Genomic DNA, 57,311 nt, shown 5'->3' with positions numbered 1-57,311 from the left:
GAATCTTTTCAACCTGTTCGGAAGTACCGGCGAGAAGATCATGCCGTTCCTGCCGTTCATGAACGCCAACAACTTTCTCGGTTCCGGCGGTAGCGTCGACTTCCACTGGGGACCCTGGGGCAGCCTGGTCTACTTCGCCCTCTTCGTGCTCGTCGTATTCGGCCTCAGCATCGTCGTCGTGAACAGGCGGGATGCATAGGCGAACGGATCAGGCGGGCTGATTCTGCTTACGCCAACGGGCGTTCAGGAAACCCAATGCCGCGATCACGAGGAACAACACGGTGGTCGAGATCAACTGTGCACGGGCATCGGCGTCGAAGAGCATGAGGACGACGAAGACGCCAAGCATCGCGAGAGTCGCGTAGCTCAGATACGGGAACAGCCACATACGAACTGTCAGCTTGCCCGACGCTTCGAGTTGTTTACGCAGTCGCAGATGCGAGACGACGATGAAGATCCAGATGACGAGCAGCGCGGCGCCGACTGCGTTGAGCAGGATGCCGAGCAGGTCGTCGGGGAGCAGCCAGTTGAGCAGGACGCTGACGAAGCCGAAGAACACCGACAGCAGAACGGCATTGGTCGGAACTCCGGTGCTCGACAGTTTCGCCATGAAAGCGGGTCCGTCGCCGCGGCGCGAAAGTGAGAACGCCATCCGAGAGGTGCCGTAGATGTTGGCGTTGAACGCGGACAGCAAAGCCACTACGACGACCAGTTCCATGAACCCGGCAACGCCCGGAATGTTCGCCTTGTTCAAGACGGCCACAAACGGGCCGCTCTCGAGTTCGGGGTCGTTCCAGGGCAGCACCAGAACCATGATGGAGATGGCACCGATGTAGAAGACGCTGATGCGCCACACCACGGAGCGGACAGCGACGGCGATGGAGCGTTCCGGATTCTCGGATTCGGCTGCGGCGATGGTGACGATCTCGATCCCACCGAAGGCGAACGCCACGACGAGCAGTCCTGCGGCAATGCCGGACAACCCATTGGGCATGAAGCCGCCCTGCCCGAACAGATTGCTCGTACCGACCGGATCGGTATCGGGGAGGATGCCGAACACCAGCAGGACACCGATGACGAGGAAGGCGATGATGACGGTGACTTTGATTGCGGCGAACCAGAACTCGAACTCACCGAAGTTGCTGACCTTGGCCAGGTTCACCACGGCGAAGAACACCACGAATACCAGGGCGACAACCCATTGCGGGATCGACGGCACCCAGTCGTTCACGATCGCCGAGGCTCCGGTGATCTCGGCACCCAGCACCATGATCAGCATGAACCAGTAGAGCCAGCCCATCACGAAGCCGGCCCACTCGCCGATCCCCAGGCGCGCGTAGTGAGAGAAGGAACCGCTGGCCGGGATCGCGGCTCCCATCTCACCGAGCATGCGCATCACGAACACCACGACGGCGCCCGCAAGGATGTAGGAGATCAGGACGGCCGGGCCGGCCTTGGCGATACCGACGCCGGTTCCGAGGAACAGGCCGGCGCCGATGGCCGAGCCCAGGCCCATCATCGTCAGATGGCGGACCTTGAGACCGTGGCCGAGAGCAGTGGTTGTTCCGTCGGAGACGTCGGTGTCAGTCATCAGTCGTTGGCGTGCAAAGCAGCGTTCAGTTCGACGCCGGTGCCCTTCCACGGCACGACCTCGACGGCACCCGAGACCGAGTTACGACGGAAGAGAAGGTTCGACTTGCCGCTGAGTTCCTTGGCCTTGACGACGGTGCCGTCCGGGCCGGTGACCTTGGTGCCCGCGGTGACATAGAGGCCCGCTTCGAGGACGCAGTCGTCGCCGAGTGAAATACCGAGGCCGGCGTTGGCACCGAGGAGGCAGCGCTTGCCGAGGGAGATGGTTTCCTTGCCGCCGCCGGAGAGGGTGCCCATGATGGAGGCGCCGCCGCCAACATCGGATCCGTCGTCGACGACGACGCCCGCGGAGATGCGGCCTTCGACCATGGAGTTACCGAGGGTGCCGGCGTTGAAGTTGACGAAGCCTTCGTGCATGACGGTCGTTCCGCTGGCGAGGTGCGCACCGAGTCGGACACGGTCCGCGTCACCGATACGGACTCCGGACGGCACGACGTAGTCGACCATGCGGGGGAACTTGTCGACGCTGAACACGGTCACGACGCCGCGGATGCGCAGACGCGAGCGAACTTGCTCGAAGCCTTCGACGGCGCACGGGCCGAAGTTGGTCCACACGACGTTGCTGAGCAGGCCGAACTGGCCGTCGAGGTTGACGCCGTGGGGTGCGACGAGACGGTGCGAGAGGAGGTGGAGGCGCAGGTAGACGTCGTGTGCGTCGACCGGTGCCTTGGAGAGATCGGCGATGGTGGTGCGGACGACGACCTGCGAGACCTCGCGAGCGTCGTCAGTGCCTGCCAGCAGTGCAAGATCGGAAGGAATGTCTGTTCCCTCGACGTTCTCGGTACCGGTCTTGTCGAATGTTCCCAGCTCCGGTGCCGGGAACCAGGTGTCGAGGACGGTTCCGTCCGCGGTCACGTTGGCGATACCTACTGCTGTTGCTCCCTGTGCGCTCACGGGACTAGAGATTACTGGGTGGTGGGTGCACCGGCCTAGGCTGGTGCGTGTGAGCATCCTCGATCTTGCTTCGGACCCCATCGACTTGACGGCCGCCCTGGTCGACATCCCCAGCGTCTCGCACGACGAATCCGTCATCGCGCAGGCCGTCGAGGATGCTCTGCGTGAGCAGACTTCGGGCTTCGAGATCATCCGCAACGGCAACGCCGTGTTGGCGCGGACCTCGCGTGGTTTGCCCAGTCGCGTCATGCTCGCCGGACATCTGGATACGGTGCCCATCGCGGACAATGTCCCTTCGCGGCGTGACGGCGACATCCTGCACGGCTGCGGGACCGTGGACATGAAGTCGGGCGATGCGGTCTTTCTGCACCTGGCGGCCACCATCGAGAACCTGGCCCACGATCTGACCCTGGTTTTCTACGACTGCGAAGAGATCGCCGCAACCTTCAACGGCCTGGGACGGATCGAACGCGAGATCCCGGAATGGCTCGCGGCCGACGTCGCAATTCTCGGTGAGCCGACGGCCGGTTTCATCGAGGCCGGGTGCCAGGGCACGATGCGGGTTCGGTTGACGGCTTCGGGAACTCGCGCACATTCGGCCAGGTCCTGGCTGGGGGACAACGCCATTCACAAGTTCGGCGGTGCGTTGGAGCGGTTGTCGAGTTACCAGCCGCGCTCGGTCGACATCGACGGTTGCGGCTACCGCGAAGGTTTGTCGGCGGTGCGGATTTCTGGCGGGGTCGCCGGAAACGTCGTCCCGGACGAAGCCGAGATGGACGTCAACTTCCGATTCGCGCCCGATCGCAGCGAGGCGCAAGCCGAGTCGCACGTACGCGAAGTGTTCGACGGTCTGGGCCTCGGATTCGAGGTCACCGACTCCTCACCCGGCGCGCTGCCTGGCTTGGCGAACCCGTCCGCTGCCGCCCTGATCGAGGCGGCCGGTGGTCAGTTCCGTGCGAAGTACGGGTGGACCGACGTGTCCAGGTTCTCGGCGCTCGGCATTCCTGCCGTGAACTACGGACCGGGTGATCCGAACCTCGCACACAAGCGCGACGAGCACGTTCCGGTGCAGCAGATCACCGACGTCGCGGCCGTGCTGAGGAAGTATCTGTCGGCCTGACCGTTAGCCTTGCCGCATGGCACCAGAGAAGAATTCGGCTTCGAAGAAGCAGAGCTCGTCGATCAAGCACCGCGGGCCCGTTCAGCTTCGACGCAAGCGCAAAGACGAGAAGACCACGACCGATCAGCGCTTGCTCGACAAGCGCGGACCCACGGACTGGGTACACACCGATCCGTGGCGTGTGCTGCGTATCCAGAGCGAATTCATCGAAGGTTTCGGCGCACTCGCCGAGGTCCCGCGTGCGGTGACGGTGTTCGGTTCGGCACGCACCACGGTCGATCATCCCGAGTACCAATCCGGCCGTGAGCTGGGAACGGCTTTGGCCGAAGCCGGATACGCCGTCATCACCGGCGGTGGACCGGGAGTCATGGAAGCTGCCAACCGCGGTTGCAGCGAGGCGGGCGGATACTCGATCGGTCTCGGCATCGAGCTGCCGTTCGAGCAGGGACTCAACGAGTGGGTGGATCTCGGAATCAACTTCCGGTACTTCTTCGCACGCAAGACGATGTTCGTGAAGTACTCCCAGGCATTCATCTGCCTGCCGGGTGGCTTCGGAACACTCGACGAGCTGTTCGAGGCACTCACCCTGGTGCAGACCCACAAAGTCACGCGCTTCCCGATCGTCCTGTTCGGTACCGAGTACTGGTCCGGACTCGTCGACTGGATTCGCGGCACCCTCGAGCGTGACGGCAAGATTTCCGAAGGTGACGTGAACTTGCTGCACGTCACCGACAGCGTGGAAGAAGCAGTACGAATCGTCCTCAACGCCGACAAGGGCGTCGACGAGGCCGCAGATCTGGGGAAAGAAGAAGAATGGTGACCGATTCCGACAAGAAGTACTCGATCTGCGTCTACTGCGCGTCGGGTCCGGTGGACGAATCGTTCCTGGCGTTGGCGTCAGAAGTGGGAACCGCGATCGGTCGACGCGGATGGCAGTTGGTCTCGGGCGGTGGCAACGTCTCGATGATGGGCGCTGTCGCCGAGTCGGCCCGCGCGGCGGGCGCCTGGACCGTCGGCGTCATTCCGAAGGCCCTGGTGCACAAGGAAGTAGCCGACGTCGATGCCGACGAGCTGATCGTCACGGACACCATGCGCGAGCGCAAGAAGCTGATGGAAGATCACGCCGACGCGTTCATCACGCTGCCGGGCGGAATCGGGACGCTGGAAGAGCTGTTCGAGACGTGGACCGCCGGCTACCTCGGAATACACGAGAAGCCAGTGGTGATGCTCGATCCCGTCGGGCACTTCACCGGCCTGCTCGAGTGGTTGAACAAGCTCGACGGGACCGGCTTCGTCGGGCGTCAGGCGTTGGACACTCTGTTGGTGCGGACGGACGTCGAGGCTGCGCTCGACGCGTGCGTCAGATCCTGATCAGACGCCTGCGTGAAACCCTGACCTGGGGCATGGCGGGCTTTATTACCGTGCAGTAAGGTGGCCGCAGACTGGGCGGCCGAATGGGCGCCGGATACGTGTTAGGGGAGCCATGAGTTCGGAAGCCCGTTCGACCGTCGGCCTGCTGGATCTGGCGGCAAAACTGCCGTCGATGATCACCGAGGTGCCGATCCTGGCGCGGGGGGCCGCCGGGCTCACCCGCAAGCCTTCGGCCAAGGAATCGATCGGGTTGATCTTCCAGAAGGCCGCGCACGCGCACCCGTCGCGCCCGTTCATCCGGTTCGAGGGCCACGCGACCAGTTACGCGGAGGCCAACGAACTGGTGAACCGCTACGCCGACGTCCTCCGCGGACGAGGAGTCGACCGCGGAGACGTCGTCGGAGTGCTGGCAAAGAACACCCCCGAAGCCCTGCTGATCGCGTTGGCCGCCGTCAAACTCGGCGCGGCTGCGGGCATGTTGAACTACAACCAGCGCGACGACGTTCTGGCACACAGCCTTACGCTGCTCGACGCGCGCGTCCTGGTGGTCGCCGACGAGTGCGAAGAGGCCCTCGAATCCTTGCCGGCGGGGTTTACCGGACCGAAGCAGCTTCTCGTCAGTGAACTCGCGGATCTGGCGAAGACGGCTGATGCCGCCAACCCGGCGGTCACCGCCGAGGTGCTCGCGAAGGAGAAGGCGTTCTACATCTTCACCTCGGGTACCACGGGAATGCCCAAGGCCAGCTTGATGACTCACTTCCGTTGGCTGAAGTCGATGTCGGGCCTCGGGTTGATGGGTGTGCGCTTGCGCGGCTCGGACACTCTGTACTGCTGCCTGCCGCTCTACCACAACAACGCGTTGACGGTCTCGCTGTCCTCGGTGCTCGCGTCCGGCGCGACAATCGCGATCGGACGTCAGTTCTCCGCCTCGCGGTTCTGGGACGACATCGCACTCAACAAGGCGACCGCGTTCACCTACATCGGCGAACTGTGCCGCTATCTGCTCAACCAGCCGGTCAAGCCGACCGACAGCGACAATGCTGTTCGGCTGATGGTGGGTAACGGTCTGCGCCCGGAGATCTGGGCCGAATTCACCCAGCGCTTCGGCATTCCCCGCGTCGCCGAGTTCTACGGTGCGAGCGAATGCAACATCGCGTTCGTCAACGCACTCAACGTCGACAAGACGGCCGGGATCTGTCCGTTGCCGCACGCCGTCGTCGAGTTCGACGAGGACACCGGAAAAGCGTTGCGTGGAGCCGACGGTCGCCTTCGCAAGGTGTCCACGGGTCAGGTCGGGCTCCTGCTGTCGAAGGTCACCGACCGAGCGCCTTTCGACGGTTACACCGACGAAGCCGCGAGCAACAGCAAGCTGGTGCGCGGCGGATTCAAGGACGACGACACCTGGTTCGATACCGGAGACCTGGTGCGCAAGCAGGGATGGGGCCACGTCGCCTTCGTCGACCGTCTCGGCGACACCTTCCGTTGGAAGGGCGAGAACGTTGCCACCACGGAGGTCGAGGGTGCGCTGAGTTCGCACCCGGCCGTCGAGGAAGCAGTTGTCTACGGCGTCGAGATTCCGGGCACCGACGGTCGTGCGGGCATGGCGGCGGTGAAGCTACGGGACGGTCAGAGTTTCGAGGGCAGTGAAGTCGCGGCTCACCTCTACGGCAAGCTCCCCAACTACGCGGTCCCGCTGTTCATCCGCATCGTCGACTCACTCGAACACACCAGCACTTTCAAGTCGCGCAAGGTGGAATTGCGCAACGAGGGTTACGACGTCGGCGCCGACACTCTGCACGTTCTCGAAGGCCGCGAGGGTGGTTACGTGGACTCGTACGACGAATACGTCGGAAAGGTCGCGGCGGGCTCGGTACCCAAGGGCTAGACCGAGTTCCGTCATGCCAGTATGAGTGGCATGTCTTCACTCTCCGGTTCTACCGCGCAGCCAGGTCCGGCGCCCACCCTGTGTGGGCGTCCGGTCGCGGTCGACCGTGCATTGGTGATGGCGATCGTCAACCGCACTCCCGATTCCTTCTACGACCAGGGCGCGACGTTCTCGGATTCGGCAGCGATGGCTGCCGTCGACAGGGCCGTCGACGAGGGCGCCGATCTGGTGGACATCGGGGGAGTGAAAGCCGGGCCAGGTGACCTCGTCGACGCCGACGAAGAGGTCAGGCGGGTGGTTCCGTTTGTCGCCGCGATCAGAGCCAAGTACCCCGAGCTGATCATCAGCGTCGACACCTGGCGGAGCGGCGTCGCACGGCTGGCACGCGACGAAGGCGCCGACCTGATCAACGACACGTGGGCGGGTGCGGATCCCGACCTCGTCCTGGTTGCCGCCGAGACTGGTGCCGGGATCGTCTGCTCGCACACGGGTGGCGCGGTTCCGCGCACCCGTCCGCACCGTGTCCGCTACGACGACGTCGTCGCAGATGTGGTCACCGAGGTCGTGTCGGCGGCAGAACGCGCCCTGGCACTCGGAGTGCCGCGTGACGCGATTCTGATCGATCCCACTCACGATTTCGGTAAGAACACCTTCCACGGGCTCGAGTTGTTGCGAAAAGTGGACGTTCTTGTAAACACCGGGTGGCCAGTGCTGATGGCGCTGAGCAATAAGGACTTCATCGGGGAGACTCTTGGTGTGGAGCTTTCCGAGAGGTTGGAGGGAACATTGGCAGCGACAGCAATGGCCGCGGCTGGCGGCGCCCGGGTGTTCCGTGTTCACGAGGTGGCGTCCACCCGTCGAGTAGTCGACATGGTGGCCGCGATCCAGGGACGCCGTGCCCCGGTACGTACGGTTCGAGGTCTGGCATGAGCATCACCGGTGCGGGCCCGACCCGCGTATGGGCAGAAGCCAACAGTTGGGACCATCCGAGTTGGACGGTCGCCGAACTCGAACGGGCGAAGGGTGGCCGAACCGTCTCGGTGGTGTTGCCCGCGCTCAATGAAGAGGACACCGTTGCTGCGGTGGTCGACACCATTCACCCGTTGCTCGGTGGTTTGGTCGACGAGTTGATCGTTCTCGATTCCGGTTCGACCGACCGTACCGCCGAGCGTGCTCGCGCGGCGGGGGCGACGGTGATCAGTCGTGAGAGCGCAGTCCCGTCCATCCCGCCGACCGCGGGCAAGGGTGAGGTGCTGTGGCGTTCGGTCGCCGCAACGACCGGCGATCTGATCGCATTCGTCGACTCCGATCTCATCAATCCCGATCCGGCGTTCGTGCCCAAACTGCTGGGGCCGCTGCTCACGGTGGACGGCATCCATCTGGTGAAGGGCTACTACCGCCGTCCGCTGCGCGTGAGCGGCACGGAGGACGCCAACGGCGGCGGACGAGTCACGGAATTGGTTGCGCGGCCCATGTTGGCTGCGCTGCGGCCCGAACTCACGTCGGTACTGCAACCATTGGGCGGTGAATACGCGGGCACCCGTGAGCTGCTGTCCGCTGTTCCGTTTGCGCCCGGCTACGGCGTCGAGATCGGCCTTCTGCTCGACACGTACGACACGTTGGGGCTGGCGGCGATCGGTCAGGTCAATCTCGGTGTGCGCAAGCATCGCAACCGGCCGCTCGCCGACCTCGGCGTGATGAGCCGGCAGATCATCGGAACGATGCTCCGGCGGTGCGGGATCGAGGATTCGGGTGCCGGGTTGACCCAATTCCTGGTCGACGGCGATTCTTTCGTGCCCGAGACCACTGAGGTTTCGCTACTCGATCGACCCCCGATGAATTCGATAGTGCGCACCGCGGGGGTCTGACCGCTCACACTCGGGTATGGGAGTATCGGTTCATGATGACGATCCTCCTGTACCTGATTGTCATGGCACTGGTCGGCGCGATGATCTTCCTCGCCGCCAGCGCTGTGTTCGGGCGCTCGGAAGAGCTGCCGCCGCTGCCTCCTGGCACGACGGCGACCGTACTCCCGGCAGAGGACGTCACCGGGGCGGATGTCGACGCTCTTCGTTTTCAGCAGGTGTTGCGTGGATACAAGGCGAGTGAAGTGGATTGGGCCCTGCATCGCCTCGGGTTGGAAATCGATTCTCTGCGTGCGCAACTGGGCCGTGACGAGAAGTCCGAGGTTCTGGTGAAGGTGGATGCTCCGGCCAAGGCCGAAGCAACGCAGGAGGCGCCTGAGACCGAATCCGAAGCGAAGGATTCCCAGGGCTGATGGCAGACGGACTGGTTCGGTGCGGCTGGGTGGTCGAGACGCCCGGTGACTCGCTGTACCGCGACTATCACGACGAGGAGTGGGGGCGTCCGCTGCACGGGCGCGACGAACTGTTCGAGCGGCTCGCCCTCGAAGCATTCCAATCGGGGCTTTCTTGGATCACGATTCTGCGCAAACGCGAGGCGTTCCGCGAAGCCTTCGACGGGTTCGATCCGGACAAGGTCGCAGCGTACGGAGTTGCGGATGTGGAGAGATTGCTCTCCGATGCCGCGATCGTCCGCAATCGCGCGAAGATCGAGGCGACGATTTCCAACGCCCGAGTGCTCGTGAATTCACCCGATCTGGACCTCGATTCGTTACTCTGGTCGTTCTCGCCGCCTCGACGCACCAGACGACTGACATCAATTGCAGAGGTTCCGGCGGTCACTCCCGAGTCGACTGCCATGGCTAAGGAACTCAAGCGACGCGGGTTCAAGTTTGTGGGTCCTACCACGGCTTATGCGCTCATGCAGGCTACCGGAATGGTCGACGATCACGTGGCTGATTGCTGGGTTCCGGCGCAGGTGTGACGGTCGACTGAACACCCCTAAATGTGACTCAGATTCCCGGTTCCTGCATCCATAGGGAACAATGGAGGGTACGAGCCTCGCTGATTGTTGGCGGGGCGCACCGTTAGTCGAGGCGCAGAGCAATGCAGCGCAGATCTGGAGGGAGCAGAGGATGGCGGCCATGAAGCCCCGGACCGGGGACGGTCCCCTCGAAGCAACCAAAGAGGGACGAGGAATCGTCATGCGGGTTCCACTCGAGGGTGGCGGACGCCTCGTCGTCGAGCTGACCCCGGATGAAGCTGCAGCGCTCGGTGTGGAACTCACGAACGTCACCAGCTAGTCGGGTCCAGGTTGTAGCAGTACGAACAACAGCACGTGATTGCACGCAGGCTCCGTATCCGTTTCGGTACGGGGCCTGAAGTGTGCGCACCGCCGGTAGCCGAAAGGACGGATCAATGCTTGCCGCCGTGGTCGATCTACTGTCCTGCCCGCAGTGCGCTGCTGAGTTGGAATTGGTGGACGGCGCCGCCGAGTGCGATCGCGGACATCGATTCGACGTGGCTCGCCAGGGTTACGTGAGCCTGATCAGTGGCGGTGCCACGAAGTTCACCGGCGACAGTGCCGAGATGATCGCCGCGCGTGCACGACTTCTCGGCGCCGGCCACTTCGGCCCGCTGATGGATGCCGTTTCCCGGGCCTGCGCGACGACGGCAGGGGCGGATCCTGCGCGGATCGTCGAAATCGGTGCAGGCACAGGACAATACCTCGCACACGTCGTGGATTCGCTGCCTGATTCTCGGGCAATAGCCTTGGACGTGTCCAAGTTCGCGGCACGGCGAGCGGCGAAGATCCACGAAAGGATCGGCTCGATCGTCGCGGACGTCTGGCAACCACTTCCGATTCGAGACGGAGTGCTCTCCCACGTGCTCTGTGTGTTCGCTCCACGCAACGGTCCGCAGTCCCATCGAGTTCTCGCCGATGACGGCGTTCTGGTGGTCCTGACGCCCACCGACAGGCATCTGCGCGAGCTGATCGACATTCTCGAGATGGTCAAGGTCGACGATCGCAAGGTGGAACGTCTCGAATCGTCGATGGCCGGCTTGTTCGAGCGCGTGAGCAGCGACGAGGTCGAGTTCACGATGTCACTCTCACACCAGGACGTCCTCGACTTGGTGGGGATGGGACCGTCGGCGAGGCACCTGACGCCCGCCGATCTGGCTGCCGCCGTGGCGAAGCTGCCGCAGCCGAGCACCGTCACCGCGTCGGCGACGGTCTCGACCTATCGCAAGATCTGACGCGGATCAGCGTCTCGTGACGGCGTCCGCGTAGACCTCGAGCGTCTGCTTGGCGATTTCGGCCCAGGAGAACTCGTCGATAGCACGGATTCTGCCCGCACGACCCATCGCGTCGGCGCCTTCTCGGTCGGCGACAACGGCATTGACGGTGGCAGCGAGTGATTCCTCGAATGCGTTCGGCTCGTAGGCGTTGTAGTGCACGAGTCGACCGGTGACGCCGTCGGCGACCACCTCGGGGATACCGCCGACATCGGAAGCGACCACGGCGGTCTCACACGCCATGGCTTCGAGATTGACGATTCCGAGGGGCTCGTACACCGAAGGGCAGACGAATACCGTTGCTGCCGAGAGTATTTCCCTGATCTGCTCGGTCGGGAGCATCTCGCGCACCCAGTAGACATTGCCCCGATGTCTGGCGAGTTCGGCCACTGCCTTCTCCGTTTCGGCGGCGATCTCCGGCGTATCGGGAGCGCCGGCGCACAGCACGAGCTGAATCTCCGGGTCGAAGTGGTGTGCTGCCGCGACGAGGTGCCCGACGCCCTTCTGCCTCGTGATCCGTCCGACAAAGGCCACGATGGGTTTTGCGGGGTCGACGCCGATCGACGCGAGTGCGGACGGCGCTCCCGGCGCAGATCCCCCGGGATGCCATACCTCGGTGTCGATTCCGTTGCGCACTACGTGAACGCGACTCGGATCGACGGCGGGGTACGCGTCGAGGACGTCGAGTCGCATACCTGAACTGACGGCGATGATCGCGTCTGCGTGCTCGACGGCGTTGCGTTCGGACCACGACGAGATCCGATAGCCGCCGCCTAGCTGTTCGGCCTTCCACGGGCGTCTGGGCTCGAGTGAGTGCGCGGTGAGGATGTGCGGCACGTCGTAGAGAGCCGACGCGAGATGCCCGGCCAGTCCGGTGTACCAGGTGTGGGAGTGGACGATGTCGACACCGGCCGCGGCGTCCGCCATCCGCAGCTCGGTGGAGAGCGTCGTCAAGGCTGGGTTGGATCCGGCGAGAGCGGGGTCGGGAGAGTGGACGATCGCGCCTTCGCGCGGGGCGCCCATGCAGTGCACGTCGACCTCGCACAACCGCTTCATCTGAGCGACGAGCTCGGTTACGTGTACTCCTGCACCGCCGTAGATCTCCGGCGGGTATTCCTTGGTCATCATTGCGACTCGCACGCGCTAAACCTAACCGCCCGTGGTCGATCCGGCTACCGATCGCGTTATCCCCGACCGTTCGGAGGGGGACACGATCGGACCTCTCGGACTGCTTCGCTAGCGGGAGTTCACCAGTGCGGATAGGTTAGCGGTGTGAGAAGCCAGCCGCATGTGCTTGGAATCGTGCTCGCCGGGGGCGAGGGCAAACGCTTGTATCCGCTGACCGCGGACAGAGCGAAGCCCGCAGTGCCCTTCGGAGGTGCATATCGACTTATCGACTTCGTGTTGAGCAACCTTGTCAACGCGGGATATCTGCGTATTTGTGTGTTGACGCAATACAAGTCACATTCACTCGACCGTCACATTTCGCAGACGTGGCGATTGTCCGGGTTCGCGGGTGAGTACATCACTCCGGTGCCGGCCCAGCAGCGGCTCGGGCCGCGCTGGTACACCGGCAGCGCCGACGCAATCCTGCAGTCGCTCAATCTCGTTTACGACGAGGACCCCGAGTACATCGTGGTTTTCGGTGCCGACCACGTGTACCGGATGGATCCGGAACAGATGGTGCAGCACCACATCGAATCCGGGGCAGGCGTGACGGTCGCGGGTATTCGTGTACCGCGAAGTGAGGCTTTCGCTTTCGGCTGCATCGACAGTGACGAGTCCGGACGCATCACGCAGTTCCTGGAAAAGCCCGCCCATCCTCCCGGCACACCGGACGACCCAAATTCCACGTTCGCGTCCATGGGTAACTATGTGTTCACCACCAAAGTGCTCGTGGACGCCATCCGGGCTGATTCCGAGAACTCCGATTCCGACCACGACATGGGCGGAGACATCATTCCCGCCTTGGTCGCGGCGGGTGAGGCGTCGGTCTACGACTTCAAGGACAACGTCGTTCCCGGCGCTACCGATCGAGACCGCGGTTACTGGCGTGACGTCGGTACCCTCGACGCCTTCTACGACGCTCACATGGACCTCGTGTCGGTGCACCCGATCTTCAATCTCTACAACCGTCGCTGGCCCATCCGCGGCGCCACCGAGAATCTCGCGCCCGCCAAGTTCGTGAAGGGCGGACTCGCTCAGGAATCAGTGGTCGGTGCGGGGTCGATCCTGTCCGCGGCGACCGTGCGCAATTCGGTACTCAGTTCCAACGTGATGATCGAGGACGGTGCGACCGTCGAGGGCAGCGTGCTGATGCCGGGTGTGCGCATCGGCAAGGGCGCCGTCGTGCGGCGCGCGATCCTCGACAAGAACGTCGTGGTCGGTGACGGCGAAATCATCGGCGTCGATCTCGAACGTGACCGCGAACGATTTGCCGTCAGTCAGGGTGGCGTCGTCGCCATCGGTAAGGGCGTCTGGATCTAGAGCTTGCTCGCGCAGAGGAGGCCGTCGCCGAGGGGGAGGAGGACTCGAATGAGTCGCTCGTCCTCGGTCACGGCCTTTGCTGCTTCTCGGACCGCAACCGTTGTCGCGTCGCGAGCGGAGCTGTCGGCAACGCGGCCGTCGGCCAGGGCGTTGTGCAGAACGATGACACCGCCGGAGCGCAGCAGGCGGACACCTTCGCGGACGTAGTGGGGGTGGTCGATCGCGGCGCAGTCGACGAACACCAGGTCGTAGCCGCCGTCTGCGAGCCGGGGAAGTACGTCGAGAGCCCGTCCGTTGATCAGGCGAGTGCGTGCCGGAGCGATTCCGCTTTCGCGGAAGGTCAGCTTGGCCGCCCGCTGGTGTTCGGGTTCACTGTCGATCGTGGTCAGGACGCCGTCGTCGCGCATTCCGTGCAGAAGCCACAGGCTGCTCACGCCGGCTCCGGTACCCACCTCGACGGCCGTCTTCGCGTCGAGCATCCTCGCGAACATCGCGAGCGTCGCACCGACGGCGGGCGTCACCGGATGGGCTCCGAGATCCAGCGCTCGATCTCGCGCCGCGGTCAAAATCTCGTCCTCGGAAACTACGTCCTCGACGTGGCGGAGTATCTGTTCGGCGTGGGTCACGCTCATGAGGTTATCGGGCGGTTCGGATTGTCGCTGCAAGGCGCGCAGTCACCAGGATTCTCAGGAATCCCTCAGGCTCCTCATATGGCGTGCACACCGCGATGAGAAAAGGTGTATACATCGCCGGATCGAAGATCGCACGGCGGTATCGATTTTTACCAAGTTGGTCTTTCGCAGCTCGGTGATCGGGAACAAATCACAGCAACGGCTGGTTCTCCCGAATATCGCGCATTACGTGATTCGGACAACGCGGTGATCGAACTACGCGATCCCGAGCAGGAGGATCAACTTATTTACCAGGTCAACGACGAGCCTCGCCCTCGAGAGTCGGAAGTTTTGACGACGGAATCGGCTGTGGATTCCGAATTGATCGGCACTGCTGTGTTCGATGCAACTGGTGAGAAGTCCTCCATGCCGTCTTGGGACGAACTCGTGCGTCAGCACGGTGACCGGGTGTACCGCCTGGCCTACCGGTTGTCAGGCGATGCCCAGGACGCCGAGGACTTGACGCAGGACACCTTCATTCGGGTGTTCCGCTCGCTCTCCGATTATCAGCCCGGAACTTTCGAGGGCTGGTTGCACCGCATCACCACAAACTTGTTCCTCGACATGGTTCGCCGACGCAACCGCATCCGTATGGAAGCGCTGCCCGAGGACTACGACCGCGTTCCCTCACCCGGTCCGGACCCCGAGCAGATCTACCACGACGCGCGCCTCGACGCAGGTCTGCAGGCCGCACTCGACTCACTCGCACCTGAATTTCGCGCCGCTGTTGTGCTCTGTGACATCGAAGGTCTGTCGTACGAGGAAATCGGTGCCACACTGGGAGTGAAGCTCGGAACGGTTCGTAGCCGTATCCATCGTGGGCGACAGGCGATTCGTGATCATCTGGCAGCGCAGCGCGCAGCCGAATCCGAACTCGTCGGTTTCTGACGGTCGGGTTCGAGCTACAGAGCGGGACGTGGTCAATCACCTGGAGGGACGAATGACGGAGGCGCGGGCACATCGCCAGTTCGGTTCGACCGAACATCTGGCCAGCGAGGCAATCGCTGCCTACGTCGACGGAGAACTCCGAATGCAGGCCTACTTGCGGGCCTCGCATCACATCTCGATCTGCGCCGAGTGCGCTGCGGCCGTCGATGCTCAGCAGCAGGCACGTGGTGCGCTGCGTCGAAGCGGCGAGATGACGATGCCGTTGTCCCTGGTTGGACTTCTCAGTCAGATTCCCTCGTGCAACAGTCCGACCACCGGACCCAATTCGGAAAACGCCGACGGTTCCGTCGGCAATCAGCCCGCAGGCTTTTCCACCATCAGCAAGCGGTTGTCCCGTCGCTGGCGCAAATGACGCCGCGCGCGCTGGCGCAAATGACGCCGCGCGCCAGCTTCCCGGCACGGATCAGTGATACTGGACAACGTGACTGACGGAAAGAGGGGGCATTCCGGAGTGAGCTCGGATTCTTCGGCAAGCGGTTCGGCGGATCGACCGGCAGATGCGCCGGTGCTCGATCCTCGGCCGGTGTACCGACCTCAGATCGATCCGGCCTCGCGCCAGGTGTTCGGTCGACCGAGTGGAGTCGAGGGCTCGTTCACTCCGATTGCCACGCGATCGACCCCGTCTTCCGATGTCGTGATCGGGAATCCGGACCCAGTTCTGGCCGAAGCGTTCGGTCGACCCGCTGACGCCACCGAGTCGATCGGTCGCGATCCCGAGGCGTCGGCGAACAACACACCCGACGAAGAACCCCCGCGTGATCCGTGGCGCGATCCTGAATCCGAGGTTTCGCTGGGCAAGCCTGCAGAGTCCGAGGCGCCGGTGCAGTTGCCTCCCGCCCAGAAGCTCGACGTGCGTGAGCTGCTGTTCGGTCGCAAGGTCGCCCCCTCGGCACTGGCCGCGCTCGCGGGCATGGCACTTGTCATCGCTCTTGTCGGCGGCTTGCTCGCCACTGTCATCACCGCCGATCGCAGTTCACTCACCAGCTCACGTGTCACGCTCGTTCAATCCGGCGGCGGTGAACAGCCGGAGTCGCAGGTGGCGAAGGTCGCCGACGCAGTGTTGCCTTCCGTGGTGTCGATTCAGGTCGCCGTCGGTGACCAGGGCAGTACGGGTTCCGGTGTGGTCATCGACGGCGCCGGATACATCGTCACCAACAACCACGTGATCTCCTCGGCCGTACCGCCTGCTCAGGACGCGAAGATCCAGGTGATCTTCTCCGACGGAACCAAGACCGACGCCCAGATCGTCGGACGTGACGTCAAGACAGACCTCGCGGTGCTCAAGGTGTCGGCCAACAATCTGACGGTCGCTCAGCTCGGAAAATCCGAGGATGTTCAGGTCGGCGACGACGTCGTCGCCGTCGGCTCACCGCTCGGATTGAGCAAGACCGTCACCCGCGGGATCGTCAGTGCGCTGAACCGGCCTCTGCGTTTGTCGGGTGAAGGCACCGACACCAACGCCGTCATCGACGCCGTCCAGACCGATGCGGCGATCAACCACGGCAACTCGGGTGGTGCACTCGTCGACGACGAAGCCCGCGTCATCGGTATCAACACGGCCATGCTCAGCGAGTCCGGTGGTTCGGTCGGGCTCGGCTTCGCGATTCCGATCGATACGGTCACCGAGGTGGCGCAGACCATCATTCGCGACGGCAAGGTTCATCACCCCGACATCGGCGTGAATGCCCGCACCGCGGTCAACGACGCGACCAGCGGTGCTGCGGTGGCCAACGTCCGCGACGGCAGCCCAGCTCAACGTGCGGGGATCGTCGAGGGTGACGTCATCGTCAAGGTCGGTGACCGACCGGTGACGAGTGCCGACGAACTGGTGGTTGCGGTCAACGCGACGACCGTCGATCAGCCGGTCAACGTCCAGTTGATCCGCGACGGACGGCAGGTCGACATTTCGGTCACGCCTGTGTCCGACTGATCGGACCCTGCGATCTTCCTGTGAGGTTGATCCGGACATGCGCGCACCGAGCGAGCACACAGTAGGCTGACCCTGTGTTTGGCAACATCGGTTGGGGCGAGTTCATGATCCTCCTCGTAGCGGCTCTGGTCATCTTGGGACCTGAGCGGCTTCCTGGTGCGGTCTCCTGGGTCACGAAGTCCCTGAGGCAGGTGCGCGAATATGCTTCGGGCGCTTCCAATCAGCTCAAGGAAGAACTGGGCACCGATTTCGAGGATCTGCGTAAACCACTCGCAGATCTGAACAAGCTGCGCGGAATGACGCCGCGCGCTGTGATCACCCAGCACCTTCTCGACGGCGACGACTCCATCTTCACGGGCAACTTCGACAAGAAGCCGCAGAGCGGAGTGCAGGAGCCGAAGACGCTGTCGAAGGACAAGCCACTCACCGCGGGCGAACGTCCTCCTGTGGACTTCGACGCAACCTAGATTCGATATGCGAAAGGGTGCCTGTCACCGATCGGTGACAGGCGCCCTTTCGCATGCGGGGTTCTACAAGTTGCGAACCGTATTGATACCGAGCGACATTCCGGCCAGCCCGCGCTGACGGACGGCCAACTTGTCGGCGATGTCCTTGAGTGCGATGGCCGCGGGTGAATCGGGAGCGCTGAGGACGATCGGCGTCCCGGCGTCGCCTGCCTCGCGGACGGACGGGTCCAGCGGAATCTGTCCGAGAAGCGGAACCTTGGCGCCGACGGCCTTCGTGAGGCGATCGGAGACGGTCTGCCCGCCGCCTTCGCCGAATACGTCCATGCGGGTGCCGTCGGGAAGTTCGAGCCACGACATGTTCTCGACGACGCCGGCGACGCGCTGGCGGGTCTGCAGGGCGATGGCGCCCGCTCGCTCGGCGACCTCGGCAGCGGCCTGCTGCGGTGTGGTGACGACCAGGATCTCGGCGCTCGGGATGAGCTGAGCCACCGAGATGGCGATGTCACCGGTGCCGGGCGGCAGATCGAGCAGCAGCACGTCCAGATCGCCCCAGAACACGTCGGCGAGGAACTGCTGGAGTGCGCGGTGAAGCATCGGTCCGCGCCAGACGACAGGAGTGTTGCCCTGGGTGAACTGCGCGATGGAGATCATCTTCACGTCGTGTGCAACCGGCGGCATGATCATGCGCTCGACCTGAGTGGGCTTGGCGTCGGTGCCGAGCATGCGGGGGATCGAGTGACCGTAGATATCCGCGTCGAGTACGCCGACAGACAGCCCGCGCGCGGCCATTGCTGCCGCGAGATTGACTGTCACACTGGACTTTCCGACGCCACCCTTGCCGGAGGCTACGGCGTAGACGCGGGTGAGTGAACCCGGCTGGGCGAACGGGATGACGGGTTCGGCGGAATCGCCGCGAAGCGACTTGCGGAGCTCGGTCCGCTGGGCGTCGTCCATGACGTCGAGTTCGACGCGGATCGCACCGACCCCGGCGACGTCGGCGACGGCCTTGGTGACGCGTTCGGTGATCTCGGTGCGCATCGGGCAACCGGCGGTCGTGAGATAGATGCCGATGTCGACGCTGTTGTCACTGGAGAGGGAGATCCCCTTGACCATCCCCAGTTCGGTGATGGGTTTGCGGATCTCTGGGTCCAGAACTCGCGCGAGCGCGGAGCGAACGTCGGACTCGGTCAGTACAGACATGACTCCATGGTAAGTCCAGGTAGGTCAGTGGATGCGCGGCAGGTCCGATGCGGCGGGCACGATGCCGGTGGAGTACCCGAGCGACCAGGCCAGAACGTTGGCAACGTAGGCGGCCGAGTTGTTGTAGCGGTGGATCGCGGAGGCAACCTGAGTGACGTCCTGCATGTTGAGTCCGCCGTCGCACAGGTACTTGCCGGTGGTCAATGCGGAGTCGAAAAGGTTCTGGGGGTCGGCGATTCCGTCACCGTTGCCGTCGCCGGCGTACTGGTTCCAGGTGGACGGGATGAACTGCATCGGGCCGACCGCGCGGTCGTAGACGGTGTCGCCGTCGAGGGCGCCGCCGTCGGTGTCCATGATGACGGCCTGGCCGGGAAGGCTGCCGTTGAGTGGCAGGCCGATCACGGGCTTGTAGAGGTTGCCGTTCGCGTCGGCGTCCTTGCCGTCGTTGGCGTGGCCGGATTCGACGCGGCCGATACCGGCCAGGAGTGTCCAGTGCATGTTGCAGTTGGGCTTCTCGACGGCGAGGATCCGCTCGGCGTTCTGGTATGCGGCGACGCTCACGCTCGGGATTCCGAGTGCGCCCTCGGCCATGGAGGCTGGGAGCGGGGGAGTCGCCTGCACGGGAGCCAACGGCGCGGGTTCCGGCGCGGGGGCGGGAGCGGGCTCGGCGATTGCTTCGACGGCGGGCAGAATCTGCGCTTGCGGTTCCTGCGTGGCTTGCGCGGCAGTGTCCACCGTTTCGGCGGAGCTGGTGTTGAAGAACGGAACCTTGGGAGCGGCGCCGGCCGTGTTGGCTGCGGTGACGAGTCCGATAGGGATGAGTCCGGTGAGCGCGATGACCGAATTTCGACGGATGTGCGAATCTGTCTTCTTGCTGTGCCGACCCACTGTGTATGCCTCCTGAACCTCCGCGAGGAGGTTTTCCGTTCAACTGACGGAGTCGAGGCTACCTGATTTGTTGCGCTTCCGTTATTCAACCGTGATCTAGAAGGGCAGTTTGGGGCATATGCACTGTTCTTTCGTGATTTTTTGGTTACAGAGCGGGCATGCCGGGCAGGCCCGGGAAGAACGGCGCGAATGCCGGAGCCGGGGCCGGGGCAGGTTCCGGTGCGGGGGCCGGTGCGGGTGACGGAGCGGGCTCAGGCGACGGGGCAGCCGGCGGCGAAGATTCCGCGGGCGCTGCGTCGGTGGTGGCGGGTGCCGTGGCGGCTACTGCCATGCCTGGGACCGTGCACGGCAGAAGGATGCCGTCCTGCAAGGCGTCGAGTGCTGCTGGATCCGGAAGGATTACGCACATGTCGTCGGGCCAGCGCCATCCCTCAGCCGTCAGAATCGGCCAGACGAGACCCCGTGAGGTGAGGACGGGGAGCGGGATGATCGGACCGGGAGCCGCGTTCCGGGCGGCGTTGGGTCCCGGAGTGGGGCTGGTCGGCGTTACTCCCGGCGGGATCAGTGCCTGGATCTCGGGTGAGAGCGCGGGCATGTCGGGCAGACCTGGGAAGAGAGGGGTGGTGGTCGGAGTCGGCGTCGTCGACGCAGATTCCTTGTCGCCTGCCGCCGGGTCGGTAGCTGCAGCAGCGGCGAGAACGGCCGAAGCGGCGGAGTCTGCCGAGGCGGCGGCGTTGATCGCCGAGCTGCCGGTGTTGATGCCGGTGGTGTACGGGAGCTGGCCGGAAGGAATGACACCGTTCTTGTATGCCGTCGACCACATGATCACGTTTGCCGCGTAGGCGGCCGAGTTGTTGTACCGCAGAACAGCTTTGGTCTCCTGGGCGACATCGCGCAGGTTGAGGCCGCCGCTGCAGAGGTACTTCGCTGCCGAGAGCGCCGCATCGAAGACGTTGTTGGGGTCCTTGATTCCGTCCCCGTTGCCGTCGCTGGCATAACCGGCCCAGGTGGCCGGAATGAACTGCATCGGCCCGACAGCGCGGTCGTGGGTCGGGTCGCCGTCGATCGCGCCTTTGTCGGTGTCCCGAATGACTTCGTTGCCTGCCAACCGTCCGTCGAGGACGGGGCCGAGGATCGGGGTGACCGTCGTACCCACCGACGTCGTCTTGCCGCCGTTGGCGTGACCGGATTCGATGCGTCCGATGCCGGCCAGGAGATGCCAGGGGATGCCGCAGCCCGGCGCCTCGGTCATCATCACCAGTTCGGCGGAGCGGTACGCGTTCAGAACGATCTCGGGGATGCCCAGAGAGGTGAGGACGACGGCCGCAGCGTTGGGCGCTGCCGGAGCGCCGGCGACCGTATCGCTGGGTGGGGCCGATCGTTGCGTTCGGACGGTGCGGGGCGTCGGGAGGAAGTCGACAGAGTCCGGCTGCGCAACGGAGGCGGAGCCTGCGAGGGCGATGGGGACCTGCGACCCGCCGGATGGTGCGCTTCCGGCCGTGAGGGCGGCTGGACCTGTTACGACAAGCAGTCCCCCCACCAGTGTGGATGCTGCAATCATTCCGCGTACTCGCACGATTCCCCTTTGCTGGTGCTCCCGCCTCGGAGTACCCACCGTGATAATCCATCCTGCTGTGACTTACGTTACATATCGGTCACGGTGCGTGCAGCAAAACTCAGCGAACGCTCAGCTAGTTGTGACTTTGTTTCGCAGTATTCGAGTCACGGTGCTTCTTCTTCGGGGTCGGTTCGCCGTCGGCGGCAAGGATCGACTTGATCTCCTCGAGCTCCCGCCGCAGGTAGTCGCGGGTGGCGACCTCGCCGACGGCGATACGCAGAGCTGCGAGTTCGCGAGCGAGGAATTCAGTGTCCGCTTTGGTTTGCTCGGCGCGTGAGCGGTCCTCCTCGAGCGAGACCCGGTCGCGATTCTCCTGACGATTCTGGGCCAGGAGGATCAGCGGCGCCGCGTAGGCGGCCTGGGTGGAGAAGGCGAGGTTGAGCAGGATGAACGGATACGGGTCCCACTGCAGCGCCACCGCGAACACGTTGATCAGGATCCAGACGATCACGATGATCGTCTGGATCGCGAGATAACGCCCGGTACCGAGGAAGCGGGCGATGCGTTCACTGACGCGTCCGACAGCTTCGACGTCGAAATCGAGATTGAACCGGCGGCTTCCGCGAGGCGTTTCCAGTCGTTGCCGTGCGGTCGTGCTCGACGCCCGTTCGCTCATCGGAGTAGTTCCTCGTCGTCGGAGTAATCCTCACGCCAGTCTTCCGGCAGGAGGTGATCGAGCACGTCGTCGACTGTCACGGCCCCGATCAGGTGGTTCTCGTCGTCCACGACCGGCCCGCACACCAAGTTGTAGGTCGCGAAGTATCGGGTGACCGACGCCAGCGAGTCGTCCGGCGCCAACCGGGGCATGTCGGTGTCGAGTATTCCGCCCACCAGGCTGGCGGGAGGCTCGCGGAGAAGCTTCTGCAAGTGGACGCAGCCGAGATACCGCCCGGTCGGAGTCGCCGTCGGCGGACGTACGACGAAGACCATGCTCGACAGCGCCGGGGTCACGTCGTAGTTGCGGGCGCGGGCAAGGGCCTCGGCGACGGTCGTCGAGGCCGTCAGTACCACCGGTTCGGGCGTCATCAGACCACCGGCAGTGTCCGGGGAGTGCTCGAGCAGGCGTCGAACAGGTTCGGAATCCTGCGGGTCCATCAACTGCAACAGTGATTCGGCTTCGGTCTCGGGCAGCTCGCCCAACAGGTCGGCGGCGTCGTCGGGATCCATCGCTTCGAGTAGATCGGCGGCGCGTTCGACTTCCAGGTGCATCAGCAGATCGGTCTGGTCGTCCGCCGGCAGTTCCTGCACGACGTCGGCGAGGCGTTCGTCGTCGAGTGCCACGGCCAGTTCGTGGCGGCGCTTCTCCGGCAGTTCGCGCATGGCGTTGGCCACATCGGCGGGTCGCATCCCTTCGTACTGCAGAAGGAGGTGAGCTACGCCCTGGCCGGGGAGCGAGAGATCGCTCTGGGTGAGGCCGGCGACGTGCTGCCAGTCGACGATGTGAATCGCCGCGCGTCGACCGAGGCGTCCGCGATGGCCGCGAACGGCGACCTTCGAGACGACCCAGTCTCGCGTTCGCGTCGATTCGATCCCGAGGTCGACGACTATCGTGTCGACGCCGTGAAGCTCCTCGAGTTCCGGGTCGTCCACGCGCACATGCGAATCGAGTACCTGCGCCAGCGCGAGTACTTCACCCGGCCGCTGGTTGAAGCGCCGCAAACTGACGTTGCCCGTGGTCAGGGTGACCGCACTCGGCTCGATGGCTGTCACGCGGAGCATCGGAACGAAAATGCGTTTGCGCGTGAACATTTCGATCACCAGACCGAGAACCCGCGGTTGCTGGCGTCCGATACGGACCGTGATGACGACGTCGCGCACACGACCGATCGATTCGCCGTCCGGGCCGAGCACAACCAGGCCGGCAAGCCTGGCTGCAAATACCTTGCCTGCTGCTGCCATGATTGCAAGGCTAATTCGTCCAGCGTCAAAATCTGCAACGGCGCCACCGAAAATCGAGAAGGGCAGTCCGCAATGACTTCACGCAACCGTTCCCGTCGATCGGTATTGGCAGTTCCCGGCAGCAGTCGGAAGATGATCGACAAGGCGAAGGGATTGCCCGCCGACGAGATCTTCCTCGACCTCGAAGACGCGGTGGCGCCGTTGGCGAAGCAGGCGGCACGAGAGTCGATCGGCGACGCGTTGGCCGAGGACGGGTGGGGCAAACAGGTCAAGGTCGTCCGAGTCAACGACTGGACGACCGAATGGACGTATGCCGACGTCGTGGAGGTGGTCGGCCGCGCCGGAGCGCATCTGGACGCCATTCTGCTGCCCAAGGTTCCCGACGCGAGTCACGTCCAGGCACTCGATTTGTTGTTGACGCAGGTCGAGAAGGCCAACGGTCTCGAGGTCGGCAAGATCGGAATCGAGCCGCAGATCGAGAACGCGATCGGCTTGACCAACATCGACGCGATCGCCACCGCGAGTCCCCGCGTCGAGGCACTCGTGTTCGGCCCGGCCGACTTCATGGCGAGCTTGAACATGCGAACTCTGGTCGTCGGTGAGCAACCGGACGGCTACGACCGCGGTGACGCGTATCACCACATCCTGATGACCATCTTGATGGCCGCACGTGCACACGGCGTCCAGGCGATCGACGGTCCGTACCTCCAGATTCGCGACGTCGAGGCTTTCACTCGGTCGGCGGCGCGGACGGCAGCGCTCGGCTTCGACGGCAAGTGGGTTCTGCATCCCACGCAGATCGAGGCGGCCAACGAGGTGTTCAGTCCGCGCCAATCCGATTACGACCGTGCAGAACTCATCTTGGACGCGTACGCGTTCCACACCTCGGCCGCCGGAGGAGGGCGGGGCGCCGTCATGCTCGGCGACGAGATGATCGACGAGGCGAGTCGCAAGATGGCACTGGTGATTTCGGCCAAGGGCCGCGCCGCGGGGATGACGCGCACGTCGGAATTCACGCCGCCCGAACACGCCTGACGCTCGCATAGCCGAACGAATCAGGTCTGTAAAGGGCACAATAGGGGTAGATGTACTTGCGTCATCCGCGCGGATGACGTGCCCGAAAAGAGGAGCGCAGCCAGCCATGTCCAATCCGCTCGGTCAATCGTCGAATGGGTCGCGCCGTGGAGCGTTGCCGACACCGCCTTCGGGATGGCCCATCGGGTCGTACCCCACCTACGCCGAGGCGCAGCGCGCAGTCGATTACCTCTCCGATCAAGAATTCCCGGTTCAGGACGTCACGATCGTCGGCGTGAACCTGATGCAGGTCGAGCGAGTTCTCGGCCGGTTGACGTGGGCCAAGGTGATCGGTGGTGGCATCGTCTCCGGTGCCTGGCTCGGTGTCTTCTTCGGCCTCGTGCTCGGAATCGTCACCGGCGGGTTCCTCGCTCCGCTGATCGCGGGCATCGTGGGCGGCATCATCTTCGGTGTCATCTCCACGACCATCCCGTACGCCGCGACGCGTGGGCAGCGGGACTTCGCCTCGACGATGCAGTTGGTCGCCGGACGTTACGACGTACTGTGTGAGCCCAAGACGGCGGAGTCTGCGCGCGACCTGCTCGCCAAGCTCGCCATCTGACATTCTCGCTCGGGCTGCCAACTTGTGTGATCTCGGTTACTTTATGTACACGCGGGCGAGGCAGTACTCCTTCCCGTGACCGTTTGCCGGACAAGGAAATAGGTCCCTTCTCCGGCAAAAGTGCCGATGTGTGGTGCGTCGGCCAGCCGAATCGACTGCGCCGTCTCGCCGCCCGAGGAGGACGGCTGTGCAGAACAAGAGATTGCAGGCGGGGCAGAAGAAGAAATTGAGGGTGGGGCTGCTCGGCGCGGCGACATTGTTGTTGGCGCCCTTGCTCAGTGCGTGTGGATCAGACAATGACGACGGCGTGGTGCTGTCCTTCTACACCGCCGCCGACGGCGCCGAGCAGTATGCGGAGGCCGCCGCCAATTGCTCGGCGGCGTCGAACGGTGCGTACCGGGTCGAGCAGAAAACTCTGCCCAAGGGTGCCGACGACCAGCGACTTCAGTTGGCCCGGCGTCTGACCGGCAATGACAAGTCACTCGATCTGATGACGCTCGACGTGGTGTGGACTGCCGAATTCGCCGAAGCCGGATGGGCATTGCCGCTTCCTGACGACGTGGCGGCCGAGGTCAGCAACGGGACGCTCGAGGGTCCGCTGGAGTCGGCGAAGTGGCAGGACCAGCTCTATGCGGCGCCATTGAACACCAACACCCAATTGCTCTGGTATCGAAAGGATTTGATGCCGGACGGGCAACCACCCCAAACCTGGGATCAGATGATCGACATCTCCGAAGGCCTGGCCGCGGAGGGGCGCCCCAGCTGGATCGGTGTGCAGGGCAAGCAGTACGAAGGATTGATGGTCTGGTTCAACACCCTTCTCGCCAGTGCCGGCGGATCGGTGGTGGGGCCCGACGGAACAACCGTGACGGTGGCCGACGGTGATGCTGCCCAGCAGGCGCTGACCGTCATGAAGCGCGTCGCTACCGCGAAGGGTGCGGATCCCTCGATCTCGCAGGGGGATGAAGCGTCGTCGCGACTGGGTATGGAGAGCGGCAAATCTGCCTTCCAGGTCAACTGGCCGTTCGTGCTGCCCGGCATCATGGAGAACGCCGAGAAGGGCGATCTGCCGTACATCGACGACAAGGGCAACGTCACCAGTGAGAACACCGGAAACACGGTGCTCACGGTGAACGGAGAACGGAATTTCCTTGCCGCTCCGTATCCCTCGGTGATCGAGGGTAAGCCGGCCGAGGTCACGATCGGCGGCTTCAACGTAGCGGTGGCCAAGACCAGCCAGCATCCGGACCTCGCGTTCGAGGCGCTCACCTGTCTGCGTAACGAGGAGAATCAGCGCAACAACGCGGTAGCCGGTGGCGTTCCGCCGACTCTCGAGAGCCTGTACGACGACCCGGCGTTCCAGGAGGCGTACCCGGCGTGGCGTGAGGTTCGCGACAGCCTGGACACCGCTTCGGTTCGTCCGGTTTCTCCTGCCTATCAGAGTATTTCGACGCTCATCACTGCCACGCTGAACCCTGTAGGAAACATCGATCCGGAATCGACCGTGAACGATCTTGCCGAGCAGGTACGCAAGGCAGTCAATTCCGAGGGGCTGATTCCGTGACGATCGACAGCGAAAATTCTGGAGCTGCAACAACAGTCGCGACGCCCTCGCCGGAGCCGAAGCACTCCGCGAAGTCGAAGATGTCGGACGGAAAGGCGGCCGAGCGTCGCCTCGGTCTCTGGCTGGTGGCCCCGGCCGCGATTCTCATGATCGCGGTGACCGCATATCCGGTGGTCTACGCCGTTTGGCTGAGTTTGCAGCGCTACGACCTGCGCTTCCCGGATCAACGAAAGTTCGTGTGGTTCGACAACTACGTGTCGGTGCTGACCGACGGTTACTGGTGGCAAGCGTTCGCGGTGACGACGTCGATCACTGTCGTCTCGGTCGTCATCGAGTTCGTTCTCGGACTGACCATCGCACTGGTGATGCACCGAACGATCGTGGGTAAGGGGCTCGTCCGCACCGTGGTGCTCATCCCGTACGGCATCGTCACCGTCGCGGCGGCATACAGCTGGTACTACGCGTGGACGCCGGGGACCGGCTACCTCGCCAATCTCCTGCCCGACGGCAGTGCGCCGCTCACCGACCAGATCCCGTCGCTCGCGATCATCGTCCTTGCCGAGGTGTGGAAGACGACGCCGTTCATGGCGCTGCTCCTGCTCGCCGGCCTGGCGCTCGTGCCCGACGACCTTCTCAAGGCGGCTCAGGTGGACGGCGCCGGCGCGTGGACCCGGTTGGTACGCATCATCCTTCCGCTGATGAAGCCCGCCATCCTCGTCGCTCTGCTGTTCCGCACACTCGACGCGTTCCGCATCTTCGACAACATCTACGTGCTGACGAAGGGAGCGAACGACACCGGGTCGGTGTCGATTCTGGGTTACGACAATCTGTTCAAAGCGTTCAACTTGGGCATCGGATCCGCGATCAGCGTGCTGATCTTCGTGTGTGTGGCCGTGATCGCGTTCATCTTCATCAAACTTTTCGGTGCTTCGGCTCCCGGATCCGATACGGAAGGACGCTGACATGACCGTGACTCCCAGACTCAAGATCAGCTGGTCCGTGGTCAACCTTCTGGTCTTGCTGTACGCGCTGGTTCCCGTCCTGTGGATCGCCAGCCTGTCCTTCAAACCGGCCGGAACGATCAAGGACGGCAAGTTCATTCCGGAGAAGTGGACCCTGGACAACTACCGAGGAATCTTCGACACCAGCGCCTTCACCAGTGCTCTGATCAACTCCATCGGTATCGGACTCATCTCGACGGTCATCGCCGTGGTGATCGGGACCATGGCGGCGTACGCCATTGCGCGCCTGGATTTTCCGGGCAAGAAGCTGCTGGTGGGTGTTGCACTGCTGATCGCGATGTTCCCGCAGATTTCATTGGTGAGCCCGTTGTTCGACATCGAACGACGGCTCGGACTCTTCGACACCTGGGCCGGACTCATCTTGCCGTACATCACCTTTGCGTTGCCGTTGGCGATCTACACGCTCTCGGCGTTCTTCAAAGAGATTCCGTGGGAACTCGAGAAGGCGGCTCAGATGGACGGCGCGACGCCGGGTCAGGCGTTCCGGAAGGTGGTGGCTCCACTGGCCGCGCCCGGTATCGTCACTGCGGGCATCTTGGTTTTCATCTTCTGCTGGAACGATCTGTTGTTCGCGATCTCGTTGACGTCGACCGAACGCTCAATCACCGCCCCTGCGGCCATCGCGAACTTCACCGGCGCTTCACAATTCGAGGAGCCCACCGGGTCGATCGCCGCGGCCGCCATGGTCATCACCATTCCGATCATCATCTTTGTTCTGTTCTTCCAACGTCGTATCGTGGCCGGGCTTACTTCCGGCGCAGTGAAGGGATAAGCCTGTGGCCGAGATCGTGCTGGACAAGGTGACCAAGCTGTACCCGGACGGAGCCAAGGCGGTCAGTGATGTCGACATCACCATCGCCGACGGAGAATTCATCATTCTCGTGGGCCCCTCCGGTTGTGGAAAATCCACGACTCTCAACATGATTGCCGGGCTGGAAGACATTTCGACCGGCGAGCTGAGGATTGCGGGTGAACGCGTCAACGAACGCGCCCCCAAGGACCGCGACATCGCGATGGTGTTCCAGTCGTATGCTCTGTATCCGCACATGACGGTGCGCCAGAACATCGCCTTCCCACTGACATTGGCGAAGATGTCCAAGGACGAGATCAACGCCAAGGTCGACGACGCAGCGCGGGTGCTCGACCTCACCCAGCATCTCGATCGCAAACCGGCGAACCTGTCGGGCGGTCAGCGTCAGCGTGTCGCGATGGGACGCGCAATCGTGCGCAGCCCGAAGGCGTTTCTCATGGACGAGCCGCTTTCCAACCTGGACGCCAAACTGCGCGTGCAGATGAGGACGGAGATCGCCCGTCTGCAGCAGCGACTCGGTACGACAACGATTTACGTGACCCACGACCAGACCGAGGCGATGACGCTCGGCGATCGGGTAGTCGTGCTGCGCGGCGGAATCGTGCAACAGATCGGTGCGCCGCAGGAACTCTACGATCGTCCGAACAATCTGTTCGTGGCGGGGTTCATCGGGTCCCCGTCCATGAACTTCTTCCCCGGACAGTTGACGGCGGACGGCGTCAGCACGCCGATCGGCGATGTTCGCCTGCCCGCGGCGGCGCAGTCGAAGATCTCGGGCAGCGGCTCGGGCAAGGACGTCGTGGTCGGTATCAGGCCGGAACATTTCGAGGACGTGGCGCTGGTCGATGCATCGCAGAAGCCACACGGTGGGACGTTCACCGTCGACGTCGACGTGCTGGAATCGATGGGTTCCGACAAGTACGCGTACTTCCTCGCTGGTGGCCCCGCCGTCAATTCTCGTGAACTCGAGGAACTCGCCGCCGATTCGGGAACGGCCGTCGCTGGTGGCGGTCAACTGGTTGCCAGGCTCTCGTCCGAGTCCACCGTGGCCCAGGGCAGGTCTATCGATCTGTGGTTCGATCCCGCCAAGATCGCAGTGTTCGACGGCGGTACGGGAGCCAATCTGCTGCTGTGACCGTTACCCGGGCAAGGTGACCGAATACGTCGCGCCCCAGGGGAGCGGTACCTGTTCGGGGCCGGGCGCTGCGTCGGCCGGCTCGGGTAGGGGGACCAGGCGGCCGAATTGTTCGTGATGGGTGGAGGCCGGGGCGGCTTGCGCTGTCCCGGCCACCACGGCGATCGGCGCCGCTGCCAGGGCGCCGGCGACGGCAAATCGAGTGGCGATGCGGCGCTTGCTTGCTCGGGTCGAGATCATGAGCACTCCTGCGTGGTTTCGAGGTTCGGTGAATGCTGTGCCATTCACGGTATTGCGGGTTGATTGTGAAATCTCGTGTGCGAAGCTCATTCACAGGGAACTGGGATGGGCGGCACAGGAGGACAGATGAACGAATCCTCGGTACGAACCGAGCACCTGCCCGGCGGCCCGGACCTCGAACGGATCATGCGCGAACACGCCTACCGCGGTGCGTACCTCCAACTGACGGTGCGCGGCGCTCTGGTGCTGTTCATCGCCCTGACACTGATCTTCGTCCCGCCGATGAACGACGCGGGATGGTGTTTCGCGATTCTGGGCGCCTATGCCCTCTGGTCGGCAGCCGTGGCGCTGTGGATCCGCAAAGGCGGCACCGGCCCGGTGACGATGATCTGGCTCGGCTTGTTCGTCGACCTCGCCGTGCTCGCAACTCTGACATTGCTGACCGGTCTCGCAGCCGAGCAGAGTTGGACCGCCGACATCTTGAGCAACGGGCTCTTCGTCATTCCGGTTCTTGCGTGTACGCAACTGCGGACGGACGTGTGTGTCGGCGTCGTTGCGTGCACGATCGGTGTGTTTTTTGCTTCCAGTTGGGCAACGATGACTTCGAATTCCGAGCCGTGGCCGTCGATCCTGCTGAGTACCATGGCCTTGGCCGGGGTGGGTGCGGGCGCAATCGGATTGACTCGGATTCAAAGGTCGCGAGTGTTGACCATCGGGCACCTCGTCGGGCATCGCACGAGCCTTCTGGCCGAACTCATGGGGCTCGAGCAGCGTGAGCGCACAGAACTGTCCGAGCAACTGCACGACGGGGCGCTCCAGTACGTTCTCGCGGCGCGGATGGATCTCGACGAATTGGCAGGCAGTGCGGAACCCATCGCATTGGCGCGAGCTGGGAAAGCGCTTGGTGAAGCGACAACGCTGCTGAGGTCGTCCGTCTCGGAACTGCATCCCACAGTTCTCGTCCACGTTGGCCTTGCCCGCGCGATCGGGGACCTCGCGCGCTCGGCGCAGGGACGCGGCGGAGTGGTGGTCGACGTCGACACTTCGGGCTGGAACGACGATTTACGCACGTCTGCCGACGAGGTCTTGTTCGGCGCCACCCGAGAGCTTCTGGGCAACGTCGTCAAACATGCCGGCGCGCAGAACGTCCGGATCGAGCTTGCACGACTGGACCACCGTGCGGTGCTCGTGGTCTCGGACGACGGTCGGGGGATCAGCGCCGATCGGATTGCCCAACGACGGGCCGCCGGGCACATCGGACTGCTCTCGCACGAACTGCGTGTGGTTGCCGCTGGTGGCTCGTTCTCGGTCGGACCGGGTGAAGAGTCCGGAACCCTCGCGCGAGTCGAGATACCGTTCGAGATCGTCACCGCCCCTGACCACGATCGTTGAGGAGTTGTCGATGGCTGCACTGATCACCGATCGCGAGCTCAACCTGGCGACTCTGGCGCGGCAGTTCCTGCTGCGGCGGGCCGAGGTCAGCGCGTTGGATGCGATCGAGCACCTGGCAGGTCTGCAGGCCCAGGCGCCGAATCCGCCCTACCTGGCACTGTGGGCGCGGCTGAAGAACTTTGCGGCAGAAGACCTCTCCACCCTTGTCGAGAAGCGCCAGGTGGTGCGGCTGGTTGCCATGCGGGGCACGGTCTTTGCCCTCTCGGCCGCCGATGCGGGTCCCTTCCGGGCCACGGTTCAGACGATCATGGAACGCGATCTCCACACCAACAGCACTCAGCGTGCGGCGCTCACCGGGTTGGATCTCGACGCGCTTGCGCAGGCGGGGCGTGACCTGGTAGCGGACGGGCCGCTTACTCAGATGCAGATGAGACCGATACTGGCAGAGCGCTTTCCCGGCCACGCGGCCGAAGGACTGGCGCACGGAGTTCGAGGGCTTCTGCCGATGGTGCAGGTCCCACCGCGAGGTCTGTGGGGACGATCCGGAGCACCGGCACTGACGACGTTGGAGAATTGGCTTGGCGCAGAGGTGAGTTCAACTCCAGATCCCGACGCGATGGTGCTGCGCTATCTGGCTGCCTTCGGGCCCGCGAGCGTGAAGGATGCGCAAGCGTGGTCGGGGCTCACGAGACTCGCCGAAGTCTTCGAGAGGCTACATCCGGGCTTGATCACCTTTGTCAACGCGAAAGGGGCCGAGGTGTTCGACCTGCCGGATGCGCCACGACCGACCTCCGGAACACCGCCGGTCAGAATCCTTGCTCCGTTCGACAACATCCTGCTCTCGCACGCCGACCGCTCGCGAATTATGGACGAGCAGTATCGAACTCGCGTCTTCACCGTCAACGGCATAATCAAGCCCGCCATCCTGGTGCGCGGAAAGGTGGTGGGATTCGCGACGGTGACGGCGGCCAAGGAGACCGTCGAGTTGAGCGCGACTCTGTTTGCGCAGCAACCGAAGACCGCGCTCGCGTCCATCGAGAAAGAAGCGCGTTCGTTGCTGAAGTTCATGCACCCGAAGATCCCGACCCGAGAGGTGCGGTTCGCTGTCGCTACGTAGCAGGCTTGTGCTTTCGCGGTGCTCGATCGCGTAGTTCGGCCACGATCTCGTCATTCCACATGTGCCGCCGCACCAGTCGGTACCGCTCCCGGGCGATCCACAAGTACGCCTCGGCGTCGGTGTGCTCGGGCAACATGTCGGCGCCCCTCAGCATTCGCACGACGGGGAGAAACTCCTCGCCGAACCAGCGCCGGGCGACCGTGTCTCGGCCGAGGAACTCACCCTTTTCCTGCATGAGCCGAAAACCCCACGCCTCCACGCACTCACTGAGTTCGGCGTACTCCCACGGGTCGGTGACCTGGACAGCTTCGCGTTGTGAACCCTGCAGCGGAACGCGAGTGAGGAAGAGTCGGCGATGGTCCTTGATGAGCAGATCGGCGCGCTGAGTGATGCCTTCCGGCGAGATGCGCGTGATGATCTCGGTGACGTACGCGTCGATTGTCTTCTGGTGCATCGCACACGCAATGGACACTCGGTGGTGTCCGTCGATCACGAAATGCATGGAGCCGACACGGTACAACTGAACGGGTGGCACCGATTCGCCGCGTCGTTGCGCCACCGCAAGTCGCTCCCAACGAGCGCGCGAATGAGTGGACGTCGGACGGAAGTACCTGTCGAAATCACCTGTGCGGTCGACACTTCCGACTATCGATTCGATGGTGACGACCTGTAGACCCAGAGACTTCTCACCAACCTTGCCGAGCGCTGCGACAACCTCGTCGAACGGCAGGATCGCGTTGACGTCGTCCGGTTCGCGTCGTAGCCAACTGACCAGACGGGCAACGTCGGCGCGTCGACGCTGACGAGCGAAGTCGTTTTCCGCGTCGGCTGTGGGAAATCCGGTGTCACGAGCCATGTCGGCGCCTCACGATCGTCGGCGGAGTACCTGGGGAAATCTCCATCAGCGTGAAGCCGACGGTATTGAGCACGATAGTCCGGCCTACCTCCAGATCGAGAGGTGTTCGCCCGTGCGGGTGGATGTGTCCGTGAATCATGACCGTCGGATCGAGGGTGTGGATCAAGGGGGTGAAGCATTCGAACCCACGATGTGGCCGATCCTCGGCGTCGCCGACACCGCGGGCGGGGCTGTGGGTGAGCAGCACATCCACGCCCGCCCGGCCGCCGGGAAGCCGCGACTGCCAGGCGTTTCGCCAGGTGAGCGAGCGGGCGCGTCGGCTCTGCTGGCGCTCGGACCACTGATTGGGACCCGTGTTGTATCGGATGGAACCACCGAGGCCCGCGATCCGCAGACCGGCGACGGTCACGATGCGTCCGTCTGTGTTGACTGCGCCGGTCGGGCCGGGCCACTGCGCCGGCATACCCGCCCGCATCCAACCGGATCTCTTGTTCGAATATCCGGACAGATCGACGTCGTGGTTTCCGGGAACGAACACGCACGGCGCATTCAGTTGGTCAGACAGGTACTCCAGATACGCAAACGGCAGGTCGCCCGCGCCGAGGATCACGTCGACTCCGAGTGAACGAACTTGACTGCTCCACAGGAATTCGACGGTCTCGTCGCTGACAGCGAGAACGGAGACCATTTCGACGACGCTACCGCCACCGCGAGGTATCTGCGCTGCGAACCTCGCGGGCACGGTGTTTAGATGGACGAGTGTCAGACAGCGTCGTATCTTCCGTCCGGGCCCATCTCGTCAGCAGCATCGAGGGGCCGGACCCCACCGCGGCCTCAGTGACGTTCCTCGGTGTCGAACCGCTGGACGTGCTGCGTTTCGAATCACCCGACGGCCTGGTCCGCTACGTCACACTGGGGTGCTCGCGTCATCCGATGGGCGACCCCAATGAACTGGTCGCAGACCCCACACGCGGTCCTCGCGCCGAGTTGGTGCTCACCCTGCGCGGTGGCACGGGTGTCGCGTCGGGTGTGGCCAGGACGCTCGCGGTGCTGGCTGCGGCGCCGTCCGTCGAAGGCGTCGTGCTGCTCGAGGACGCACTGTTGGACCTGGGCGAGCCGCTGTGGAAGGACACTGCGTTCACGGCGGTGCTTCTCGGTGACAGCGGGATCGCCGACCTGACGCTGCCGGAGCCGTTCGATCCGGTGCGCTTCCTTGGCGTGGTCCCCCTGACCGGTACCGAAGCCGCCTGGGTGCGTCTGCGCGGCGCGGAGGCCCTGCGGGAAGCGTGGACCGAGGCGGGGATCGACATTCGCGATCCGCACCGTTCCGCTGCCTCGCTCTAGCTGCGCCGGCGCTTTGTCCGTCAGATCATTCGGCGTGCACGAGGATGTCCGCCAAGTTCTCGAGACTTACCCGAACGGTCCGTGAAAATGCTTTCGTCACGATCGGGTCGGCCATCTTGCCGAATACGCCGCCGAGTCCGCTTTCGCTGTCGAGTCGGTAGGTGACCCGAGTGCCGTCACCGACTTCTTCGCAGGTCGTGGTCTGCGAGAAGCTGACCGGACTTTCGACGGACGTCGATTTCGACGATCTCGGTGGGTCGTACTCGGTGAATTCGGATGTCCACTCGAGGCGCTTGCCCAGGATTCTCGAGACGCCGTGCCAACGGCTTCCCACGCCCATCGGGCCGTCGGTGATCTGTTTGCACTCGACCATCGAATTCTCCCAGTTGGGCCAGTTCTCGGCGACGGCGATGTACTCCCAGACGTCCTTGGGTGGCAACGCGATCTCTACAGACTGCTCGACTGTAGGCATGGTTGTTCCTCCATCTCTCCTGGATCTGAATTTGCTTGTCGCAAAATGAATTTCGGGAACGGAATGAAAATGCGTACCCATATCCATTGTCCGCCTGCGACGGTGGCAAGTACAGGGAGTCAGCGTGCGAGGTTCACAGCCAGTTGTTGCGACGGAAGAGAAAGAACAAGCCGACACACACCGACGCGATGAGGAACAGGATGGACTGATAGCCGTACTTGTAACCGAGTTCCGGCATGTTCTCGAAGTTCATTCCGTAGATACCGGCAACGCCCGTCGGCACGGCGGCGATAGCGACCCAAGCCGAGATCTTGCGCATGTCGGTGTTCTGTTGCACCGCGATCTTCGCGAGTGCGGCATCGACCAGAGAGCTCAACACCTCGTCGTATTCCGAGATACGTTCGGCCACGATCGTGTGGTGATCCCTTACGTCACGGAAGTATCGCCGGATCTCCTTCGGGACGAGGCCGCCCGCGGGCTGGGTCAGCTGGAGCAGTGGCAATCCGAGTGGAGTGACCGAGCGTCGTAGTTCGACGATTTCACGTTTGAGCAGGTAGATATGCTCGACGGCAACGGTGTTCCGCGGGTTGAACACCAACTCTTCCATGCTGTCGACGTCCTGCTCGACGAGTTGAATGACGGAGAGATAGCTGTCGACGACGTGGTCGGTGATCGCGTGCAACACCGCGAACGGGCCCATGGCGAGACGCTCGGGATTCTGCTCGAGTGACTTGCGCACGCTTGCCAGTTCGGAGTGATCCCCGTGACGGACGGTCACCACGAAGTCTGGACCGACGAACACCATGATCTCGCCGGTTTCGACGATCTCGCTCGCCGTCGCGACGGACTCGTGCGGTACGTAGACGACCGTGCGCAGCACCAGGAACATGACGTCGTCGTAGCGTTCGAGTTTCGGGCGCTCGTGTGCATGGACGGCATCCTCGACCATCAACTCGTGGAGTCCGAAAGTTGCTGCGACATCTTGCATCTGGCCTTCGTCGGGTGCATGCATGCCCACCCAGACGAACGCGTTGTCTCGACTACGGACCTCGGCCAACGCGGCGCGGTGCGTGTACTTGCCCGGCAACCGCACGCCGTCAACGTAGACCGCGCAGTCGACGATCGCGCGGGCTGCCGGAACGGGGATCTTGGGCGCATCGGCTTGCGTCGATTTGCCGTTCGACCAATTCGGCAGTGACGGCATGGTTGGCACGCTCGCTCCTTCTCGGTCTGTAGTGCAGGGGAACGGCACTGCGGCGACACGTGATCGAATTGCGCTGCCGCTGCGGCGTAATCGTACGTCAGCTTCCGGCTCGGCCACCGGAGCGCGATGAAGTTGCCGATTGCTGACACACTGGAACAGTGCGAATAGACCTTCACACCCACTCCAACGCATCGGACGGCACCGATACCCCGGCTGCCCTCATGCGCGCCGCAGCCGACGCCGGACTCGACGTCGTCGCCATCACCGATCACGACACGACTTCGGGCTGGGCCGAGGCGGCGCACGCCTTGCCGGCCGGCGTCAGCCTGGTTCGTGGGATGGAGATGTCGTGCGAAGGTCGAGGTGAGCGTGGTTGGCCGGTCGCTGTTCATCTGCTGGCGTACCTGTTCGATCCGACGCACCCCGAATTCGCCAAGGAACGTGAGCGACTGCGCGCCGAACGCGTCGAACGTATCCGGGTGATGACGACCATGATGGCGCGCGACGGTCTGCCCGTCGATCCCGATCAGATCTTGGCTGACGCCGGTCCGTCCGTCGGACGCCCGCACGTCGCAGCGGCCCTGATGCGAGCGGGAGTGGTGTCGAGCATCAGTGAGGCTTTCTCCGACCTGTTGTCCAGTCGAGGGAGATACGACGTTCCCAAGTACGACACTCCGCTCGAGTACGCCGTCGAACTGGTGGCAGCGGCCGGGGGAGTAACTGTCCTTGCGCATGGACGTGCCCGTTCGCGCGGCGGATTGCTTGCGCTCGACCACATCCGTGATCTGGCCGATCTGGGTCTCGGGGGTCTCGAAGTCGATCACCCGGACCATCGCAGCGACGATCGTGACGTCCTGCGCAGCCTGGCCGTCGACCTGGGCTTGGCAGTCACCGGATCCTCGGACTACCACGGCGAGAACAAGACGATCGGACTCGGCGACGAGCTGACGGACGAGGCCGAGTTCGACAAACTCGTCTCGGCTGCCACCGGCGTGGAGGTACTTGGGCGCTGATGCTCGACACCACGCTCTACCTCACCGTGTTCATCACGCTGTTCGTGATCATGGACCCGCCCGGAGTCATCCCGGTGTTCTTGTCACTGGTCGGCCGCAAAAGCCGTGAAGATCGCAACCGAGCGGCATGGCAGGCCCCCGCCGTCTCCCTTGCGGTCATCTCGGTCTTTGCCATCGGCGGTCAGGCGATCCTCAACTACCTCCATATCGGCATTCCGGCATTGCAGGGCGCAGGCGGATTACTGCTGCTTCTCATCGCACTCGAACTGCTGACCGGGAAGGCCTCCAACCGTCCGCAGGGAGCCGACGACGTCAACGTCGCACTCGTTCCTCTGGGAACGCCGATGATGGCCGGTCCCGGTGCAATTGCGGCTGTCATCGTCTTTGTCGCCCAGGCCGATGGTGAAGCGGCGTCGTATCTGGCGATCGCGTTGGCGATTCTGTCCATCCACCTCGTGCTGTTCGTGGTCCTGCGCTTCTCGACGGCACTGATCCGGATACTGGGTGAGGGTGGCATCAGCCTGCTGGCACGCATCGCCGGTCTTTTGCTCGCCGCCATCGCAGTTCAACTCATTGCGGAATCAGTCCGCGGATTCGTCGCGGGAGCGTAAGAGATGACATACGACGACAGGTACGAGGACGACTACCGGTACCAGGATTATCAGGACTATCAGTACGAAGACGATTACGACTATCCCGCCGACAAACGACAATGGCTGCTGGTTCGCGCTCTACGCGCCCTGAGCGGCACCGTGGCGGCCGGAATCGTGGTCTTGACACTCGTGATCATCGGTTCGGCATATCTGGGCGGCAACCGCGGATTCCCGGGTCCGGGAACAACGTCGATCACCGCGCACATTGCGGCTTCGGTGGTTGCTTTGGCCGCGCAGATCTGGTGCGACCGCAGGCGGGGTATCGCGGCGGTTGCCGGATCGGTGGTCGTGCTCGTGGTGGCGGGGCTGTTGTTGGTGACGCAGTGGTGGGGATGACACGGTGGGGATGACGCGGTGGGGATGACTGGGTGGGATGACACGGTGGAGATGACACGGTGGGGATGACGACTCGGGTTTGAGTGTGGTGAGGAATCCGACCGCTTGGAGGATTTGATTGTGATCCGACTCTGGTGGCAAACTGGAGTTACTTCGAGGCGGCGCCACAGCCCGGCCCCGAAGTGCAGGTTTCGTCAGAATTTCTCCCGAAACCTAGATTGCATGGATACGCCAGGGCTCACCCGCCCCACACCATGACGCTTCGGATGTATTGCGGCCCACTTTCTCGCGCACGCCGAATGCTCTTCTTCTCAGTAGTCGTTCGCGGAAGAAATGATCTCTGACCGTTGTGAACGTAGTTTCGCAGCGGTCCGAAGGATTACTTCCCAGTAACCCAGCCCCGCTTGAGGCTGGACTAATCAGGAGTGTCATCGTGTCCCTCGTGACTGAAGCCATCAACGTACCCAAGGTCGAGTTGACCGACGAAGAAATCTTTGCCGCTCACGTCGGTGGCAAGCTCTCGGTCGAGACCACAGCACCGCTCGATACGCAGCGGGCCCTCTCGATCGCCTACACGCCGGGTGTTGCTCAGGTGAGCCGCGCCATCGCTGCAGACGAAACCCTCGCCGATCGATACACGTGGACCAACCGACTTGTCGTCGTGGTCAGCGACGGCACCGCGGTTCTCGGACTCGGCGACATCGGCCCCCGCGCGTCGCTGCCCGTCATGGAGGGCAAGTCGGCACTGTTCAAGAACTTCGCCGGACTGAACTCCATTCCGCTGGTTCTCGACACCAAGGATCCCGACGAGATCGTCGAGACGCTCATCCGTCTGCGCCCGAGCTTCGGCGCGGTCAACCTCGAGGACATTTCGGCGCCGCGTTGCTTCGAGATCGAGAAGCGCGTCATCGAAGCCCTCGACTGCCCCGTCATGCACGACGATCAGCACGGAACCGCCATCGTGGTCCTCGCTGCCCTCAAGGGCGCCGTGAAGGTTCAGAGCCGCGACATCACCACACTCAAGGTCGTCATCTCCGGCGCCGGTGCTGCGGGTGTTGCGTGCGCGAACATCCTGCTCGCCGCCGGAATCAGCGACGTCATCGTGCTGGACTCGAAGGGCATCATCTCGGGCGAGCGCAGCGACCTCAACGACGTGAAGGCAGAACTCGCGGCCCGCACCAATCCCCGCGACCTGCACGGTGGTGCCATCGAGGCTCTCGAAGGTGCCGACGTGTTCCTCGGTGTCTCGGCGGGCAAGATCCCCGAGGAGCTCATCGCTTCGATGGCTCCCGAGTCGATCGTGTTCGCGCTCTCCAACCCGGACCCGGAGATTCACCCCGAAACCGCGTCGAAGTACGCGGCGATCGTGGCTACGGGTCGCAGTGATTTCCCGAACCAGATCAACAATGTTCTCGCCTTCCCCGGTGTGTTCAAGGGCGCGCTCGACGCCGGCGCCCGTCGCATCACCGAAGGTATGAAGCTCGCTGCCGCCGAGGCAATCCTGTCGGTGGTCGGCGACGAGTTGGCGGCGGACAAAATCGTCCCCAGCCCACTCGACCCTCGCGTGGCACCCGCAGTAGCGGAAGCCGTCGCGGCCGCAGCGCATGCTGAGGGCGTGACCAGCTAAGAGGGACTACGAAAGCCCCGATCGGGACCCGCACACAAGGTTCCGATCGGGGCTTTTCGTGTGTACCGATCTACAGACGAGTGAGGTCGGGTGTTCGGCGCAGCCTGCCGGTCCCGGGAACCGATGCCCAGACCACCAGCGCCAGTAAGCCGTCCACGACCAGAGCCACAACCGCGACCAGGATTGCGCCGACGACCACTCGGTCGTACTTGTAGAGCGCGAGACCGTCGAAGATGTACCGGCCGAGGCCGCCGAGGTTGACGTAGGCGGCGACCGTTGCCGTGGCAATCACCTGCAGTGTCGCGTTACGCAGTCCGCCGAGAATCAATGGCAGCGCATTGGGTATCTCGACGCGGAAGAGCACTTGGAGTTCGGTCATACCCATCGCCCGCGCGGCCTCGACGACGCCGCGGTCGACGCTGGCAATTCCGGCGTACGTGCCGGCGAGTAGTGGGGGAATACCAAGGATGACGAGGGCGAGAATCGGCGGCATCACTCCCAGGCCCATGAGAAGAACAAGGAAGGTGAGCAGGCCGAGAGTGGGCAGTGACCGCAGTGCGTTGACCAGACTGACGACCACGATCTCACCGCGACGCAGATGGCCGATGAGTAATCCGATGGGCACCGCGATCACAGCCGAAAGCGCCACGGCCAGAACGCTGTACCAGAGGTGCTGGAGGATGCGGGTGCCGATTCCGGTGTCGCCGCTCCAATTTCCGGGATCGACGATGAAGTCCCAGGCTCCGGTGAAGATGCTCATACGGGTTCCCCCTCGGCAGCCACGACGGCGGGGACCTTCGACGAGGTCGATGTTCTGGTCCACGGGGTCAGGAATCGGCCGATCAGATACAGGATCAGATCGAGCGCCAGGGCCAGCACGACAATCGCGATGATGCCGGCAACGATCTGGTCCGGGTAGTCGCGGTCGTAACCCTGTTTGAACAGAACTCCCAGCCCGCCGATTCCGATCAGCGATCCGACCGAAACCAGCGAAATATTGGTAACGGCAATAACTCTGATGTTCGCGATCATCACCGGCAGTGCCAACGGCAACTCGACCGTCAGGGCGCGTCGTAGCGGTGTGAACCCGACGGCGGTGGAAGCGTCGATGACGTTGTCCGGCACCGAATCGAGTGCTTCGGGCACGGCCCGGATGAGCAGTGCTGTCGCATAGACGCTCAGTGCGATCACGACGTTGAGCGGATCAAGGGTCTTGAGTCCGAACAGCTGGGGGATGGTGACGAACAGCGCGAGCGACGGAATCGTGAACGCAATGCTCGCCAGGGTCAACGTGATTCGGCGCAGCCATCTGACGTTGCGGATCGCTGTTCCGACCGGAACAGCAATCAGGAGACCGATCAACAAGGGCAGCAGCGCCAGATACAGATGGGTCTTCGAGTAGTCCACGACCGTCGAGAAATTGTCGATGAGCCAGCGCATGCCGCTACGCCCCGAATCCCTCGGTGAAGGCGACTCGGTTGCGTTCCTCGTCCTCGCGTCGACGCTGATCTGCCAATTTCGCCACGACTTCGGAGCCAAGGATCCCGCCGATGACCGCTCCCTCGCCGTCGACGGCAACGCCGATACCGGAAGGGGACGAGATTGCCGCATCGAGTGCTTGGCGTAGATCACCGCCGGGGGAGAACAACGAACCACCGGCCGACGTCGACTGCGCAAGAGTGCGTCCCGAGCGCAGGCCTTCGACGCCGGTCACGTCGATCCATCCCTGCGGACTTCCGCTGTCCGTGACCACGAGAACCCACTCGCCCAATTCCAGACGCAGAGCCTTCAATTCGTTCTCGACGGCCGTGCGTACGGGGTGTAACGGAACCTCGTCGGCAGCGCGGAACGACAATCCCCGATATCCGCGATCGCGTCCGACAAATCCGGCGACAAAATCCGTTGCCGGTGCGGCCAACACGTCGCGAGGTGCCGCAACCTGCTGAAGCCGCCCGCCGGGACCGAAGACGGCAATGTGATCACCGAGTTTGACTGCCTCGTCGATGTCGTGGGTGACAAAGACGATCGTCTTCTTCAGTTCGCTTTGAAGACGGAGCATTTCGGTCTGCAGATCCTCACGCACCACCGGGTCGACGGCGCTGAAGGGCTCGTCCATCAACAGGATCGGCGGATCGGCAGCCAATGCTCGCGCAACTCCCACACGTTGTTGCTGCCCACCCGAGAGTTGCCCGGGATAGCGGGTGGCAAGGGAGATGTCCAGACCGACTCGTTCGAGTACCCCCAACGCGGCTTTGCGCGCTGCGCGGCGGGACTCACCGCGCAGTACCGGAACTGTTGCGACGTTGTCGATCACGGTGCGATGCGGAAGCAAGCCGGCGTTCTGGATGACGTACCCGATGCCGAGACGCAGCTTCACCGCGTCGGTCTGGGTGATGTCACGACCGTCGACGAAGATCTTGCCCGACGTCGGTGTGATCATCCGGTTGATCATGCGCATCGACGTCGTCTTGCCGCACCCGGACGGCCCCACGAACACCGTGAACGACTCGGCCTCGATGGTGAGATCGAGACGGTCGACGGCGGTGGTGCCGTCCGGATACTGCTTGGTGACGCCCTCGAATGTGATCACGTGACTACGAGACCGGCTTGTCGAGGCCCTGCGCCGTCACCCACGCCTTGGCCGCCGCTGCCGGCTCCGTCTTGGTGTCGCCGGACACCTGGACGTTGAGTGCCAACAACTCTTCGGTGGTGAGCTTGGCGGACACCGCATCGAGGACTGTCTTCAACTTGTCGGAAGACTTCGACGCGCGCAGCACCGGCACCACGTTCTGAGCCGGGAAATTGTTCTTCGGGTCTTCGAGAACCACGAAGTTGTTTGCCGGGATGGAGGCAGACGTCGTGAAGATGTTTGCCGCCGTGATGTCGCCGGACGAGAGAGCCTTCACTGTTGCCGGTCCACCGCCGTCGGCGATCGGGACGAAGTTGGCTGCCGAGATGTCGAGACCGTAATTGGACTTCAAACCGGGCAATCCGGCTGGACGTTCCTGGAACTCCGCCGGAGCGCCGAACTTGACCTCGGCGGAATGCGGAGCCAGATCGGCGATCGTCTTCAGGTTCCACTTGTCAGCGGTTTCCTTCGTGACGACCACGGCGTCCTTGTCCTCGGCGGATGCAGGCGTCGCAATGGCCAATTCCGACCCGAGAGCTGCGGGAAGAGCAGCGAGGACATCAGCGGAGCTGGTGGCCGTGCTGTCTGGATCCAAGTACTGCAGGAGATTTCCCGTGTAATCCGGAATGACGCTGATCGACCCGTCCTTGAGCGCCGGAATGTACGCCTCACGGCTGCCGACATTGAACGACGTGGACACATCGAACCCGTTGACACGCAGTGCTTCGGCGTAGATGTTGGCGATCGTCTCGGATTCGGTGAAGTTGGCGGAGCCGACGACAACCGCGTTGGGATCGCTGTTGGAGTCACCGTCACTGCTACCGCACGCTGTCAGTGCAGTCAGAGAGACAACGGTTGCCGCGGCTACGAGCCAACGGTTGGAACGAAATCGTGAGGTGCGCATGAGCGTCCTTCCGGTTTTTCGGGCGTCCCGTGTTTCGGGCGTCGGAAACCATCCCCTTGTGGCGAAGCCACCCGAGTGGCTTCGACGGCGCCGCCACCGAGTGGCTGCGTCAGGACTGGTTACCGCGCATCGCCCGACAAGTGTAACGATAGGTACCGACATGGCACGGTTTTCGATCCATGGGATTGGATGTGAGGATTTCGGTGAAGAGCACACGCACGAAGTATTCGACTGTTGTTGCAGCACTGATGGTCCTGCCAATTCTCAGCGGATGCGCAAACGGTGATTCGGTGGTAGAGAGCGCCGGAGCGGAGTCTCGTGACCAGATCGTGGTGGCTGCTGACGCATCAGTGGAGAGTTCGGTGTTGGCCGAGGTGTATTCGACGGTGCTCTCATCCTCCGGTCTGTCGGCTCGCGTCGAATCGGTGGGTGGAGGCAGAACCCAATCACTCGAGGCTCTGGACGCAGCGCGAGTCACCTTGGTGCCCGAGTTCACCGGTGCGCTGCTCGATCACTACGACCCGTCATCCCCGGCCCGCAAGGCCGACGACGTCTTCGAAGCCTTGAGTCGCTCTCTGCCGGAGGGTCTTTCGGTCTCCGACTATGCGATGGCCGAAGATCGTGCGGTCCTCGCACTCGACACCGGATACGCACAGTCGTTGGGAGCGAAGACGATAGAAGCCTTTGCTCCTTCGTGTGCCGCGGCGACGCCGCTCGTCTCCGCGAGATTCGTAGAGGACGGGGCAGTGGAACAGTTGGCCGAGGGCGCCGAGTGTGTCTTCGCCGGTGTCGATCAGGCAACGCCGGCAGACGTACCCGGTGCACAGGTATTCGGAAGCACGACGCTGTCAGCGCTGGCACAATCCGATGCCGTCACAGTGCTCGCTGATTCGAATCACGTTCTGGCTGCGCAGAATGTCGTTCCGCTCTTTCGAGCGGGCGCACTGGGAGATTCGGCTGTCAAGGCGCTCAGCGTCGTTGCGGGTGAACTGTCCACCACCGATCTCGCCGCAATGATCGAGCAGGTGCGGACCGGCAAGGCGTCAGCCTCGGAAGTGGCACGAACCTGGTGGGACACCCGTCAGTGAGAGCTCGATCCCACTGCTGAACTCGAATCATCCTTGGCGCGAATCAGTTTCGATGCGATGAACTGGCCGAGGTCGGCAACGGCGTCTGCTGCTTCCTTCACCAGTGACGCCTGTGCGTGAGCCACATGCCACAGTCGTGCGTACTCCACCAGGGACACGTCGACGCCGGCAGCGGAGAGCTTGTCGGTGAACGTCATGATCTGCGGGTAGAGGACCTCCTCGGAACCGACGTGAATCCTGGTGGGCGGCAACCCGTCGAGCTTGCCGTGCATCGGCGCGTAGCCAGGATCAGTACGGTCGCCGCCGGCAAGGTAAGCGTCGGCGGCATCGAAGGACCAAGCTGTGTTGACCACCAGGTCGGCCTTTTTGGTAGCACCCCGATCGCCGGGATCGACCCACGGCGAGATCAGTGCGAGCGCGCCGGGGGTCACGCCGTGACGCTCGATCAGACGCAGAGCGGTCGCCGCGGCCAGACCGCCACCGGCCGAATCGCCGGCAATGGCAACGCGGTCTTCCGAATAGTCGAACTCGGTGACCAACTGCATGAAGGCTGAGACCGCGTCGTCGAGAGCGGCGGGATACGGATTCTCCGGCGCGAGACGGTAGTCCAAGGTGAAGACCGCACTGGACGACTCACGGGCGAGATGAGCTGCGAGAGAACGGTGTGTGGCCAGCGAACCCAGCGTGTACGCCCCGCCATGCAGGTAGAGAACTGCGGTGGGGCGCTCGGTTGCGCCGACGGTGATCTTCTCAGCCGGTCGGCAAGCCAGCTCCAGCGGGCGCACGACGGCGCCCGCTGGAACCTGCTGTAGCGGTGCCCCGGCCTCGAGCAACAGACGTTGAATCCGATACGGCAGCCGCGAGTTGAAAGCCAGACGGAAGTACGGCTTCAACAAGAATGCGACCACGGGCAGCGGAAGGGTGAACGTGCTCACCGGCAGGGCTCCTGACTCTTTATGCGAACTGCGCTGTGAAACGAACGACGCTGTGAAACGAACTCAGCTGGACTTGGGCATCATTCGGCCGGCGACGATCGCGACGATGCGCTGGTAGCCCGATCCTACGAGGCGAACCCAGGCGTCGAGTGCGATTGCGTCCATCCCGATGAGAACTCGCGGCTTGCTCTTGCGAACACCGTTGACGATCGTCTTGGCGGCGTCCTCCGGAGTGGTGCGCGCGAGCTTGCGGTCGAAGAACTCGGAGAAGACCGCAAGATCTTCGCCCGGACCTGCGGTGGCGTTGCGCGCGATGGCGGTCTTGATTCCGCCCGGGTGCACACAGGTGACCTTCACCGGGTGCTTGGCGATCAGCATTTCCTGGCGAAGCGACTCGGTGAAACCGCGAACGGCGAACTTGGCCGAGTTGTAGGCGCTCTGACCCGGCATCGACAGCAGACCGAAGAGGCTCGACACGTTCACGATGTGCCCGTCACCGGAGGCGATGACGTGGGGAAGGAATGCCTTGGTGCCGTTGACAACTCCCCAGAAGTCTACGTCCATGACACGTTCGAAGTCCTTGAACTCGGACTTCTCGAAGGTGCCGTGGTACGCGATTCCGGCGTTGTTGTAGATCTGGTTGACCTTGCCGAAATGGGCGACAACCGCGTCGGCGTACTCGAGAACCGCTTCACGCTGGGTGACGTCGAGATGGTCCGACTTCACCTCGGCGCCGATGGCCTCCACCAGACGGGCTGTCTCGGCGAGCCCGACGGTGTCCACGTCGGAGATCGCCAACTTGGCGCCCTGGCCGGCCAGGTTCAGTGCGAGTGCGCGACCGATGCCCGATCCCGCTCCGGTGATGACTACGACCTTGCCTGCAAAATCACTCATTGTGCTACTGCCTTCTCGTCGTCGAGGTCGATCTGTGAAGTGGTCGCGGTGCCGACGGCGCCGAGATCCGAGGTGGCGACGCTACGGTATGCCGCGAGGTCGAAATGCTTGGTGGCATTGCGGAACTGGAAGGTGAAGCCAGGCCACAGGGTGGTGTTGTTTCCGTGCTTGTCCATGTACCAGCTGGCGCAACCGCCGTTGTTCCACACGCTCTTGGACATAGCTGCCTGCAGGTCCTTGTTGTACTTGTCCTGCTTGTCCTTGCGCACCTCGATGGTGCCGATGTCGTACTTGTCGATGGTGGCGATCGCGTCGACCAGGTAGTTGATCTGCGACTCGATCATGAAGACCATCGACGAATGTCCGAGGCCGGTGTTGGGGCCGACCAGGAAGAACATGTTGGGGAAGTTGGCAACTGCCGCGCCCTTGTATCCCTGCATGCCGGTCTCTTCGAAGACCTCGGCGAGCGAGCGTCCGTCCTTGCCGAAGATTCCCGCGAAGGTGGGGGAGTCGGTGACGTGGAATCCGGTCGCAACGACGATGGCATCGATCTCACGGGTGGTGCCGGTCTTCGAGACGATCCCGTTGGCGGTGACCTCCTCGATGCCTTCGGTCACCAGGTCGACATTGTCCTGGGCGAGGGTGGGGAAGTAGTTGTTCGAGATCAGCATGCGCTTGCAGCCGATCTGGAAGTTGGGCATGACCTTCTTACGAAGATCCTTGTCCTTGATCTGAGCCTTCAGGTGACGCTCGGCGGCGAACTGCAGCGGCTTCATGAAGACCGGCGCCTTGGCCAGGCCGACGACCTGCGTCTCTCGCATCCAGTAGATACCGGTGCGGCACAACTTCTGGAAGCCGGGGAGGTACTTGAACGCGAGATGCTCGATCTTGGTGTACTCGCGGTCTGCGCGGGGCAGGATCCACGGCGCCGTGCGCTGGTACACGTCGAGGTGTGAGACCTTCTTGCCGATAGCGGGCACGATCTGGATGGCGGAGGCGCCGGTTCCGATGACGGCCACGCGCTTGCCCGTCAGATCGGCATCGTGGTTCCAGCGCGAGGAGTGGAAGATTTCGCCCTTGAATCCGTCGATGCCCTTGATGTCCGGAAGTGAAGGCTCACACAGTGCGCCGACGGCCGAGACGACGATCTTTGCGACGAATTCACCCTTGTTGGTGCTGACGTGCCAATGAGCCGACGACTCGTCCCAGCGGGCTGAGAGAACGTCGCAGTCGAAGATGTGCTTGTCGAGCACCTTGTGGCGGTTGGCCACCGACTGGATGTACTTGTAGATCTCGGGCTGGGTGGAGAAGGAGCGCGTCCACTCCGGATTGAGTGCAAAAGAGTACGAGTACAAATGCGACGGCACGTCACACGCGGCGCCCGGGTAGCTGTTGTCACGCCAGGTTCCACCGACGTCGTTGCCGCGCTCGAGAACGACATAGTCGGTGATGCCGGCCTGTGCCAGTTTGATCGCCGCACCGAGACCGGCGAAACCGCTGCCGATGATCAGTGTGCCGACGTGGCGAGTATCCGCGGCAGGTGCTGAGGTATCTGTAACTGGAAGACTCATGTAGGGAACGATATGCCTTTATTGAGTCACGGTCAATAGCTTATTGACGGATATTCAGTAGTCTATTGGGCATGGACGCAGTAAAGCGAACGCGGCTCGACCCTGCGCAACGCCGAGCGCAACTCATCGACCTTGGGGCGCGCATGCTGGCCGAACGGCCGCTCGAGCAGATTTCCGTCGAGGACATCGCCGATCAAGCGGGGGTGTCGCGTGGGCTTCTGTTCCACTACTTCGCGTCGAAAAGCGAGTTCCATCTCGCCATCGTCCGACACAGCAGTGAACAGATGCTCCAGCGCACGGAGCCGAGCGAGTCGGACGATCCGATGCTCACCCTCCGATCGGTGCTGGCGTCGTACGTCGACTACGTGACCGAGAACCGCAATACCTACGTCTCGCTGCTCCGGGGGACCGCCAGCGGGGATCCGCAGATGCGTGAGGTGTTCGAGCAGACTCGCGACATCATGGCCAAGAGAACCCTCGATCAGCTCCCCAAGATCGGCCTGACTCGAACGCCTCAGGTGGAGTTGGCCGTTCGAGGTTGGATCGCGTTTGTCGAGGAAGCCACCATCAGTTGGCTCCGCGCGCCCGCAATCACCCGCGAGGAACTGATCGACCTGACGGTTCAGTCGTTGCCCGCGTTGGCACTGGCCGCCGTCGGCTTCGATGCCGGGCCGGATCTGGGTCTGCTGCAATCGAATTGACGTGAACGCAGAAAGGCCGGGCCCCACACTCCTTGCGGAATGTGGGGCCCGGCCTTTGGGTACTGCCACTGCTTACTTGGTCGGCAGGAACGCCACTGCTCAATTGGTCGGCAGGAACGCCTCGTCCAAGATCTCCTGCTGCTCCACCGCGTGCACCTTGCTCGATCCCGAAGAGGGAGCGGACATCGGACGACGCGAGATGCGCTTGATGCCGGTCAAGGTCTCCGGCAGAAGATCCGGCAGAGCCAGTCCGAGGAACGGCCACGCACCCTGGTTTGCGGGCTCTTCCTGAACCCAACGGAACTGATCCGCATTCGGGTAACGGTCCAGGGTCTCCTTGAGACGACGCTTCGGCACGGGGTAGAGCTGCTCCATGCGCACGATTGCGATGTCGTCACGCTCGTCCTTGTGCTTCTTCGCCAGAAGCTCCCAGTACAGCTTGCCGCTGACCAGCAGAACCCGCTTGACCGATTCGCGGGCGCTTTCGCCGCTCTCGAATGCAGGCTCCTCGAAGACGGAACGGAACTTGCCCGTCGTGAAGTCCTCGACGTTGCTGACTGCAGCCTTGTTACGCAGCATCGACTTGGGCGTGAAGACCACCAGCGGACGGCGGATGCCGTCGAGGTGATGGCGACGCAGCAGGTGGAAGTAGCTGGCCGGAGTCGACGGAACCGCGACGGTCATCGAGCCTTCTGCACACAGCTGAAGGAAACGCTCGATGCGACCGGAGGTGTGGTCCGGACCCTGACCCTCGTGACCGTGTGGCAGGAGCAGCACGACGTCGGAGAGCTGACCCCACTTGGCCTCACCCGAAGAGATGAACTCGTCGATGATGGTCTGCGCGCCGTTGACGAAGTCACCGAACTGCGCTTCCCACAGGACCAGAGCGTCGGGGTTACCCACCGAGTATCCGTACTCGAAGCCCAGACCTGCGTACTCGGTGAGTGCGGAGTCGTAGACCATGAACTTGCCGCCGTTTTCGGCGTCGGCAGCGATCTTGGCGATCGGGCTGTACTCGTTGCCGGTCTTGCGGTCGATGAGGACCGAGTGACGCTGCGTGAACGTTCCACGCTTGGAGTCCTGACCCGCGAGGCGGATCAAGGCACCCTGCTCGGCCAACGAGCCGAACGCGAGCAATTCTGCGAACGCCCAGTCGACATGTCCCTCACGGGCCATCTCTCGGCGCTTCTCGGCAACCGGCTTGACGCGCGGGTGAACGGTGAAGCCCTCGGGGACGTTGACGAACGCATCACCGATGCGCTCGAGGACCTCGGGAGCGACAGCCGTGGTCAGGCGAGCCGGGGGAGTCTGGTCGAGTTCGACGGACTCGGACGGTTCGGGCTGGAACTTCTCGAGTTCACGGACCTCGTTGAAGACCCGTTCGAGCTGGCCCTGGTAGTCGCGAAGTGCGTCTTCGGCTTCCTTGAGCGAGATGTCACCGCGGCCGATGAGGGACTCGGTGTAGCTCTTACGAACGCTGCGCTTGGTGTCGATGACGTCGTACATCGCCGGCTGGGTCATCGACGGATCGTCGCCCTCGTTGTGACCGCGGCGGCGGTAGCAGATGAGGTCGATGACGACGTCCTTGCCGAACTTCTCACGGAAGTCGACGGCCAGCTGAGCAACCCAGACGCACGCCTCGGGGTCGTCGCCGTTGACGTGGAAGACCGGTGCGGCGATCATCTTCGCGACGTCGGTGCAGTACTCGGACGAGCGTGAATGTTCCGGAGCGGTGGTGAAGCCGACCTGGTTGTTCACGACGATGTGTACGGTGCCGCCGGTGCGGTAGCCGCGAAGCAGCGAGAGGTTCAGCGTCTCGGCGACAACGCCCTGACCGGCGAATGCAGCGTCACCGTGCAGCATGAGCGGCAGGACGGTGAAGCCTTCTTCGCCCTTGTCGAGGATGTCCTGCTTTGCGCGGACCAGGCCTTCGAGAACCGGGTCGACGGCCTCGAGGTGAGACGGGTTGGCGGTCAAGGAGACAGCGATGTCGTTGTCACCGAACATCTGGATGTACGTTCCGCTGGCGCCCAGGTGGTACTTCACGTCGCCGGAGCCGTGAGCGGCTGCCGGGTTCATGTTGCCCTCGAACTCCGTGAAGATCTTGGAGTACGGCTTGCCGACGATGTTGGCAAGCACGTTGAGACGGCCACGGTGCGGCATTCCGATGACGACCTCGTCGAGCTGGTGCTCGGCGGCCTGGTCGATCACGGCGTCCATCATCGGGATGACGGCTTCGGCGCCTTCGAGCGAGAAGCGCTTCTGGCCGACGTACTTGGTCTGCAGGAACGTCTCGAAGGCCTCGGCGGCGTTGAGCTTGCTCAGGATGTACTTCTGCTGAGCGACCGAAGGCTTGGCGTGATGGCCCTCGACGCGGTCCTGGATCCACTGACGCTGATCCGTCTCGAGGATGTGCGTGTACTCGACGCCGACGTGGCGGCAGTACGCGTCGCGCAGCACGCTCAACACGTCGCGCAGCTTCATCTTCTCTTGGCCGTGGAAGCCGCCGACCTTGAACTCGCGGTCCAGATCCCACAACGTCAGGCCGTGGCTGATGACGTCGAGGTCGGGGTGGCTGTGGAACTTGTCCTTGACGAACTGCAACGGGTCCGTGTCGGCCATGAGGTGGCCGCGGTCACGGTATGCAGCGATCAGTTCGAGAACACGGGTGTTCTTGTCGACAGCGCCTTCCGGCACGTCCTTGCGCCAACGCACCGGCTCGTACGGGTTGCCGAGCGCGTGGAAGATCTCGTCGTAGAACTCGTCGCTGATCAGCAGGTTGTGGATCGTGCGCAGGAAATCGCCCGACTCGGCACCCTGAATGATGCGGTGATCGTAGGTCGAGGTGAGGGTCATCAACTTGCCGACGCCCATCTCGGCCAGCTTCTCGTCGCTGGCGCCCTGGAACTCGGCGGGGTATTCCATCGCGCCGGCACCGATGATGGCGCCCTGGCCCTTCATCAGGCGAGGAACGGAGTGAACCGTGCCGATGCCGCCCGGGTTGGTCAGCGAAATGGTGACGCCGGTGAAGTCTTCGCCGGTGAGCTTGCCTTCACGGGCGCGTCGGACGATGTCCTCGTAAGCCGCGTGGAACTGGACGAAGTTCATCGACTCGGTGTTCCGGATGGCGGCAACAACCAGTGAGCGGTTGCCGTCCTTGCCGGGAAGGTCGATCGCGAGTCCGAGATTGGTGTGCCCGGGCGTGACCGCGTTCGGCTTGCCGTCGATTTCGGCGAAGTGCCGGTTCATGTTGGGGAACGCGTTGACTGCCTGGACGATCGCGTAACCCAGGAGGTGGGTGAACGAGATCTTGCCGCCGCGGGTACGGGCGAGGTGGTTGTTGATGACGATGCGGTTGTCGAACATCAGCTTCGCGGGGATGGCACGCACGCTGGTTGCTGTCGGAATCTCGAGCGAGAGCGACATGTTCTTGACGACCGCTGCTGCGGCGCCGCGGAGAACCTTGGTTTCCTCGGCTCCGCCGGCGGGAGCGGGCTTCGCGGGAGCGGCCGCGGGCTTGGCTGCTGCAGGCTTGGCGGGGGCGGCCTTCGCGGCGGGCGCTGCCGTCTTCGCGGGGGCCGGTGCGGCCGCCTTGGCAGGCGGCGCAGGAGGTGCGGTCTTGGGGGCGGGAGGCGTGGCCTTGGGAGCAGCAGGCGGAGCTACAACAGCGGCGGGTGCAGCCGCGTTGCCGTTCGAGGCAGTCCCGTTTCCACCTCCCGTGTTCGCCGAGTCCGGCGAGTAATCGGTCAAGAATTCGTGCCAACTGGGATCCACGGACGACGGATCGTCCTGGAAGCGTTGGTACATCTCGTCAACCAGCCACTGGTTCTGTCCGAATTGGGATGTAGAACTGCTGCTCACGGCAGGTGTTCGCCTCGTTTCTATTTCGGTACCCGATCAGAGCGCCTATATATGTGAGATTAGCCCGAGCGTGTGACGAGCAATTGTGCGGCACACAATTTGTGAGCTGTCTCACGGAAGTCCGTGATCTTGCGATCGCGCACTACCTCTCGGCGGTACAAATCCGTGCCGACTGTCACGCGACGGGGTTGCCTTCGATGACAGTTCTCGACGTCAGATTATTCCCCTCACGCGCCTGCGATGCATCCCAGAGTCCCGAGTAGTGACCACCGGCATACCGCAGAACATCGTGCGGGCCGTATTCAACGATACGTCCCCGGTCAACTACGACAACGAGGTCCGCTCGGGCAGCTGTCGCGAGGCGGTGAGCTACGACGACGGAAGTCCGTTTCCGGGTGACCGACCGACTTGCTTCGAGCACCATTCGTTCGGTCGCGGGATCGAGCGTCGCGGTCGCCTCGTCGAGGAGCAGAAGGTCCGGGTCGACCAGTTCGGCACGGGCCAATGCGATCAGTTGGCGTTGGCCCGCCGAGAGCCCCTGGCCGCGCTCGCCGACGGGATGATTCATGCCTCCACGCATGTCGGCTATCGAATTCAGTGCGCCGACGGAACGCGCCGCTTCCTCGATCTCCGCGTGCGACGCCGACGGCCTCCCGTACGCGATGTTGTCGGCGACCGTGCCGGTGAACAGATGCGCCTCTTGCGGGACCACGCCGAGGCGACGTCGGTACTGCGAGAGGTGGAAGTTCCGGATGTCGGTTCCGTCCACGTCGACGGATCCGGACGTCGGGTCGTAGAAGCGGGCGAGCAACTTCACCACCGTCGACTTCCCGGCACCGGTTCTGCCGACGAGGGCAACCGTCGTGCCCGGCGGAATCTGCAGATCGAAATCGGAGAGGGCGTCGACGTCCGCACCCGAGTACCGGAACCCGACCCCGTCGAGATGGACGGCGCCGTCGAGCCGTCCGGAGATCGCGATCAGATCCTCGCTGTCGGCTGTTTCGATCGAACTCCGAGTACGCAGAAGGTCACCGATTCGTTGCAATCCGACGTTTGCCTGTTGGTAACCATCGAACACTTGTGAGAGTTGCTGAATCGGTCCGAACAGCAGTCCGAGGTAGAGCACGAACGCGATCAGTACGCCGGGTGACGTCGACCCGTTGGCGATCTGGTGCGCGCCGACGAACACCACTGCGGCCAACGCGAGGTCGGACAGGAACGAGATGAACGGGAAGTAGATCGAAATGGCTCGCTGCGACCGCATCCGCGATCGGCGGTAGCTTTCGGAGCGTTCTGCGAACCTACGCGCCGCACCTTCTTCGCGGCGGTAGGCCTGAGCCGCTCGCAGACCGGCGATGTTCTCCTGGAAGTCGGCATTGACGAGCGAGATCCGTTCGCGGGACTGGCTGTAGGCAACCGAGGAGATCTTGCGGAAGATCACGGTCGCAACCACGAGCGGTGGGATGACGGCCAGCGCCACCAGTCCGAGCGTCACGTCGGTCGCCAGGAGTGCGATCGAAATTCCGCCGACGGTCAGAACGCTCACGATCGCCGTCGACATGCCGGTTTGGATGAACGACGACAGCGCGTCGACGTCGGTGGTCATGCGCGTCATGATGCGCCCGGACAATTCACGTTCGTAGTAGTCCAGGCCCAGGCGCTGCAGGTGTGCATAGCTGCGCACGCGGAGCCCGAACAACACGCGTTCGCCGGCCCGGGCGGTGAGCACCGTCATGACCGCGACGACGACCCAGTCCGCTGCGACCAGGAGGGCGCCGAATGCCGTCGCTATCCAGAGCGTGCTGCTGTCCGCGGTCACGACTCCGTGGTCGATCGCATATCTGACGAGGGAGGGAAATGCGATCGCCGCTGCGGAGTCCAGGGCAAGGCACACGACAACCGCCAGTAGAACCCAGCGGACCGGCGTCAAGATCTGTCGGAGTGAGAACTGTGGATTCGATTCGCGCAGGCTCTCGGGAGCGATTCCGGGGTCTTCGCGTGCGGGTGGGAGAGCATCGACTGCTGCCCGCAGGGACGGCGTCACCGCGATTCCGCTGAGCGCTCCGGCCATCGGTCCGCCCGCACCCTGCGTCGTAGCGGCTGTGCTGTCGGCTTCGGATTCCGGTGCCTGCGGCCACAACTGCTCGGTTGTCGGCTCGCTGCGGTCACGTCCGAAAGCATCGGAGTCGACGTCGTCGAGTTCGGTCGGTAGTTCCGGCGGCGAGGAGAACAGGGCACGAAAGAGCGGACATCGCGCTTCCAGTTCGTCCACGGTTCCGGAGTCGATGATCCGTCCGCCGTCGAGAACCGCGACCCGGTCTGCGAGCGTCAGGGTGGACCGCCGGTGAGCGAGGATGAGCGTGGTCTGGCGCCGTCTGGCCCGGAACGCGTCGAAGATCGCGGCTTCGGTAGCCGCATCGACTGCGGAGGTCGCGTCGTCGAGGACCAGGATCCGTGGGTCGACGAGCAGTGCCCTGGCAAGTGCGATGCGCTGACGCTGGCCGCCCGACAGCGTCAGACCTCGTTCACCGACAACGGTGTCGTATCCGTCCGGGAGTGCCTCGATGAACGAATCTGCCTGTGCCAGTGCTGCTGCGTCGCGGATGTCCTCGTCGGAGGCGTCCTCGCGGCCAAGTGCGATGTTGGCGGCAATGGTGTCCGAGAACAGGAACGGTTCGTCGAAGACGAGGCTGACGGCGGCACGAAGCTGCTCACTGCGCAGTTCGCCGATGGGGAACGTCTCGCCGGCGGTATCGACTGTCACCGCACCCGAAGTCGGTGCGTAGAACCGCGGGAGAAGCAAGGACAACGCGGTCTTGCCCGACGCGGCCGGACCCACGACGGCGACGGTCTCGCCCGGTTCTATGCGGAGGTTCAGCCCGGTCAGGACGTCGCGTTCGGTGTCGAATCCGAATGCCACGTCGTCGAAGGTGACTCCGAGAGGACCGTCGGGCAGGTCCACCGGATGGTCTGGATCGGCGATGTCCGGCTGAGCGTTGATGACGTCGTAGACACGCTCTACAGCGGCGCGCGCCAGCTGCGCCATGACGATGACCGACGACAGAGTTCGGGTGACTCCGGTCATCGTCACGATGTAGGTGGCGAACGCGAGAAACGTTCCCACGGTGATCTTGTCGTGCAGTGCGAGATACCCGCCGAGAGCGATCACTCCCACCTGCCCGAGCTGGGGCAAGGCGGCCATGGTTGGCGCGAATTTCGCGTTCAACCACGCGGCGCGAAGGCGCTCGGAGTACAGCGTGCGGCTATGTTCCTCCAGCTGGTCGACGGCTCGTTGTTCCTGCCCGAATCCCTTGACGACGCGAACGCCGGTGACGGTTTCCTCGACGTGTTGGGCGAGGTCGGCGGCACGCTGCTGCGCGGACCATGTTGCGGCGAAGAGCATCGGTCGCATCAGGAACACCACCAGCCCTACTGCTGGGATGACGGCGACAGCGACGAGAGTCAACAGCGGCGAGAGCCACGCCATGATGCCGATCGCCAGCACGAATTGCAGGAGCGCTCCCGCGGACATCGGCACCATCGCGAGCAAACCCTGGACGAGCTGCAGATCGGTGATGGACCGGGAGACGACCTGGCCTGTGCGGATCTGATCCTGCCCGCGTCCGTCGAGGCGTTGCAGCGAACCGAGCAGGGCGAGCCGCAAGTCGTGTTGAACGTCGAGCGAGAGTCGGCCGGCAAGCATCCGTCGGCCGTACTGGCACGCGAAGCGGACGATCGCGAGCAACGCGATCGCCAACGCGACGAACCCGATCACCTTGCCCGGGTTCTCCTGGCTTGCGGCGTCGAGCGCATAGCGGGTCAGGAGAGGAAACGAGATGTCGATCGCAGAGGCGATGACCGTAACGAGTAGCGCGCCGATCGCAACTCTTCGGTGCAACCAGCATGCGTGGGCCAAGCGGCGGATCCAGCCCGGAGCTCGATCCACCTCTCCAGCTACCGGACTGTCCGTGTTGATCGTGTTCATCGAGATCCACGGTAGACCCGGCCCCAGACAGCTTTTTCAGGTGATGTCGCGGGTCCTGGTCCGTAGCCAACCGAGCCCGCAGAACAGAACTACCCAAGCGGCCAGCATCATCGGGCCGCTCGGCCAGGACGCAAACGCGTCGACGTCGATCGACGGTGCCGCATTGACGATCGTGCCGATCGTGGCCGACACCGGAAGCGCGGCCCCGATCCCACCGAGATCCATCGCGAGCAGCACGGCGCGGACGATCCATTCACCGAAGACGAACCACAGGATGACCGAGAGGGCACCGGCCATCGACGAACCGGTGAGCAGGGCCACCCCGGCGCCGAGTAGTGCCCACAGCGCACACGCCAGAATGCCTGCGGCGCAGATGGCGAAGAGATCGGTGGTGAAGCTGAAGTCCCGGCCGAAGAGCAACATCGCGCCGATGCTGACTACTTCGACCGCCAGTGCGTAGCCGACGGCGAATACCGCGACGACGGCAAGCTTTGCGCCGAGAACTCCGTCGCGGCCGCGAGCTGTGAGGAACGTTGTAGTGAGAGTCTTGTAGCCGAATTCGGATCCGGCGGTGAGCGCTCCGAAGACGGCCGCGAACACCAGGACAAGCGTGTTGGAGACACCGAGGCTGACGCCGGTGGACACGACATCGACGTCGAAAGTGGTGTCGGCCGAATCGGCCACAACTTCGACGAACGTCCGAGTCGAGGCAGCAATCAGCACGGCCACGACCACCGGTGCGATGGCCAGTGCCCACCAGTAGCGCAAGGTGAGAACTTTGAGTGTCTCCGCGCGCACGAGCGTGGTCATCTGTGTCCTCCGGAAGGTCCGTATGCGGCAGGGCCGTAATAGCCCGGTCCGGAACCGGGACCGGGTGGGCGGTGGTATCCGACCTGGGGAACCGCGTACTGCGGTGTTGTCATCGCGAGGAACAGTTGCTCGAGATCTGCGCCTTCGGTCGCGACACCGAAGATCGTGACACCGGCCGCCGACGCCACCGGTGGGAGGACCGACGTGTCGGTGCCGCCCACGGCGAGCCGTCCGTCCTGCGTGATCTGGGCGTCGATGATTCCGCGAGCGGCCAATGCCGTGGCGAGGAGCGCTGGATTGGAACACGAGACGAGCAGTCGACT

The 57,311-nt window shown here is 63.5% G+C and carries 56 protein-coding genes (2 of these 56 cut by a window edge); 31 read left to right on the top strand and 25 right to left on the bottom strand.

Translation table 11 applies throughout. From position 1 onward, the window contains the following. Nucleotides 1-199 carry part of the coding region annotated (locus H7C86_RS19735) for an ABC transporter permease (RefSeq protein WP_182262098.1) on the top strand (this coding region is incomplete at its 5' end). Its footprint begins 543 nt before the window's first position, so 199 of the 742 annotated nt are shown. 9 nt (nt 200-208) lie between these two features. Here the strand turns inward: H7C86_RS19735 and H7C86_RS19730 are convergent. Further along, nucleotides 209-1,591 carry an amino acid permease gene (locus H7C86_RS19730; RefSeq protein ID WP_020908472.1) on the bottom strand — a complete coding sequence of 461 codons (1,383 nt, stop codon included), beginning with the start codon at nt 1,589-1,591 and terminating at the stop codon, nt 209-211. Next, complete coding sequence (dapD, locus tag H7C86_RS19725) at nt 1,591-2,544, bottom strand: 2,3,4,5-tetrahydropyridine-2,6-dicarboxylate N-succinyltransferase (protein WP_019749368.1); 954 nt, start codon at nt 2,542-2,544, stop codon at nt 1,591-1,593. The genes H7C86_RS19730 and dapD overlap by 1 nt, the downstream gene beginning before the upstream one ends. Before the next feature lie 49 nt (nt 2,545-2,593). On the opposite strand from dapD, the gene dapE reads away from it, so the two are divergent. The 10 genes from dapE to H7C86_RS19675 all read left to right on the top strand — a co-directional run bounded on the left by dapE (nt 2,594) and on the right by H7C86_RS19675 (nt 11,041). Then, nucleotides 2,594-3,664: a succinyl-diaminopimelate desuccinylase gene (dapE, locus tag H7C86_RS19720; protein ID WP_021332795.1), complete on the top strand. Its 1,071-nt coding sequence runs from the start codon at nt 2,594-2,596 to the stop codon at nt 3,662-3,664. A gap of 16 nt (nt 3,665-3,680) precedes the next feature. After that, nucleotides 3,681-4,484 carry a TIGR00730 family Rossman fold protein gene (locus tag H7C86_RS19715; RefSeq protein ID WP_003945176.1) on the top strand — a complete coding sequence of 268 codons (804 nt, stop codon included), beginning with the start codon at nt 3,681-3,683 and terminating at the stop codon, nt 4,482-4,484. Continuing rightward, nucleotides 4,478-5,035: a TIGR00730 family Rossman fold protein gene (locus H7C86_RS19710; RefSeq protein ID WP_182262097.1), complete on the top strand. Its 558-nt coding sequence runs from the start codon at nt 4,478-4,480 to the stop codon at nt 5,033-5,035. Before H7C86_RS19715 ends, H7C86_RS19710 begins: the two co-directional genes overlap by 7 nt. A 112-nt stretch (nt 5,036-5,147) precedes the next feature. Continuing rightward, nucleotides 5,148-6,920, top strand: a complete 1,773-nt coding sequence (locus H7C86_RS19705; protein WP_019749365.1) for a long-chain-acyl-CoA synthetase — start codon at nt 5,148-5,150, stop codon at nt 6,918-6,920. Nucleotides 6,921-6,950: 30 nt separating this feature from the next. Next, nucleotides 6,951-7,850, top strand: coding sequence for a dihydropteroate synthase (gene folP, locus H7C86_RS19700; RefSeq protein WP_069146321.1), 900 nt, complete (start codon nt 6,951-6,953; stop codon nt 7,848-7,850). Then, nucleotides 7,847-8,788, top strand: a complete 942-nt coding sequence (locus H7C86_RS19695; protein ID WP_019749363.1) for a glucosyl-3-phosphoglycerate synthase — start codon at nt 7,847-7,849, stop codon at nt 8,786-8,788. The genes folP and H7C86_RS19695 overlap by 4 nt, the downstream gene beginning before the upstream one ends. A gap of 32 nt (nt 8,789-8,820) precedes the next feature. Further along, nucleotides 8,821-9,198 (top strand): DivIVA domain-containing protein, encoded by a 378-nt coding sequence (locus H7C86_RS19690; protein ID WP_020908467.1) that lies wholly within the window; start codon nt 8,821-8,823, stop codon nt 9,196-9,198. Beyond that, entirely contained in the window at nt 9,198-9,767 is a 570-nt protein-coding gene (locus tag H7C86_RS19685; protein WP_019749361.1) for a DNA-3-methyladenine glycosylase I, read from the top strand. Before H7C86_RS19690 ends, H7C86_RS19685 begins: the two co-directional genes overlap by 1 nt. A gap of 151 nt (nt 9,768-9,918) precedes the next feature. Further along, entirely contained in the window at nt 9,919-10,086 is a 168-nt protein-coding gene (locus H7C86_RS19680) for a DUF3117 domain-containing protein (protein WP_003945169.1), read from the top strand. Nucleotides 10,087-10,201: 115 nt separating this feature from the next. Next, nucleotides 10,202-11,041, top strand: coding sequence for a putative RNA methyltransferase (locus H7C86_RS19675; protein WP_020970207.1), 840 nt, complete (start codon nt 10,202-10,204; stop codon nt 11,039-11,041). A 6-nt stretch (nt 11,042-11,047) separates the two neighbouring features. On the opposite strand, the gene glgA is transcribed toward H7C86_RS19675, so the two are convergent. Next, the gene (glgA, locus tag H7C86_RS19670; RefSeq protein ID WP_070386685.1) at nt 11,048-12,220 is read right to left on the bottom strand and encodes a glycogen synthase; all 1,173 of its coding nucleotides are present in this window, start codon (nt 12,218-12,220) and stop codon (nt 11,048-11,050) included. Between the two features lie 132 nt (nt 12,221-12,352). Between glgA and glgC the strand changes: the two genes are divergently transcribed. Beyond that, nucleotides 12,353-13,567, top strand: coding sequence for a glucose-1-phosphate adenylyltransferase (glgC, locus tag H7C86_RS19665; protein ID WP_003945185.1), 1,215 nt, complete (start codon nt 12,353-12,355; stop codon nt 13,565-13,567). Here glgC and H7C86_RS19660 read toward each other — a convergent pair. Next, nucleotides 13,564-14,199: an O-methyltransferase gene (locus H7C86_RS19660; RefSeq protein WP_007736091.1), complete on the bottom strand. Its 636-nt coding sequence runs from the start codon at nt 14,197-14,199 to the stop codon at nt 13,564-13,566. The two genes, glgC and H7C86_RS19660, sit on opposite strands and share 4 nt — an antisense overlap. 330 nt (nt 14,200-14,529) lie before the next feature. On the opposite strand from H7C86_RS19660, the gene sigE reads away from it, so the two are divergent. From sigE to tatB, 4 genes are all read left to right on the top strand, one after another. Beyond that, on the top strand, nt 14,530-15,126 hold the full coding sequence (gene sigE / locus H7C86_RS19655) for an RNA polymerase sigma factor SigE (protein ID WP_029255812.1): 597 nt from the start codon (nt 14,530-14,532) through the stop codon (nt 15,124-15,126). A gap of 52 nt (nt 15,127-15,178) precedes the next feature. Next, nucleotides 15,179-15,538, top strand: coding sequence for a hypothetical protein (locus tag H7C86_RS19650; RefSeq protein ID WP_020970204.1), 360 nt, complete (start codon nt 15,179-15,181; stop codon nt 15,536-15,538). 99 nt (nt 15,539-15,637) lie between these two features. Next, nucleotides 15,638-17,116, top strand: coding sequence for a S1C family serine protease (locus H7C86_RS19645; protein ID WP_047889716.1), 1,479 nt, complete (start codon nt 15,638-15,640; stop codon nt 17,114-17,116). Nucleotides 17,117-17,190: 74 nt separating this feature from the next. Continuing rightward, nucleotides 17,191-17,583, top strand: a complete 393-nt coding sequence (gene tatB / locus H7C86_RS19640) for a Sec-independent protein translocase protein TatB (protein ID WP_003945177.1) — start codon at nt 17,191-17,193, stop codon at nt 17,581-17,583. 63 nt (nt 17,584-17,646) lie between these two features. Here the strand turns inward: tatB and H7C86_RS19635 are convergent, their stop codons facing one another. The 5 genes from H7C86_RS19635 to H7C86_RS19615 all read right to left on the bottom strand — a co-directional run bounded on the left by H7C86_RS19635 (nt 17,647) and on the right by H7C86_RS19615 (nt 23,188). Continuing rightward, nucleotides 17,647-18,783, bottom strand: coding sequence for an Mrp/NBP35 family ATP-binding protein (locus tag H7C86_RS19635; protein ID WP_003945178.1), 1,137 nt, complete (start codon nt 18,781-18,783; stop codon nt 17,647-17,649). 24 nt (nt 18,784-18,807) lie between these two features. Then, nucleotides 18,808-19,671 carry a lytic transglycosylase domain-containing protein gene (locus H7C86_RS19630; protein WP_003945171.1) on the bottom strand — a complete coding sequence of 288 codons (864 nt, stop codon included), beginning with the start codon at nt 19,669-19,671 and terminating at the stop codon, nt 18,808-18,810. 145 nt (nt 19,672-19,816) lie between these two features. Then, entirely contained in the window at nt 19,817-21,232 is a 1,416-nt protein-coding gene (locus tag H7C86_RS19625) for a lytic transglycosylase domain-containing protein (RefSeq protein WP_182262096.1), read from the bottom strand. A 130-nt stretch (nt 21,233-21,362) separates the two neighbouring features. Next, a complete protein-coding gene (locus H7C86_RS19620; RefSeq protein WP_003945067.1) occupies nt 21,363-21,905 on the bottom strand; it encodes a DUF1003 domain-containing protein in 543 nt (180 codons plus the stop codon). Beyond that, nucleotides 21,902-23,188: a magnesium transporter MgtE N-terminal domain-containing protein gene (locus H7C86_RS19615; RefSeq protein WP_019749352.1), complete on the bottom strand. Its 1,287-nt coding sequence runs from the start codon at nt 23,186-23,188 to the stop codon at nt 21,902-21,904. Before H7C86_RS19615 ends, H7C86_RS19620 begins: the two co-directional genes overlap by 4 nt. 72 nt (nt 23,189-23,260) lie before the next feature. Here H7C86_RS19615 and H7C86_RS19610 point away from each other — a divergent pair, with 72 nt between their 5' ends. From H7C86_RS19610 to H7C86_RS19585, 6 genes are all read left to right on the top strand, one after another. Next, the gene (locus H7C86_RS19610) at nt 23,261-24,223 is read left to right on the top strand and encodes a CoA ester lyase (protein WP_020908461.1); all 963 of its coding nucleotides are present in this window, start codon (nt 23,261-23,263) and stop codon (nt 24,221-24,223) included. A gap of 106 nt (nt 24,224-24,329) precedes the next feature. Continuing rightward, nucleotides 24,330-24,824, top strand: coding sequence for a general stress protein (locus H7C86_RS19605; protein WP_003945065.1), 495 nt, complete (start codon nt 24,330-24,332; stop codon nt 24,822-24,824). A gap of 226 nt (nt 24,825-25,050) precedes the next feature. Then, entirely contained in the window at nt 25,051-26,388 is a 1,338-nt protein-coding gene (locus tag H7C86_RS19600; protein ID WP_029538448.1) for an ABC transporter substrate-binding protein, read from the top strand. Between the two features lie 80 nt (nt 26,389-26,468). After that, a complete protein-coding gene (locus tag H7C86_RS19595; protein WP_044480569.1) occupies nt 26,469-27,350 on the top strand; it encodes a carbohydrate ABC transporter permease in 882 nt (293 codons plus the stop codon). Nucleotide 27,351: 1 nt separating this feature from the next. Then, nucleotides 27,352-28,182 carry a carbohydrate ABC transporter permease gene (locus H7C86_RS19590; protein ID WP_019749348.1) on the top strand — a complete coding sequence of 277 codons (831 nt, stop codon included), beginning with the start codon at nt 27,352-27,354 and terminating at the stop codon, nt 28,180-28,182. 4 nt (nt 28,183-28,186) lie between these two features. Further along, nucleotides 28,187-29,356 carry an ABC transporter ATP-binding protein gene (locus H7C86_RS19585; protein WP_020908458.1) on the top strand — a complete coding sequence of 390 codons (1,170 nt, stop codon included), beginning with the start codon at nt 28,187-28,189 and terminating at the stop codon, nt 29,354-29,356. Nucleotides 29,357-29,359: 3 nt separating this feature from the next. Here the strand turns inward: H7C86_RS19585 and H7C86_RS19580 are convergent, their stop codons facing one another. Beyond that, entirely contained in the window at nt 29,360-29,596 is a 237-nt protein-coding gene (locus tag H7C86_RS19580; RefSeq protein ID WP_007736112.1) for a hypothetical protein, read from the bottom strand. Nucleotides 29,597-29,722: 126 nt separating this feature from the next. Between H7C86_RS19580 and H7C86_RS19575 the strand changes: the two genes are divergently transcribed. Both H7C86_RS19575 and H7C86_RS19570 read left to right on the top strand, forming a co-directional pair. Beyond that, the gene (locus H7C86_RS19575; protein WP_182262095.1) at nt 29,723-30,988 is read left to right on the top strand and encodes a sensor histidine kinase; all 1,266 of its coding nucleotides are present in this window, start codon (nt 29,723-29,725) and stop codon (nt 30,986-30,988) included. A gap of 10 nt (nt 30,989-30,998) precedes the next feature. Further along, complete coding sequence (locus tag H7C86_RS19570) at nt 30,999-32,105, top strand: winged helix DNA-binding domain-containing protein (protein ID WP_182262094.1); 1,107 nt, start codon at nt 30,999-31,001, stop codon at nt 32,103-32,105. On the opposite strand, the gene H7C86_RS19565 is transcribed toward H7C86_RS19570, so the two are convergent. Next, nucleotides 32,098-32,961: a hypothetical protein gene (locus H7C86_RS19565; protein ID WP_003945080.1), complete on the bottom strand. Its 864-nt coding sequence runs from the start codon at nt 32,959-32,961 to the stop codon at nt 32,098-32,100. The genes H7C86_RS19570 and H7C86_RS19565 overlap by 8 nt on opposite strands. Further along, entirely contained in the window at nt 32,951-33,649 is a 699-nt protein-coding gene (locus H7C86_RS19560; protein WP_182262101.1) for a metallophosphoesterase, read from the bottom strand. Before H7C86_RS19560 ends, H7C86_RS19565 begins: the two co-directional genes overlap by 11 nt. A 71-nt stretch (nt 33,650-33,720) precedes the next feature. Between H7C86_RS19560 and H7C86_RS19555 the strand changes: the two genes are divergently transcribed. Beyond that, nucleotides 33,721-34,305: a suppressor of fused domain protein gene (locus H7C86_RS19555; protein ID WP_019749342.1), complete on the top strand. Its 585-nt coding sequence runs from the start codon at nt 33,721-33,723 to the stop codon at nt 34,303-34,305. Nucleotides 34,306-34,330: 25 nt separating this feature from the next. Here the strand turns inward: H7C86_RS19555 and H7C86_RS19550 are convergent, their stop codons facing one another. Next, on the bottom strand, nt 34,331-34,777 hold the full coding sequence (locus H7C86_RS19550) for an SRPBCC family protein (RefSeq protein ID WP_007736117.1): 447 nt from the start codon (nt 34,775-34,777) through the stop codon (nt 34,331-34,333). Between the two features lie 133 nt (nt 34,778-34,910). Beyond that, the gene (locus H7C86_RS19545; RefSeq protein ID WP_019749341.1) at nt 34,911-35,981 is read right to left on the bottom strand and encodes a magnesium and cobalt transport protein CorA; all 1,071 of its coding nucleotides are present in this window, start codon (nt 35,979-35,981) and stop codon (nt 34,911-34,913) included. A 158-nt stretch (nt 35,982-36,139) separates the two neighbouring features. Here H7C86_RS19545 and H7C86_RS19540 point away from each other — a divergent pair, with 158 nt between their 5' ends. The 4 genes from H7C86_RS19540 (at nt 36,140) to H7C86_RS19525 (ending at nt 39,610) form a co-directional block, all read left to right on the top strand. After that, nucleotides 36,140-36,994, top strand: a complete 855-nt coding sequence (locus tag H7C86_RS19540) for a PHP domain-containing protein (RefSeq protein WP_019749340.1) — start codon at nt 36,140-36,142, stop codon at nt 36,992-36,994. Further along, nucleotides 36,991-37,605, top strand: a complete 615-nt coding sequence (locus tag H7C86_RS19535) for a MarC family protein (protein ID WP_164490628.1) — start codon at nt 36,991-36,993, stop codon at nt 37,603-37,605. The genes H7C86_RS19540 and H7C86_RS19535 overlap by 4 nt, the downstream gene beginning before the upstream one ends. A 3-nt stretch (nt 37,606-37,608) precedes the next feature. Then, on the top strand, nt 37,609-37,983 hold the full coding sequence (locus tag H7C86_RS19530; protein ID WP_020908450.1) for a hypothetical protein: 375 nt from the start codon (nt 37,609-37,611) through the stop codon (nt 37,981-37,983). A gap of 433 nt (nt 37,984-38,416) precedes the next feature. Further along, nucleotides 38,417-39,610, top strand: a complete 1,194-nt coding sequence (locus H7C86_RS19525) for an NADP-dependent malic enzyme (RefSeq protein WP_003945072.1) — start codon at nt 38,417-38,419, stop codon at nt 39,608-39,610. A gap of 70 nt (nt 39,611-39,680) precedes the next feature. Here the strand turns inward: H7C86_RS19525 and H7C86_RS19520 are convergent, their stop codons facing one another. From H7C86_RS19520 to H7C86_RS19505, 4 genes are read right to left on the bottom strand one after another with little or no spacing between them, the layout of a single operon-like run. Continuing rightward, nucleotides 39,681-40,370 (bottom strand): ABC transporter permease, encoded by a 690-nt coding sequence (locus H7C86_RS19520; protein WP_003945081.1) that lies wholly within the window; start codon nt 40,368-40,370, stop codon nt 39,681-39,683. Beyond that, entirely contained in the window at nt 40,367-41,050 is a 684-nt protein-coding gene (locus H7C86_RS19515) for an ABC transporter permease (RefSeq protein ID WP_019749338.1), read from the bottom strand. Before H7C86_RS19515 ends, H7C86_RS19520 begins: the two co-directional genes overlap by 4 nt. Before the next feature lie 4 nt (nt 41,051-41,054). After that, the gene (locus H7C86_RS19510; protein WP_182262093.1) at nt 41,055-42,200 is read right to left on the bottom strand and encodes an ABC transporter ATP-binding protein; all 1,146 of its coding nucleotides are present in this window, start codon (nt 42,198-42,200) and stop codon (nt 41,055-41,057) included. Nucleotides 42,201-42,204: 4 nt separating this feature from the next. Beyond that, nucleotides 42,205-43,143, bottom strand: coding sequence for an ABC transporter substrate-binding protein (locus H7C86_RS19505; RefSeq protein WP_019749336.1), 939 nt, complete (start codon nt 43,141-43,143; stop codon nt 42,205-42,207). 203 nt (nt 43,144-43,346) lie between these two features. Here H7C86_RS19505 and H7C86_RS19500 point away from each other — a divergent pair, with 203 nt between their 5' ends. Next, on the top strand, nt 43,347-44,231 hold the full coding sequence (locus H7C86_RS19500) for an ABC transporter substrate-binding protein (RefSeq protein ID WP_182262092.1): 885 nt from the start codon (nt 43,347-43,349) through the stop codon (nt 44,229-44,231). On the opposite strand, the gene H7C86_RS19495 is transcribed toward H7C86_RS19500, so the two are convergent. From H7C86_RS19495 to H7C86_RS19485, 3 genes are all read right to left on the bottom strand, one after another. Further along, on the bottom strand, nt 44,225-45,166 hold the full coding sequence (locus tag H7C86_RS19495) for an alpha/beta hydrolase fold domain-containing protein (protein WP_020970192.1): 942 nt from the start codon (nt 45,164-45,166) through the stop codon (nt 44,225-44,227). The two genes, H7C86_RS19500 and H7C86_RS19495, sit on opposite strands and share 7 nt — an antisense overlap. Nucleotides 45,167-45,229: 63 nt before the next feature. Further along, the gene (locus H7C86_RS19490; RefSeq protein WP_019749333.1) at nt 45,230-46,060 is read right to left on the bottom strand and encodes an SDR family oxidoreductase; all 831 of its coding nucleotides are present in this window, start codon (nt 46,058-46,060) and stop codon (nt 45,230-45,232) included. Further along, complete coding sequence (locus H7C86_RS19485) at nt 46,057-47,631, bottom strand: NAD(P)/FAD-dependent oxidoreductase (protein ID WP_172933092.1); 1,575 nt, start codon at nt 47,629-47,631, stop codon at nt 46,057-46,059. The genes H7C86_RS19490 and H7C86_RS19485 overlap by 4 nt, the downstream gene beginning before the upstream one ends. A gap of 71 nt (nt 47,632-47,702) precedes the next feature. Between H7C86_RS19485 and H7C86_RS19480 the strand changes: the two genes are divergently transcribed. Beyond that, nucleotides 47,703-48,332 carry a TetR/AcrR family transcriptional regulator gene (locus tag H7C86_RS19480; protein ID WP_007736130.1) on the top strand — a complete coding sequence of 210 codons (630 nt, stop codon included), beginning with the start codon at nt 47,703-47,705 and terminating at the stop codon, nt 48,330-48,332. 99 nt (nt 48,333-48,431) lie between these two features. Here the strand turns inward: H7C86_RS19480 and H7C86_RS19475 are convergent, their stop codons facing one another. The 4 genes from H7C86_RS19475 to H7C86_RS19460 form a co-directional block, all read right to left on the bottom strand. Further along, entirely contained in the window at nt 48,432-52,193 is a 3,762-nt protein-coding gene (locus H7C86_RS19475) for a multifunctional oxoglutarate decarboxylase/oxoglutarate dehydrogenase thiamine pyrophosphate-binding subunit/dihydrolipoyllysine-residue succinyltransferase subunit (protein WP_182262091.1), read from the bottom strand. 175 nt (nt 52,194-52,368) lie between these two features. Then, nucleotides 52,369-56,178: an ABC transporter ATP-binding protein gene (locus H7C86_RS19470; RefSeq protein WP_182262090.1), complete on the bottom strand. Its 3,810-nt coding sequence runs from the start codon at nt 56,176-56,178 to the stop codon at nt 52,369-52,371. A gap of 36 nt (nt 56,179-56,214) precedes the next feature. Beyond that, entirely contained in the window at nt 56,215-56,988 is a 774-nt protein-coding gene (locus tag H7C86_RS19465; RefSeq protein ID WP_019749328.1) for an ABC transporter permease, read from the bottom strand. Beyond that, a protein-coding gene (locus H7C86_RS19460) for an ABC transporter ATP-binding protein (RefSeq protein ID WP_182262100.1) crosses the window boundary here: on the bottom strand, nt 56,985-57,311 show its 3' portion. Its footprint extends 675 nt past the window's final position; 327 of the gene's 1,002 nt are visible here — the last part of the coding sequence; its start codon lies beyond the right edge, outside the window; it ends in the stop codon at nt 56,985-56,987. The genes H7C86_RS19465 and H7C86_RS19460 overlap by 4 nt, the downstream gene beginning before the upstream one ends.

This window comes from Rhodococcus sp. UFZ-B548 (assembly GCF_903819475.1).
GTDB classification, from domain to species: Bacteria; Actinomycetota; Actinomycetes; order Mycobacteriales; family Mycobacteriaceae; genus Rhodococcus_F; species Rhodococcus_F erythropolis.
This window is presented reverse-complemented; position numbering and strand designations above follow the sequence as displayed.

Coding starts and splice junctions, on each gene's coding strand:
- H7C86_RS19675 (WP_020970207.1), top strand. CDS start 10,202: ATGCTTGCCGCCGTGGTCGATCTACTGTCCTGCCCGCAGTGCGCTGCT.
- H7C86_RS19730 (WP_020908472.1), bottom strand. CDS start 1,591: ATGACTGACACCGACGTCTCCGACGGAACAACCACTGCTCTCGGCCAC.
- H7C86_RS19635 (WP_003945178.1), bottom strand. CDS start 18,783: ATGTCTGTACTGACCGAGTCCGACGTTCGCTCCGCGCTCGCGCGAGTT.
- H7C86_RS19695 (WP_019749363.1), top strand. CDS start 7,847: ATGAGCATCACCGGTGCGGGCCCGACCCGCGTATGGGCAGAAGCCAAC.
- H7C86_RS19590 (WP_019749348.1), top strand. CDS start 27,352: ATGACCGTGACTCCCAGACTCAAGATCAGCTGGTCCGTGGTCAACCTT.
- H7C86_RS19660 (WP_007736091.1), bottom strand. CDS start 14,199: ATGAGCGTGACCCACGCCGAACAGATACTCCGCCACGTCGAGGACGTA.
- H7C86_RS19715 (WP_003945176.1), top strand. CDS start 3,681: ATGGCACCAGAGAAGAATTCGGCTTCGAAGAAGCAGAGCTCGTCGATC.
- H7C86_RS19560 (WP_182262101.1), bottom strand. CDS start 33,649: ATGGTCTCCGTTCTCGCTGTCAGCGACGAGACCGTCGAATTCCTGTGG.
- H7C86_RS19710 (WP_182262097.1), top strand. CDS start 4,478: ATGGTGACCGATTCCGACAAGAAGTACTCGATCTGCGTCTACTGCGCG.
- folP (WP_069146321.1), top strand. CDS start 6,951: ATGTCTTCACTCTCCGGTTCTACCGCGCAGCCAGGTCCGGCGCCCACC.
- H7C86_RS19580 (WP_007736112.1), bottom strand. CDS start 29,596: ATGATCTCGACCCGAGCAAGCAAGCGCCGCATCGCCACTCGATTTGCC.
- H7C86_RS19605 (WP_003945065.1), top strand. CDS start 24,330: ATGTCCAATCCGCTCGGTCAATCGTCGAATGGGTCGCGCCGTGGAGCG.
- H7C86_RS19575 (WP_182262095.1), top strand. CDS start 29,723: ATGAACGAATCCTCGGTACGAACCGAGCACCTGCCCGGCGGCCCGGAC.
- H7C86_RS19595 (WP_044480569.1), top strand. CDS start 26,469: ATGTCGGACGGAAAGGCGGCCGAGCGTCGCCTCGGTCTCTGGCTGGTG.
- H7C86_RS19490 (WP_019749333.1), bottom strand. CDS start 46,060: ATGAGTGATTTTGCAGGCAAGGTCGTAGTCATCACCGGAGCGGGATCG.
- H7C86_RS19650 (WP_020970204.1), top strand. CDS start 15,179: ATGACGGAGGCGCGGGCACATCGCCAGTTCGGTTCGACCGAACATCTG.
- H7C86_RS19480 (WP_007736130.1), top strand. CDS start 47,703: ATGGACGCAGTAAAGCGAACGCGGCTCGACCCTGCGCAACGCCGAGCG.
- H7C86_RS19690 (WP_020908467.1), top strand. CDS start 8,821: ATGATGACGATCCTCCTGTACCTGATTGTCATGGCACTGGTCGGCGCG.
- H7C86_RS19570 (WP_182262094.1), top strand. CDS start 30,999: ATGGCTGCACTGATCACCGATCGCGAGCTCAACCTGGCGACTCTGGCG.
- H7C86_RS19465 (WP_019749328.1), bottom strand. CDS start 56,988: ATGACCACGCTCGTGCGCGCGGAGACACTCAAAGTTCTCACCTTGCGC.
- H7C86_RS19485 (WP_172933092.1), bottom strand. CDS start 47,631: ATGAGTCTTCCAGTTACAGATACCTCAGCACCTGCCGCGGATACTCGC.
- H7C86_RS19565 (WP_003945080.1), bottom strand. CDS start 32,961: ATGGCTCGTGACACCGGATTTCCCACAGCCGACGCGGAAAACGACTTC.
- H7C86_RS19625 (WP_182262096.1), bottom strand. CDS start 21,232: ATGATTGCAGCATCCACACTGGTGGGGGGACTGCTTGTCGTAACAGGT.
- H7C86_RS19530 (WP_020908450.1), top strand. CDS start 37,609: ATGACATACGACGACAGGTACGAGGACGACTACCGGTACCAGGATTAT.
- H7C86_RS19505 (WP_019749336.1), bottom strand. CDS start 43,143: ATGCGCACCTCACGATTTCGTTCCAACCGTTGGCTCGTAGCCGCGGCA.
- H7C86_RS19615 (WP_019749352.1), bottom strand. CDS start 23,188: ATGGCAGCAGCAGGCAAGGTATTTGCAGCCAGGCTTGCCGGCCTGGTT.
- H7C86_RS19515 (WP_019749338.1), bottom strand. CDS start 41,050: ATGCGCTGGCTCATCGACAATTTCTCGACGGTCGTGGACTACTCGAAG.
- H7C86_RS19620 (WP_003945067.1), bottom strand. CDS start 21,905: ATGAGCGAACGGGCGTCGAGCACGACCGCACGGCAACGACTGGAAACG.
- H7C86_RS19545 (WP_019749341.1), bottom strand. CDS start 35,981: ATGCCGTCACTGCCGAATTGGTCGAACGGCAAATCGACGCAAGCCGAT.
- H7C86_RS19680 (WP_003945169.1), top strand. CDS start 9,919: ATGGCGGCCATGAAGCCCCGGACCGGGGACGGTCCCCTCGAAGCAACC.
- H7C86_RS19610 (WP_020908461.1), top strand. CDS start 23,261: ATGACTTCACGCAACCGTTCCCGTCGATCGGTATTGGCAGTTCCCGGC.
- H7C86_RS19685 (WP_019749361.1), top strand. CDS start 9,198: ATGGCAGACGGACTGGTTCGGTGCGGCTGGGTGGTCGAGACGCCCGGT.
- H7C86_RS19550 (WP_007736117.1), bottom strand. CDS start 34,777: ATGCCTACAGTCGAGCAGTCTGTAGAGATCGCGTTGCCACCCAAGGAC.
- H7C86_RS19470 (WP_182262090.1), bottom strand. CDS start 56,178: ATGAACACGATCAACACGGACAGTCCGGTAGCTGGAGAGGTGGATCGA.
- H7C86_RS19705 (WP_019749365.1), top strand. CDS start 5,148: ATGAGTTCGGAAGCCCGTTCGACCGTCGGCCTGCTGGATCTGGCGGCA.
- H7C86_RS19520 (WP_003945081.1), bottom strand. CDS start 40,370: ATGAGCATCTTCACCGGAGCCTGGGACTTCATCGTCGATCCCGGAAAT.